General features: G+C 39.6%; 48 protein-coding genes (2 of these 48 cut by a window edge). 12 read left to right on the plus strand and 36 right to left on the minus strand.

The features are described from left to right. The 7 genes from IGJ49_RS14050 to xylA form a co-directional block, all read right to left on the minus strand. A protein-coding gene (locus IGJ49_RS14050) for a ThuA domain-containing protein (RefSeq protein ID WP_211197069.1) crosses the window boundary here: on the minus strand, nucleotides 1-228 show its 5' portion. 387 nt of this gene lie to the left of the window's left edge; only the first 228 of its 615 coding nucleotides appear in the window; its start codon is at nucleotides 226-228; its stop codon lies off the left edge, out of view. 42 nt (nucleotides 229-270) lie between these two features. Further along, nucleotides 271-1,806 (minus strand): xylulokinase, encoded by a 1,536-nt coding sequence (gene xylB / locus IGJ49_RS14055; RefSeq protein ID WP_430857979.1) that lies wholly within the window; start codon nucleotides 1,804-1,806, stop codon nucleotides 271-273. A 41-nt stretch (nucleotides 1,807-1,847) separates the two neighbouring features. Beyond that, the gene (locus tag IGJ49_RS14060; RefSeq protein WP_010734026.1) at nucleotides 1,848-2,897 is read right to left on the minus strand and encodes a sugar ABC transporter substrate-binding protein; all 1,050 of its coding nucleotides are present in this window, start codon (nucleotides 2,895-2,897) and stop codon (nucleotides 1,848-1,850) included. A 25-nt stretch (nucleotides 2,898-2,922) separates the two neighbouring features. Beyond that, nucleotides 2,923-3,888 carry an ABC transporter permease gene (locus tag IGJ49_RS14065; RefSeq protein WP_438723897.1) on the minus strand — a complete coding sequence of 322 codons (966 nt, stop codon included), beginning with the start codon at nucleotides 3,886-3,888 and terminating at the stop codon, nucleotides 2,923-2,925. A 41-nt stretch (nucleotides 3,889-3,929) separates the two neighbouring features. Beyond that, entirely contained in the window at nucleotides 3,930-5,441 is a 1,512-nt protein-coding gene (locus IGJ49_RS14070; protein ID WP_062806005.1) for a sugar ABC transporter ATP-binding protein, read from the minus strand. Nucleotides 5,442-5,481: 40 nt separating this feature from the next. Then, the gene (locus IGJ49_RS14075) at nucleotides 5,482-7,098 is read right to left on the minus strand and encodes a glycoside hydrolase family 43 protein (RefSeq protein WP_169058895.1); all 1,617 of its coding nucleotides are present in this window, start codon (nucleotides 7,096-7,098) and stop codon (nucleotides 5,482-5,484) included. A 103-nt stretch (nucleotides 7,099-7,201) separates the two neighbouring features. Continuing rightward, nucleotides 7,202-8,509, minus strand: a complete 1,308-nt coding sequence (gene xylA, locus IGJ49_RS14080) for a xylose isomerase (protein ID WP_062806003.1) — start codon at nucleotides 8,507-8,509, stop codon at nucleotides 7,202-7,204. 258 nt (nucleotides 8,510-8,767) lie between these two features. Here xylA and IGJ49_RS14085 point away from each other — a divergent pair, with 258 nt between their 5' ends. Continuing rightward, nucleotides 8,768-9,919: an ROK family transcriptional regulator gene (locus IGJ49_RS14085; protein ID WP_062806002.1), complete on the plus strand. Its 1,152-nt coding sequence runs from the start codon at nucleotides 8,768-8,770 to the stop codon at nucleotides 9,917-9,919. 126 nt (nucleotides 9,920-10,045) lie between these two features. Here IGJ49_RS14085 and tkt read toward each other — a convergent pair whose 3' ends face one another. From tkt to rplM, 11 genes are all read right to left on the minus strand, one after another. Then, nucleotides 10,046-12,040 (minus strand): transketolase, encoded by a 1,995-nt coding sequence (gene tkt, locus IGJ49_RS14090; protein WP_438723901.1) that lies wholly within the window; start codon nucleotides 12,038-12,040, stop codon nucleotides 10,046-10,048. A gap of 149 nt (nucleotides 12,041-12,189) precedes the next feature. Then, nucleotides 12,190-12,879, minus strand: coding sequence for a D-allulose 6-phosphate 3-epimerase (gene alsE, locus IGJ49_RS14095; RefSeq protein WP_010734017.1), 690 nt, complete (start codon nucleotides 12,877-12,879; stop codon nucleotides 12,190-12,192). Continuing rightward, complete coding sequence (fsa, locus tag IGJ49_RS14100; protein ID WP_010734016.1) at nucleotides 12,880-13,533, minus strand: fructose-6-phosphate aldolase; 654 nt, start codon at nucleotides 13,531-13,533, stop codon at nucleotides 12,880-12,882. It abuts the gene before it with no gap. A 26-nt stretch (nucleotides 13,534-13,559) separates the two neighbouring features. Further along, nucleotides 13,560-14,666: a PTS fructose transporter subunit IIC gene (locus tag IGJ49_RS14105; protein WP_438723903.1), complete on the minus strand. Its 1,107-nt coding sequence runs from the start codon at nucleotides 14,664-14,666 to the stop codon at nucleotides 13,560-13,562. Between the two features lie 24 nt (nucleotides 14,667-14,690). Next, complete coding sequence (locus IGJ49_RS14110; protein ID WP_010734014.1) at nucleotides 14,691-15,005, minus strand: PTS fructose transporter subunit IIB; 315 nt, start codon at nucleotides 15,003-15,005, stop codon at nucleotides 14,691-14,693. 20 nt (nucleotides 15,006-15,025) lie between these two features. Further along, nucleotides 15,026-15,475 (minus strand): fructose PTS transporter subunit IIA, encoded by a 450-nt coding sequence (locus tag IGJ49_RS14115; RefSeq protein WP_010734013.1) that lies wholly within the window; start codon nucleotides 15,473-15,475, stop codon nucleotides 15,026-15,028. A gap of 15 nt (nucleotides 15,476-15,490) precedes the next feature. Beyond that, a complete protein-coding gene (locus tag IGJ49_RS14120; protein WP_062806001.1) occupies nucleotides 15,491-15,802 on the minus strand; it encodes a PTS fructose transporter subunit IIB in 312 nt (103 codons plus the stop codon). Nucleotides 15,803-15,832: 30 nt separating this feature from the next. Continuing rightward, nucleotides 15,833-16,243, minus strand: a complete 411-nt coding sequence (locus IGJ49_RS14125; protein WP_062806000.1) for a PTS sugar transporter subunit IIA — start codon at nucleotides 16,241-16,243, stop codon at nucleotides 15,833-15,835. Then, a complete protein-coding gene (locus IGJ49_RS14130) occupies nucleotides 16,233-17,717 on the minus strand; it encodes a BglG family transcription antiterminator (RefSeq protein WP_153830611.1) in 1,485 nt (494 codons plus the stop codon). Before IGJ49_RS14130 ends, IGJ49_RS14125 begins: the two co-directional genes overlap by 11 nt. 887 nt (nucleotides 17,718-18,604) lie before the next feature. Beyond that, nucleotides 18,605-18,997, minus strand: coding sequence for a 30S ribosomal protein S9 (gene rpsI / locus IGJ49_RS14135; RefSeq protein WP_010733940.1), 393 nt, complete (start codon nucleotides 18,995-18,997; stop codon nucleotides 18,605-18,607). 15 nt (nucleotides 18,998-19,012) lie between these two features. After that, nucleotides 19,013-19,441, minus strand: coding sequence for a 50S ribosomal protein L13 (gene rplM / locus IGJ49_RS14140; protein ID WP_153830627.1), 429 nt, complete (start codon nucleotides 19,439-19,441; stop codon nucleotides 19,013-19,015). A gap of 377 nt (nucleotides 19,442-19,818) precedes the next feature. Here rplM and IGJ49_RS14145 point away from each other — a divergent pair, with 377 nt between their 5' ends. Beyond that, on the plus strand, nucleotides 19,819-21,030 hold the full coding sequence (locus tag IGJ49_RS14145) for an argininosuccinate synthase (protein WP_062805961.1): 1,212 nt from the start codon (nucleotides 19,819-19,821) through the stop codon (nucleotides 21,028-21,030). Nucleotides 21,031-21,131: 101 nt separating this feature from the next. After that, a complete protein-coding gene (gene argH / locus IGJ49_RS14150; RefSeq protein ID WP_062805960.1) occupies nucleotides 21,132-22,514 on the plus strand; it encodes an argininosuccinate lyase in 1,383 nt (460 codons plus the stop codon). Between the two features lie 52 nt (nucleotides 22,515-22,566). On the opposite strand, the gene IGJ49_RS14155 is transcribed toward argH, so the two are convergent. Together IGJ49_RS14155 and IGJ49_RS14160 are read right to left on the minus strand one after the other, a co-directional pair. Continuing rightward, a complete protein-coding gene (locus IGJ49_RS14155; protein ID WP_062805959.1) occupies nucleotides 22,567-23,034 on the minus strand; it encodes a Dps family protein in 468 nt (155 codons plus the stop codon). Nucleotides 23,035-23,200: 166 nt separating this feature from the next. Further along, nucleotides 23,201-24,754 carry a gluconokinase gene (locus tag IGJ49_RS14160; protein ID WP_062806268.1) on the minus strand — a complete coding sequence of 518 codons (1,554 nt, stop codon included), beginning with the start codon at nucleotides 24,752-24,754 and terminating at the stop codon, nucleotides 23,201-23,203. 56 nt (nucleotides 24,755-24,810) lie between these two features. On the opposite strand from IGJ49_RS14160, the gene IGJ49_RS14165 reads away from it, so the two are divergent. Then, on the plus strand, nucleotides 24,811-25,485 hold the full coding sequence (locus tag IGJ49_RS14165) for a prepilin peptidase (protein ID WP_062805958.1): 675 nt from the start codon (nucleotides 24,811-24,813) through the stop codon (nucleotides 25,483-25,485). Nucleotides 25,486-25,574: 89 nt separating this feature from the next. Here the strand turns inward: IGJ49_RS14165 and msrA are convergent, their stop codons facing one another. From msrA to rpoB, 3 genes are all read right to left on the minus strand, one after another. Next, a complete protein-coding gene (msrA, locus tag IGJ49_RS14170) occupies nucleotides 25,575-26,099 on the minus strand; it encodes a peptide-methionine (S)-S-oxide reductase MsrA (RefSeq protein WP_062805957.1) in 525 nt (174 codons plus the stop codon). 287 nt (nucleotides 26,100-26,386) lie between these two features. Next, nucleotides 26,387-30,040: a DNA-directed RNA polymerase subunit beta' gene (gene rpoC / locus IGJ49_RS14175; protein WP_019722521.1), complete on the minus strand. Its 3,654-nt coding sequence runs from the start codon at nucleotides 30,038-30,040 to the stop codon at nucleotides 26,387-26,389. A gap of 80 nt (nucleotides 30,041-30,120) precedes the next feature. Next, a complete protein-coding gene (rpoB, locus tag IGJ49_RS14180) occupies nucleotides 30,121-33,738 on the minus strand; it encodes a DNA-directed RNA polymerase subunit beta (RefSeq protein WP_010733925.1) in 3,618 nt (1,205 codons plus the stop codon). A gap of 478 nt (nucleotides 33,739-34,216) precedes the next feature. On the opposite strand from rpoB, the gene IGJ49_RS14185 reads away from it, so the two are divergent. Then, nucleotides 34,217-35,200 (plus strand): biotin--[acetyl-CoA-carboxylase] ligase, encoded by a 984-nt coding sequence (locus IGJ49_RS14185; RefSeq protein ID WP_438723910.1) that lies wholly within the window; start codon nucleotides 34,217-34,219, stop codon nucleotides 35,198-35,200. Between the two features lie 695 nt (nucleotides 35,201-35,895). Here IGJ49_RS14185 and IGJ49_RS14190 read toward each other — a convergent pair. Then, nucleotides 35,896-36,129, minus strand: a complete 234-nt coding sequence (locus IGJ49_RS14190; RefSeq protein ID WP_010733923.1) for a hypothetical protein — start codon at nucleotides 36,127-36,129, stop codon at nucleotides 35,896-35,898. Between the two features lie 421 nt (nucleotides 36,130-36,550). Here IGJ49_RS14190 and IGJ49_RS14195 point away from each other — a divergent pair, with 421 nt between their 5' ends. From IGJ49_RS14195 to IGJ49_RS14210, 4 genes are all read left to right on the plus strand, one after another. Further along, a complete protein-coding gene (locus tag IGJ49_RS14195; RefSeq protein WP_438723913.1) occupies nucleotides 36,551-36,865 on the plus strand; it encodes a hypothetical protein in 315 nt (104 codons plus the stop codon). A gap of 35 nt (nucleotides 36,866-36,900) precedes the next feature. Beyond that, nucleotides 36,901-37,746 carry a hypothetical protein gene (locus IGJ49_RS14200; RefSeq protein WP_438723915.1) on the plus strand — a complete coding sequence of 282 codons (846 nt, stop codon included), beginning with the start codon at nucleotides 36,901-36,903 and terminating at the stop codon, nucleotides 37,744-37,746. 433 nt (nucleotides 37,747-38,179) lie between these two features. After that, nucleotides 38,180-38,959 carry a hypothetical protein gene (locus IGJ49_RS14205; RefSeq protein WP_137073063.1) on the plus strand — a complete coding sequence of 260 codons (780 nt, stop codon included), beginning with the start codon at nucleotides 38,180-38,182 and terminating at the stop codon, nucleotides 38,957-38,959. A 226-nt stretch (nucleotides 38,960-39,185) separates the two neighbouring features. Beyond that, the gene (locus tag IGJ49_RS14210; RefSeq protein WP_096081857.1) at nucleotides 39,186-39,953 is read left to right on the plus strand and encodes a hypothetical protein; all 768 of its coding nucleotides are present in this window, start codon (nucleotides 39,186-39,188) and stop codon (nucleotides 39,951-39,953) included. A gap of 627 nt (nucleotides 39,954-40,580) precedes the next feature. On the opposite strand, the gene IGJ49_RS14215 is transcribed toward IGJ49_RS14210, so the two are convergent. The 4 genes from IGJ49_RS14215 to IGJ49_RS14230 all read right to left on the minus strand — a co-directional run bounded on the left by IGJ49_RS14215 (nucleotide 40,581) and on the right by IGJ49_RS14230 (nucleotide 44,756). Continuing rightward, nucleotides 40,581-41,570 (minus strand): polyprenyl synthetase family protein, encoded by a 990-nt coding sequence (locus tag IGJ49_RS14215; RefSeq protein ID WP_066026509.1) that lies wholly within the window; start codon nucleotides 41,568-41,570, stop codon nucleotides 40,581-40,583. Between the two features lie 22 nt (nucleotides 41,571-41,592). Further along, a complete protein-coding gene (locus IGJ49_RS14220) occupies nucleotides 41,593-42,159 on the minus strand; it encodes a Gx transporter family protein (RefSeq protein ID WP_010733918.1) in 567 nt (188 codons plus the stop codon). Nucleotides 42,160-42,171: 12 nt separating this feature from the next. Further along, nucleotides 42,172-42,582 (minus strand): NusG domain II-containing protein, encoded by a 411-nt coding sequence (locus IGJ49_RS14225; protein ID WP_010733917.1) that lies wholly within the window; start codon nucleotides 42,580-42,582, stop codon nucleotides 42,172-42,174. 242 nt (nucleotides 42,583-42,824) lie between these two features. Beyond that, complete coding sequence (locus IGJ49_RS14230; RefSeq protein ID WP_019722800.1) at nucleotides 42,825-44,756, minus strand: NAD(P)/FAD-dependent oxidoreductase; 1,932 nt, start codon at nucleotides 44,754-44,756, stop codon at nucleotides 42,825-42,827. A gap of 305 nt (nucleotides 44,757-45,061) precedes the next feature. Here IGJ49_RS14230 and pplA point away from each other — a divergent pair, with 305 nt between their 5' ends. The 3 genes from pplA to menA all read left to right on the plus strand — a co-directional run bounded on the left by pplA (nucleotide 45,062) and on the right by menA (nucleotide 48,308). Then, entirely contained in the window at nucleotides 45,062-46,015 is a 954-nt protein-coding gene (pplA, locus tag IGJ49_RS14235; RefSeq protein ID WP_153830620.1) for an extracellular electron transfer flavoprotein PplA, read from the plus strand. A 229-nt stretch (nucleotides 46,016-46,244) separates the two neighbouring features. Further along, nucleotides 46,245-47,342 (plus strand): FAD:protein FMN transferase, encoded by a 1,098-nt coding sequence (locus tag IGJ49_RS14240; RefSeq protein ID WP_010733914.1) that lies wholly within the window; start codon nucleotides 46,245-46,247, stop codon nucleotides 47,340-47,342. A 12-nt stretch (nucleotides 47,343-47,354) separates the two neighbouring features. After that, nucleotides 47,355-48,308 (plus strand): 1,4-dihydroxy-2-naphthoate polyprenyltransferase, encoded by a 954-nt coding sequence (gene menA / locus IGJ49_RS14245; protein WP_010733913.1) that lies wholly within the window; start codon nucleotides 47,355-47,357, stop codon nucleotides 48,306-48,308. A 186-nt stretch (nucleotides 48,309-48,494) separates the two neighbouring features. On the opposite strand, the gene IGJ49_RS14250 is transcribed toward menA, so the two are convergent. The 8 genes from IGJ49_RS14250 to IGJ49_RS14285 form a co-directional block, all read right to left on the minus strand. Beyond that, the gene (locus IGJ49_RS14250; RefSeq protein WP_023520571.1) at nucleotides 48,495-49,100 is read right to left on the minus strand and encodes a hypothetical protein; all 606 of its coding nucleotides are present in this window, start codon (nucleotides 49,098-49,100) and stop codon (nucleotides 48,495-48,497) included. Next, complete coding sequence (locus IGJ49_RS14255; RefSeq protein ID WP_010733911.1) at nucleotides 49,101-50,036, minus strand: hypothetical protein; 936 nt, start codon at nucleotides 50,034-50,036, stop codon at nucleotides 49,101-49,103. Between the two features lie 59 nt (nucleotides 50,037-50,095). Then, nucleotides 50,096-52,450, minus strand: a complete 2,355-nt coding sequence (locus tag IGJ49_RS14260; RefSeq protein WP_438724026.1) for a lysozyme family protein — start codon at nucleotides 52,448-52,450, stop codon at nucleotides 50,096-50,098. Nucleotides 52,451-53,218: 768 nt separating this feature from the next. Beyond that, nucleotides 53,219-55,558 (minus strand): VirB4-like conjugal transfer ATPase, CD1110 family, encoded by a 2,340-nt coding sequence (locus tag IGJ49_RS14265; protein ID WP_438723920.1) that lies wholly within the window; start codon nucleotides 55,556-55,558, stop codon nucleotides 53,219-53,221. Further along, complete coding sequence (locus tag IGJ49_RS14270; RefSeq protein WP_023520574.1) at nucleotides 55,555-55,905, minus strand: PrgI family protein; 351 nt, start codon at nucleotides 55,903-55,905, stop codon at nucleotides 55,555-55,557. The genes IGJ49_RS14265 and IGJ49_RS14270 overlap by 4 nt, the downstream gene beginning before the upstream one ends. 9 nt (nucleotides 55,906-55,914) lie before the next feature. After that, nucleotides 55,915-56,739 (minus strand): hypothetical protein, encoded by an 825-nt coding sequence (locus IGJ49_RS14275; RefSeq protein ID WP_438723922.1) that lies wholly within the window; start codon nucleotides 56,737-56,739, stop codon nucleotides 55,915-55,917. 34 nt (nucleotides 56,740-56,773) lie between these two features. Continuing rightward, nucleotides 56,774-57,001 (minus strand): hypothetical protein, encoded by a 228-nt coding sequence (locus IGJ49_RS14280; protein ID WP_023520576.1) that lies wholly within the window; start codon nucleotides 56,999-57,001, stop codon nucleotides 56,774-56,776. Between the two features lie 412 nt (nucleotides 57,002-57,413). Beyond that, nucleotides 57,414-57,671, minus strand: the final stretch of a protein-coding gene (locus IGJ49_RS14285) for a VirD4-like conjugal transfer protein, CD1115 family (protein ID WP_438723924.1). The gene runs 1,434 nt beyond the window's last position; only the last 258 of its 1,692 coding nucleotides appear in the window; its start codon lies off the right edge, out of view; it ends in the stop codon at nucleotides 57,414-57,416.

The following is a 57,671-nucleotide window of genomic DNA, read 5'->3' on the forward strand; positions in this document are numbered from 1 at the left end:
CAACTGATCGTATGTTTCATTTAACCAAAAAACGTCATTTGTTTTGGGTGCTAACCGATTTTCCTTTGAAAGGAGGAATAAATCAGGTTGCTCATGTAATGCTTTGGTTAGTTGCTCGATCGTAAGATCAGTCATCTTTAGTTCTTGTGGGAAGTGCTTAGCGATCCCCTGAAAATAGTTGACTAACGGATCATGCGGATGGTAAAAATCGCCTAACAACGTGATCATTTTTTTCACTAGGAACACTCCTTTCACTTAGGTACTCGTTTATTATTTTTCGTACATGTGACAAATTTCCTTTGTACATTCGTATACTTTACGATAACGCGCATACACCTTTTGGTAAACTTCCACTTGTTGCGGGTTCGGTTGCACAGGGGATTGGTAGGAAACAAAAACACTTGCACATTCGTTCAAATCAGTAAACCAGTCACAGCCTACTGCTGCTAACATAGCGGCGCCAAGCCCGGGGCCTTGTTCGGTGGTTAAAGTAACGATCGGTCGATTGAAAATGTCCGCTTGCATTTGGAGCCACGTCTGATTTTTTGCGCCGCCACCGACTGATACGATTGTTTCGATTTTTTGTTGGGTCATCTCTTCCATGATCGCTTGGGAGTCCTTTAGAGAGAAGGTAATCCCTTCTAGCACGCTACGGGTAAAATATTTCAATTCGTGTTGCGTATCTATCCCAATAAAGCTTCCTCTGATTTGACTATCACTGTAAGGCGTTCGTTCCCCTACGATATAAGGAGTGAACAATAAGCCATTACTGCCTGCATCAACACTTCCGATTTCTGATAGCAACTCGCTGAAGGAACGATCAGGAGCAAAGCGCTGTTTGAACCAACTCAAGCTGTCGCCAGCTGCTAAGGTCACACCCATGGAATACGCGGCACCTGAGGCATGTTGGAAGAGATGGAGCTTCCCTTGATAGTCTCTATCCACATTTTTTTCGTAACGAAGGAATACTCCACTTGTGCCGATGGAACATAATCCCAGACCTTCTTCTAAAATACCAGCGCCAACAGCGCCACAGGCATTGTCGGCACCGCCTGCAATCACTTTAACTGGCTTGGTAAAGCCGTATCTTTCTTTTAATTCCTCTTTCAATGTCCCCACCACTTCAGTAGAAGCCACTAAAGGAGGTAAGATGGCTGGATCGATCCCAAATTCTTCTAAGATTTCTTCATCCCACTGCTTCGTTTCTTGATCCAGCAGTAGTGTGCCAGCCGCATCTGACTCGTCCATATGATACGAACCAGTCAACCAGAATCGTAAATAATCTTTCGGTAATTGAATGTGTTTGACCTTTTCCCAACTCGCTGGTTCGTGTTCTTGGACCCATAAGATTTTCGGTAGTGTAAATCCTTCTAACGCTTTGTTTTTCGTGTGCTGTAACAACTTATCGCCCATTATTTCAGTGATTCGTTGACATTCTGGTGTCGTACGAACATCATTCCATAAAATAGCTGGTCTTACAACTTGATCGGCTTCATTCAAAAGAACTAAGCTGTGCATCTGTCCAGAAAAACTGATGCCTGCCAATTCATCTTTAAGATCAGTCACTTTCCCTAATAATTCTTTCAATATTTGATCTGCTGCTTTGAGCCAATCCGCCGGTTGTTGCTCGCTATACCCCATCTGTGGATTGCTCATAGGGTAAGAAGCAACTGCTTCTGCCACTAACTTTCCTTTTCGATCAAACACTAGGCCCTTCAAGGCACTTGTTCCTAGATCTAAACCTAATACATACATGAATCGTTCCCCTTTCCGACAAAAACAAGCGAAAGAAACAGTCCGTTCCATCAAGACACCACCTGTTCCTTTCCACTGATTACATACGCTTTTTATTCTGTTTCTTCTGTACTTTCTACTGAAGAATCTTCTACTGAGTCTGTTTTCACTTTACTTTTTTCTTTTCCATACTCTTCTAACTCTTCCGCTAACACATAGTTGACATCGATCGGAATTGTTGCGTCAATTGTTTCACCGTCGATTGCTTTCACTAAATTCTCGATCACTTGATAGCCGATTTGGTACGCATCTTGGTCAACGATCGCTGTGATTCGTTCGTCCGCTACTCCGCTTAACCAAGTGTCCGTATAATCAAATCCATAATGAAGCACCTGTCCTGCTTTTCCTTGAGATTCTAATGCACTCATCACACCGACATTCGGCCCTTCTGAACCTAATGAAAAGACAGTGACTAAGTCTCTATTCGCCGCAATGTAGCCTTCTAATTGTTTTTTAGATTCTGATGGTTGATCATTGTCTTGAATCGTCGCTAAAAACTTAAAGTTCTCAGCATCTTTTCCATAGATCTCTGCAAAACCTTCTTTCAGTCCTTTTTCACGATCGATCATAGTTGGTTGTGCGACGTCCACACAAACGATGGCGATCGAACCACCGGTAATGCCTTTTGCCTTCATTTCTTCAGCCGCACGTAACCCTAATTCTTTTCCAGCTGAGACATTGTCTGTACCGACGTAAGCTGTCCGATCTTCAGGATTTTCTAAATCGGCATCAAAGGTGATGACTGGAATATTTTTATCCATGGCTGCTTTGATTGGATCAACGAACGCTTTTTTCTCAATCGGTGCAATGGCGATTCCTGCTACGTTTTTGGCAACTGCTTCTCTGATAAAGCCGATATGTTTCTCTTTCTTACTTGGTTCAGCAGAAGGAGATGTTTTCGTGACCAATGTATAGCCCAATTCTTGTGCCGCATCCTCTGCTCCTTTTTTCATGGGGTTCCAATAAGCCCCGGTGTCTACGATTGGAATGAAATACAAGGTCTTTTCGCTATCTGCATCTGCAGAATCACTCGTACTACATCCTGTACCAACTAATAATAACGCAACGAACATACTGATGACCCAAAATGATTTTTTTAACATGGTCTTTTCACTCCTTAGATTATAATTATGACTGACGACTTGCTCGACGTTTCAAATAATCAATGATGATTGCTAAAATAATGACTAGACCGGTCACTGTATCTTGTAAAAATGAATTTACCCCCATCAATGTCAAGCCATTTTTAAATACTTGTAAGGTTAAGATACCTGCTACCGCTCCGCCAATCGTGCCGATTCCACCGCTAAATGATGTACCACCCATGATAGCTGCCGCCATTGCGAACAAGTCTAAGCCATTCGCATCTTTGGAAGCGCCGCCATTTAAATTCGAAACAATCAACAAACCAGCGATGGCTGCTAACATTCCTTCAATCATAAACATCTTGATGATATGTTTATCCGTATCGATACCGGATAGTCTGGCTGCTTCTTGATTTGACCCTACCACATAGGTATATCTTCCCAAACGCGTATTTTTCATTATAAAAGCAAATACAATGATGATAATTAAAAAAATCAAGGCATTGCTTTTGAACATATCCGTACCAATCGGCGTTTTCGCTAAGCGATTGAACCACTCGTTTTCGGAACCGATAAATTGTTCGTCCGTGAAAAAACCGAGCATCCCTTTGATGACATAACTTGTTCCTAACGTTAAAATAAACGAAGGCAAATCAAATTTCTTGATCAACAAAGCGTTCACCGCGCCTAACATTGCCCCTGTCAATAATGCCAGAAGCACAACGACTGGCACAGGCATTCCTTGATTTGCCGCATATAAACCGAGCATTCCTGATGCCATTCCGACATAACCAATTGATAGATCCACATAGCCGCAAATCAAAATCATCGTATAAGCAACAGTTAAAATGCCTACCGGTGGAATTTGTTGGAAGAAATTTTCAATATTGAATGTGCTCAAAAAATTCGCATTTGCAATTGAAAAATATAGGACTAAAGCAATTAACACTAAATAAACAGAGTAGTTCATAAAAAGTGACTTGATCGTTAACTTGTTTCGTTTTTCCATCGTTCTCTCCTTTGTTTACATATCCTCTAACTGAAGAATCGTTAATGCTCATTAAGCGTAGCATAGGTCATAATCAATTCTTGCGCCTCATCTTTTCTGTCCTGATACTCAGCGACGACGACTTCTCCTGTAATCTCACCTTCCCGAAAAACATGGATTCGATCGCAGATCCCTAATAATTCAGGGATTTCCGAAGAGACGATCAAAATCGTTTTCCCTTGGCGTGCCAACTCATTGATGATCGTATAGATTTCTGATTTTGCCCCCACATCAATACCTTTTGTCGGTTCATCAAAAATATATACTTGATTTGTTGTATTCAACCATTTTGCTAAAACGACTTTTTGCTGATTCCCACCAGAGAGACTGGCAACTGGACGCGCAATATCGCTGATCTTGATCTTCACGTCTTGTACAAACTGATGAGCCGTTTGATTAAGTGATTCATGTTTTAATACAAATCCACCTAGATTCGTTATCGTGATATTGTCTTGGATCGAAAGACCAAGAAACAAGCCTTGGTGTTTACGGTCTTCCGTTAGTAGTCCAATTCCTTGACGAATCGCATCCACCGGTGACTTGATCACTACCGGCTGGTTCGCCAATTTGATTTCACCAGATTTTGCTCGATCTGCACCGAAAATCAATCGCATCGTTTCGGTTCGACCACTTCCTACTAACCCCGCAAAGCCCAATACTTCCCCTCGTCTTGCCTGGAAGCTAACATTTTTCACCCGCCCAAAAGAATCAGAAAGATTCAAAACTTGTAAGTAAGTTTCTCCTAATTGGGTAGGTTGTTTCGGATACAGATCGTTGATTTCTCGCCCAACTAAGCGAGCGATGATTGCTTCTTCAGACAAGTTTTTCACTTCATCGGTCAAGATATATTCCCCGTCGCGCATGATCGTGATTCGTTCACCTAATTCAAAGATCTCTTTCATCCGATGGGAGATGTAAATACTGGATACACCTTTTTCCTTCAATCTGCGAATGATAATAAACAAAACTTCGACATCTTTTTCAGACAAAGAAGTCGTTGGCTCATCAAAAATGATCACTTTGGCGTTCAAACTAAGCGCTCTGGCAATTTCAACTAATTGTTTATTGGCAGTAGACAACGAAGCAACCAGTGTAGTAGGAGAAATCGCAGATCCTACTAGATTCAGCCATTGTTGCGTGTCTTCATATAATTTTTTGAAGTCAACAATTCCTAACGCCTTATTTTTATAGGGCAAACGACCAATAAAAATATTTTCTGCCACAGACAAATCTTCTGCTAGATTCAACTCTTGATGAACAAAGGCAATCCCTAATTCTTGTGCGAAGTCAGGAGTCATTTTAGGGATTTCTTTCCCTTCAAATATGATTTCTCCTTCGTCCTTATCGATCAATCCAGCAAGAATGTTCATTAAAGTAGACTTACCGGCTCCGTTTTCTCCCATAAAAGCATGGATCTCGCCTTTATTTATCTCAAGTCTTGCTTTTTTCAAGACGTGGACAGGGCCAAAACTTTTTTCAATATTAGACATTGAAAATAAACGTTCTTTTCCCATGAAAGATCTCCCCTCTTACTCCTGAAGCGACCACACTGTCCTATTCACTTTGCTTTTCCCGATAATCAAAATAATCAAAAACAGCTGGTAAATCATATCCTGAGTAATCGATGTTGACCATTCCCACAAATGCACCCGTGAAAAATCCACCATGGGTTTGGTTGACATATTCATCGGATAGTACTTTTGCGTCTAACTGGATCGCTAATTCGATCCATGTTTTTCCGTCAAACGAATAAGCATATGTGTAAGTTTCTCTTCTGACGATCGTTTTGAAATAAACAATTGTTACATCCTCTGGAATTGGAATGACCTGTTCCTGCAAATAACTTTTGAATACGCCTTGATTATTCTCAGTGAGTTCAATGACACGACCTTTTTCTTCGTGCCAAGTCACTTGGATCATCGACCAATGTTGCGAATTGTAATAATTCGTCAGCCCTGCCATTTGCTGGAAGGTCGTTGGCGAATAGCTCAATGCAGTTTCCGCTTCAAACTCAAATGCTTGCCAACGTCTAGCAACTAGGGAGTTTCCATGTGTATTGGCTAAACTTCCGGCACCTCGTAATGTCAGCTTTCCCTCTTTCAAGATGCCGATGTCCTTCGTAAAAGGGACACGTACTGTTTGAAATTGTGGTGGCAGTTCGCTTTGTTCGAAGTTAGTCCTTTCTGGCAGTTTTTCATAAGGGTGAGGTGTCACTCCTTTAGGTGCTTCCACCTCCATGCTCCCTTGCTTTCCACCAACGATTTCTGGCCACAATTCTTTAGACCATGTCACCTTTTGAATCGCTGTTTCTCTGCCTAATGTACACCAGCCACGAGGATCATGGATGGATTCATTTTTGTGATGCCACGGTCGACCAGTCAAATGGGCAAAATACCATTCGCCTTCTGGTGTATCGACTAATGCACCATGCCCGCATTTTTGCAACGGATTTTCTGGAGAGTCATAGGCAGTTAAAAAGGTCTCTGCTTGGCTTTCAAAAGCTCCTTCTAAAGTTTTTGACCGTGCCACCACTTCTTGGTGCGTATAGACGGTACCACCTGCTGCACAAAACAAATAATAATAACCAAATAACTTATACAGATGTGGGCCTTCCACTAATTTCACGTCAGTTCCTTTCCAAATGATCTTACCTGTTTCCGGAAGTAGACGTTGCTCTTCTACTGAATATTCGGTGCATTTGATCCCGTTAAATGGATGATGGTATTCGCGATGATCCCATTCCATTTGAACTAGGTATTTGCGGCCATCGTCATCATGGAAAAGAGAAGCATCGAAGCCGACACCGTTCAACCGGATCGGTTGACTCCATGGACCAGTGATCTCTTCTGCAGTAGTCAAATAATTTGTACAATCTTTGAACGCTCCATTGACCACTTTAACATCGGTATAAACTAACCAAAATTTCCCATCCGCATAAGAGAGATCGGGCGCCCAAATCCCTCCTGAATCTTCATTGCCCTTCATATCCAACATCTCGACAGAAGCCAATGGACGTGCCACTAAACGCCAATTCATCAAGTCCTGCGACTCATAGATCTGAACGCCTGGGAACCATTCAAACGTTGAGTTGGCAATGTAATATGTTTCTCCCACACGCACAATAGACGGATCAGCATGAAAACCTGTTAATACTGGATTTTTAATTTTCATCGTACACCTCACTCTATTTTTTTAGGAGAATCCCTTTCAACCATCCAAAGGAGTCAGTGACATCTATCCTTAGCTAACTGAATGAGACTCTCCATAAGTTGGATTAAACTAAATAATCATTCAAACAAGATTTGACATATTCGATATGGCTTGATTCCAGCTCGATATCTTTCAACTTCAATGCATAGTCAGTCAAACTTTCCAAATCTTCCTTGTCGTTGACAATGGATTCCCCAATGCCTTCTTGGAACGTAGCATAGCGTTTCTCTTTTAAGGTATCGAAGAAGCGATTCTCTTTTAATTTCGCCGCTGCCTTCAGCCCTCTAGCAAAGGTATCCATCCCTGCGATATGCGCTAAGAATAGATCTTCCATGGCAAAACTGGAACGACGGACTTTCGAATCAAAATTGATTCCTCCTGGTGCGATACCGCCATTTTCTAAGACACCATACATGGCCAATGTGACATCATAGACGTTCGTTGGAAACTCATCAGTATCCCAGCCAAGCAACACATCCCCTTGATTCGCATCTAGGGAACCTAACGCGTTGTTGATCCGTGCTACTTCGATCTCATGTTCAAACGTATGCCCAGCTAACGTAGCATGATTAGCCTCTAGATTCAGTTTGAATTTCTCTTGTAAACCATATTTTTGAATAAATTGTAAAGCCGTTGCGGCATCAAAATCATATTGATGTTTACTTGGTTCCATTGGTTTTGGTTCAATCAAGAATTGTGGCGTATGACCGATTTTTTCACTATACGCGATCGCCATTTTGAACAAACGTGCAATATTATCTTGTTCAAACGCCATATCCGTATTCAACAACGTTTCATACCCTTCACGACCACCCCAGAATACATAATTTTGACCGTTGAGTTTTTTTGAGATGTCTAAGCCTTTTTTGACTTGAGCAGCAGCATAGGCAAAGACATCCGCATGATTCGTTGAAGCTGCACCATTCACGTAGCGTGGGTGGCTGAACATATTTGCAGTATTCCAAAGTAGTTTGATTCCCGTACGCTCCATCTGTTCCTTGATCAAATCGGTGATTTCATCTAAGTTTGCATAGAATTCTTCTAAACTATCCCCTTCAGGCGCGATATCGACATCATGGAAACAAAAATATTCGACACCTAATTTTTCTAAAATCTCAAAAAAGGCCGCTACTCGATTTTTTGCGGTTTCCATTTCAGTCGCACCTAGCCACGTTCTTTGATTGACTGGTGAGCCGAATGGATCACTGCCATCTTGTGTCATGGTATGCCAGTAAGCAACAGCAAATCGTAAATGCTCCTTCATCGTTTGACCGGCAACTACCTCTTCTGGATTAAAATGGCGAAAAGCAAAGGGATTGGTTGTCGTTGTACCTTCATATTGGATTTTTTCTATTTGTGGAAAACAGCTCATAACATATTCCTCCTAATTTATTCATTCTATATTAGTTAGTTTATCTAACAAACTAACTTAACAAGCATATAGTATACGCTTTCATAATTATAGTCAAGTTATTTTTTTATTATTATCAAAGCATTTATATTCGAATGAAGTTAATTTATTTACTTTACAAAACGAAATAGCTATAGATAAATAACTAGAAAAATAATGAGATTACCAGTATACTTTAGAACGTATCCTCATTACATAATGAATAGGAAGTGATTTACTTTGAAAAATCCAACGTATACTCGACGGAGCCCAAATGAGTCTCTCTGTTTAGAATTGATTATGAATCAACCCGCTCTTTCTCGTGCAGAGCTTTCAGCCATAACTGGACTAACCAAAGCAACTGTGTCCTCTATTGTGAAAAAATTGATCGATGATCAACTAGTCATCGAGACCGGCATTGGAGAATCTAGTAATGTCGGTGGACGTAAACCGATCATTCTTCAATATAATGGAAAAGCTGGCCTCTCTATTTCTATTGACATCGGCTATAATTACATCCATGCTCTCCTTACTTATCTAGATGGGGAAGAGATCCAACATATCCAAAAAAAGCCAATCACATTAGATGAGGAAGCCATCCATCTGTATCTTTCAGAAATCTTCACGTTATTTGAACAACATCTTCCGACGACAGAATATGGAATTATTGGGGTAGCAATTGCCGTTCATGGCCCTGTCTACCATGGTGAGCCGATTTTTGGCCCACATTACAATTTCGATCACATTCCTTTTCGCAAAATAGCTGAAAAACTGAGAGACTATCCTGTCTATTTGGAAAATGAAGCAAATCTGGCAGCTTTAGGTGAGTATAGCTTTACCTCAGATTCGGAAAATCTTGTCAGTATCAATATGCACAGCGGCATTGGTGCAGGAATCGTCAAAAATGGGAATTTAGAGGTTGGTGCCCATGGTTTTGCTGGTGAAATCGGTCATCAGATCATCGTGATGGACGGTAAGGAATGTCGCTGTGGCAACCGAGGTTGTTTGGAGATGTACGCTGCCAACAAAGTTTGCTACGATCGGTTTGCTCAGAAAAAAAAACTAGACTATGTCAATGGCATCATCCTTAGAGAATACTACCAAAACCAAGATCGTGATGCGCGACAAGTCGTAGAAGAAAATATCAACTACTTGACGATCGGTATCAACAACTTGATCGCCCATTATGACCCATCGATCATTATTTTGAATAGCTCACTTTATCGCGAAATACCTGATATGATCGAACAATTAAAAGGGAATCTGCACAATCATTTTTCGAATCAATTAGTCGTCCGCAACAGCTCTTTGAACGAAAAAGCGACACTTCTAGGAGGATTGGTCTTAAATCTCCAACACTTTTTAGAAATCAAACACCTGAAATTAAAATAATCATGAATCAATAAAAAAATCTGCCAAACCGGAAAACATTGAATTCCAGTTTGGCAGATTTTATCTAAATAAAGTACGTGTATCTTTAACTTGAAATTTTAAATAGTAAAAGAACAAAAATACCTTCTACAATTGATCAAACACTTCAACAACATGTTCCACTGTAAACTGATAATTTTGGATGATCGTTTCCCCAGGTGCGCTCGCGCCGAAACGATCAATCGCAATGATTGCCCCTGCTGTTCCCGTATAGCGCTCCCAGCCAAATGAAGCAGCCATTTCGATAGAAACACGTTTCGTCACTGCTTTTGGCAAGACACTTTCTTGATATTCCGCGGATTGTTGTTCAAACAAATCAAAACTTGTCATAGAAACCACTGAGACATCTTTCCCTTGTTCCGCCAATACTTTTTGCGCTTTGACCGCTAGATCCACTTCTGAACCTGTCGCGATCAAGATTCCTTCTGGTTGTTCCCCTTTAGCTGGAGACAAGACATAGGCACCTTTTTTAACCATATCATCCGCCACTTCTTTTGTTGTTGGAAGAACTGGTAGATTTTGACGACTCAAGACTAAGATCGTTGGTGTATCTGTCGATTCCATCGCAACTTTCCACGCCGCACGAGTTTCGTTCCCGTCCGCCGGACGTAAGACATGGACACCTGGCATACTTCTAACCGAAGCCAATTGTTCCACTGGCTCATGCGTCGGGCCATCTTCACCAACTGCCACAGAGTCATGGGTCAAGACGAAAATAACTGGCGTGTTTTGGATCGCTGCTAAACGCACAGCTGGTCGCAAGTAATCGACAAAGACAAAGAATGTTCCCCCATAGATCCGGGTACCACCATGCAATTGGATCCCGTTCATCGCTGATGCCATCGCAAACTCACGAACACCAAACCAAATATTGCGGCCTTCATAGTGTTCAGGCGTGAAATCTTTGTCTGCTGTCACCATCGTATTGTTTGATCCAGATAGATCGGCAGAACCACCCCAGAAGCTTGGGATCGCTTTTGATAATTCTTGGATGACTTCCTTACTTGAGACACGACTCGCTTGGCTTTCACCTTCGTCGTACGTTGGAAGTTCGGAATCCCAATTCTCTGGTAACTTCCCAGCAAAGGCATCTTCGAATTGTTGCGCTAATTCTGGATACGCTGCTTTGTATGCTGCGAACATCTCACGCCAAGCATTTTCAGCTTTTTCGCCTTCTTCAACCATCGTTTGACGGAAGCGTTCCGCCACTTCTTCTGGTACGGTAAAGTCAGGGTATTCCCAACCATAGATCTCTTTGGCTTTTTGAATGCCTTCTAAGCCAAGTGGTGCGCCGTGGACCGCAGAAGTTCCTTGGTTTGGTGCACCAAATCCGATGACCGTTTTCACTTCGATCAATGTCGGTTTGTCTGTTTCGGCTTTCGCTTCTTCAATTGCTTTTGAGATAGCTGCCAAATCATTGCCGTCTTTGACCAAGATATGTTGCCAACCATAAGCTTCATAGCGTGCGCCAACATTTTCAGTGAAGGCTTTTGAGGTTGGTCCATCTAAAGAAATATCGTTTGAATCGTATAAAACGATTAATTTTCCTAATTTCATATGTCCAGCCATCGAACTTGCTTCTTGAGACACACCTTCCATCAGGTCGCCATCGCCACATAACGCATAGGTATAATGATCAACAACGTTGAATTGGTCTTTGTTGTAGGTCGCTGCTAGATGCGCTTCTGCCATTGCCATCCCCACAGCCATCGCGATCCCTTGTCCTAACGGACCAGTCGTTGCTTCGACGCCGTCCGTATGGTTGACCTCAGGGTGTCCTGGTGTTTTTGACTCCCATTGACGGAATTGTTTCAAGTCATCAATCGTCACTTGGTACCCTGCTAAGTGCAACAAGCTGTACAACATCGCTGAACCATGTCCCGCAGATAAGACAAAACGGTCACGGTCTGCCCAGTTTTTAGAAGTTTTCGGATTCACTTTCAAGTGTTTCGTCCAAAGGGCATAAGCCATTGGCGCGGCACCCATTGGTAACCCCGGATGTCCGGAATTTGCTTTTTGTACTGCATCGACACTCAATGTACGAATCGTATTCACACCAAGCTGATCTACTTTATCAAACAATATAATTCCTCCTTATTCGTTCCTATAAAATAATACCCATTCTTTAATTTTCACTTTGAAAATAAGACAGAAGAATCAAAAATGAATGAGGCATTCTCGATTTTCCTGTCTTATTACTCGATGGTGACCGGCTTTCTCACGACCTTCTCTTACCCGATCGTTTTCCCAGTCATTTCTTCATAATCGGTTTTCATGATTTCCCATGACTTTTCGATTTTTTCATCTAAACCGAACAAGCCACTGCGACCGACGATATAAATATCTGGTCCTGCTGCATCGATTCGTTTGAAGGATTTACGGTTGGAAGAACCGTCCATTTCAATCACATAGTGATACCCTTTTTCTTCGCGTAGTTCGCGTAAAGCAACGATCTTATCCAGTGTACTTTCAATAAACCGTTGTCCAGCAAATCCTGGATCGATCGTCATGATCGTGATTTTATCGACCAATTCGATGTATGGGAAGATGGCTTCGATCGGTGTTTCTGGGTTCAAAACGACGCCAGCTTTTAACCCTGCGTCATGGATTTGATCGATCAAACGAAAAGCTAAACCATCTAATAATTCGGCGTGCATACAGATCCATTCACACTTTTGCTCGATTAATTGATTCACCCAAAAACTTTGATCTTTAACCATTAAGTGCGCAGACATCGGTAGATTACTGATTTTACGTACCTCATCAATGAACCATGGAGATAATGTGATATTTGGTACATAATGACCATCCATGATATCGATATGGTAAGAATCGACATGATCATTTAAAAATTCGATTTGTTCTTTGAACTTATCCAAGTCCATCGTCATCAATGAAGGTGAAAATTCCACTTTTCCCATTTATTTGTTCCCTCCTTGAAAGCTTTCCCAGTCCGCCATGAATTGCGCAATCCCTTTATCTGTCAATGGATGGCTCCACAACGTTTGGTACAATGATGGCGGTACAGTGGCAATGTGTGCGCCAACTAAACTCGCTTTTTCCACATGTTCCGAATTACGGACACTTGCTGCAATGATTTCTGTAGAAAACCCGTAAGTATCTAGTACTTCACGTAGTTTTGCGACAAGCTCGATCCCGCTCGTTCCGGTATCATCTAATCGACCTAAAAATGGTGAAATAAATGTCGCACCTGCTTTTGCTGCTAGTAACCCTTGCGCCACAGAGAAAATCAATGTGACATTGGTCTTGATCCCTAATTTAGATAATTCGTTCGTCGCTTTCAATCCTTCTTCTGTCATAGGGATCTTGATCACGATGTTTTCCGCCCATTGGACGATCTCTTTCGCTTCTGCGACCATGCCGTCTGCTTCCAAACTAGTCACTTCTGCTGAGACAGGTCCGTCAACGATCGAACAGATTTCTTTGATGACTTCTTCAAACACGCGCCCTTCTTTGGCAATGATCGTCGGATTGGTTGTCACCCCATCGACTAAACCTAGCGCATTGATTGTTTTGATTGCTGTTACATCTGCTGTATCTAGAAAAAATTTCATCGATTTTGCCCCTCTTTTTTACGCACTTATTTTAAAAAAATCTGAATATCATCTAAACTGATATCTTCTTCCTCTTTCTCTACTACTAAGTCCATTTCTTCTTCCGGCACGTTCTTTTTGATCACAGCTAAAACGACGGCTGTTACTAAGACGTTCACTAAGATTGCGATCACACCTGCCCATGGTCGAGACATCGTTGGGATCATCAAGACACCACCGAAAGGAACCGTTGCATCCGCACCTAAGATCATCGTTGTTGCACCACCAGCAAATCCTCCGATTGCTGTTGCGACTACGCCACGTACGATATCATTCATAACTAAAGGAATCACACCTTCAACAATATTGATGACACCCATTGGTACGGCTGATTTCAATGTCTCTACTTCCACTTTTGTATAGATATTCTTGCGGAACATTTTGGCGATAAAATAAGCTAAACCAAAGCCGATCGGTGTGGCTGTATTGACTAATTGCAGTGCGGTAATCGGGCCATTCAACCCTTCCGCTTGCATCGTCAACACAAAGGCAAATACGGTTTTGTTGATTGGACCACCGTAGTCGATCCCACTTAATAAGCCGATCACACCACCAAAAATCAATAAGGAAGAATTGCCTAATCCATCTAAGAAATTCGTTAATAATAGCGTTAATGCTGCGATTGGCGCGCCAATGATATACACCATGACTAAGCCACCAACAATTGAAGCAATAAATGGAATAATCAATGTTGGCATCAATCCTTTTGCCCATTTTGGTACTTTGACATGTTTTAAAATACCTAAAACAAGATAACCTGCTAAGTAACCACCTAAAATCCCCCCGATAAAACCAGCACCAATTGCATTTGCTGTTAAACCAATAATGAAACCTGGTGCGATCCCTGGTTTAGCTGCAATGGAATAAGAAATCCCAGTAGCGATCACAACTGGTAATAATCCTAAACCAGCGCCACCCATCGTTGCTAACGCATCCCAAATCGAAAACTCACCTTGTACAAGTGTTCCTTGACTTGTTCCGCCAAAGGCCATGCCGATTGCAATCAGGAATCCGGCACCACATACGATTGGAATCAAACATGAAATCGCTGTCAATAAATGTCCTTTTAAATTTAACTTTTTAATTGCCTCCATTTTTTGTCTCCCCCATTCTGGTAATTATTGTTGCACGACTACTTCTTCTACTTTTTCAATCAACTTACTCGGTGATTTTACAGCAACTTCTGTCGGTACTTGGACGATTCGTTTTCCTTCAAAACGTTCACGACCACTGATTTTGACATCTACAGCTAAAATCACGACATCTGCTTGACTGATTTGCTCTGCTGTCAATTCATTTTCGATCCCGATCGTTCCTTGTGTTTCCACATGGATCTCATGCCCGGCCTTTTTTGCGGCATTCTCCAACTTTTCTTGCGCAATGTACGTATGAGCGATCCCCACCGTACATGCTGCTACTCCAACGATTTTCATTTTTTCTTCCTCCTCACTCTCTATCCAAATGCAGCGACTACTTCATCGATTTCTCTTGCAGCAATCAAACGTTCCACCACTTCATCATTTCCTAACTTACGGGCAAATAAGGACAACAATTTCAAATGTTTTTGCGCACCTTCCGTATCGTCTCCGACTGCAAACAAGATGATGCCTTTCACACCCTTACCGTCTAATGTCTCCCAAGGAATTTCATTTTCAGTCACCCCAATCGCCACACCGACCTTCTTCACATACGCACTTTTTCCATGTGGAATAGCGATATAATTACCGATCCCTGTTTGACCTTGCGCTTCTCGCAAATAAATATCTTTCACAAACGCTTCAACATCCGTAATGTATTCTTGTTCATACAAGCGATTGGCTAATTCATATAAGACCGCATCTTTCGTTTTTCCGTTTAAGTTCGTTTTGATGATTGTTGGATCAATGATTTCTTTGATCTCCATTTTCCTCACTCCTCATTAGTTACTGACAACTTCCATTGCTTTTTCGATTAATTTGTTTGGTGATTTTACCGCGATCTCTGTTGGTACTTGGATGATTTTCTTTCCTTCGAAACGTTCCCGTCCACTGATCTTGACATCCACTGCTAGAATCACGATATCCGCTTGGTCGATGGCTTCTTGTGGCAAGTCATTTTCAATCCCGATCGTTCCTTGGGTTTCGACATGGATCTCATGACCCGCTTTTTTTGCTGCATTCTCTAATTTTTCTTGTGCGATATACGTATGGGCGATTCCCACTGTACATGCTGCTACTCCAACGATTTTCATTATTGGTTCCTCCAATTTTTGATAGTATTTTTATCGTTCTGTAAAATTACCAGCTTTCAATTCATCTAGATAGTCAGGATCAGCCAGTTGTCGCATAAAATCAGCAAGCTGTCGTTTGACTGCCAGTGTTTCATTTTCTGCTAGTAAGACAACGATGAGCAATTCCACTTTTGAGATTCGTTCCGACCATTCAGTAATTGGCTGTTGGGGACGAATCACCCAGACCTGTGTTTTGGCTAGTATTGGATGTTCAAGATGAGGCAAAATCACGCCTTCCTCAATTTGGATATCTCCTGCCTCTTCTCGCTCAAACAATACCTGTTGGATCGCTTGTGCCTTTTCTTTTGAGGTAGGAAAGACTTGTTGACTGATCCATTCATAAGTCGCTACTTTGGAAGCCAGTGACATCTGATCGAATAGTTCCACGAAATTATCTATCATGATAAATATCCTCGATTTTCTGTTGGATTCTTGACTGGTCATCAGCGGTCAACATCGCACTAACGATCAAAGATTGAACAGGAAACGCTTCTTTCAGGCCAACTGTTGTTAAAATCAACTCAATTCCTGGTGTCTTCTCTAACACTGATTGGTAATTTTTAGTACTGATCACATCTACGATTTCTAATTCCGGGAATTTTTTGGCTAACTTCACCTTCAATAATTCAGAAGTCCCTACACCCGTTGTACACATGATCAGTGTTTGGATCGGAAATTGGTGCGTCTCAATGATTCGTGCAAAATACAAGGTGATAAACCCAATCTCATCAGGCGTGATCGTTGGAAGCTGAAATGTTTGACTCACCTGTTTTGATACTTCAGCAACCGTATTAAAAATCGTTTCATACGTTAATTGGATTTGATCCAACAAACTATTTTTCACTCTGATTTGATGGCGCAACCGATTGACCAAAGGTTTGATATGATTAGCAAGATCTGTAAAAATCATCTCGCTTGCTACATTGAGATTTAGCTTCTCACCAACTTGATGCAAGTAATAAGAAGTAATCTCAATCACTTCTTCTGTGAACGTTTGGGTCTTCGTTTGACTATTATCCGTTCTGGAAGAAAGCAAATATTGATAAAGATAGTAGATCTCACTTACTGGTAATTTCGTTTTCAAATATACTTCCACTTGGCGGATCACTTCGATGGCAATATCACGAATCAAGGATTCATTATCTAAAACCTGTAATTGTTCCATCGTTAATTTTTCTCCAGTGGCTTGATAATTCGTTTTTCTTGCGCGACGTACCGCAATGTATAGATGGGAGAAAATATTGATATTGTATGGGTAAGGAATCGTGCCATTGAGTTTTTTTTCAATCAGCTTGATCTGTTCGATGACAAAATTCGCATCGTAACGATTAAACGAAAATTCGTCCGATAAAGCGATTTCATCAATATCGAAAATATTCAATCGTTGAATCAACTCAGTGATCGCTCGACGGATATTCTCTTCCTTGCCTTCGATGGCTAATGTCCGATTTTTGCGGATCAATTGCAGGTCATACGCTGAAATCCGTTCCGCAATGATTTTTTCATCATTCGCGATCGCTGAATCACCAACATAATAGGTTTGATACAAATCAATGACTTTTAGTGCTTTAGGCGAGGATAATAATAATTCTTCCATCACATTATTTTGCCGCTCTGACGGTAGGACTTCCACAGAAGACACAATTGTTTGATTCGTCTGTGCAATATATTTTTCATAATCCAGTTTGTACCCCCGACCCTTTTCAGACAAAATCAGTGGCCCATTTGGAAACTCGTCATTCATTTTTTTAACCAAGCGGTAGACCGTCTTGGTAGAGGTACTCATTAACTCTGCCAACACTTCAGCAGTAACATAATCTCTTTGCTTTGATAAAAGAAGCGTTAATTTATTCCCTCGATCCATTTGACTAGTCATAGCTCTATCCCCCCTGTATCTTTATCATAAGCGATTTTTTTTATTCTGCTTCACTACATAATGTCCCTTGCAGCGGACAAAATGTATTCGGTTACACAAGGTTGTGAAAGAAGCGGTCAGCACTGAGTAATAAGACAGAAAAATCGAAAATGGCTTTTTCATTTTTGATTTTTTTGGCTTATTATTGAAGTGTTGCTTCTTGAACACCGTTTATCAGGTTGTGAGAAAGCTGGGCAACTCCGAATAGTAAGGCGGAACGTGGGAAAATAGCTTTCCATGTTTTTTCACGTTTCGACTTACTATTGAAGGAGCTGGCTTTCGAACACCGTTTATCTAGGTTGTGAGAAAAGCGTTTTGACCTGAGCAGTAAGCTGGAAAATTAGAAAATAGCTTTCCATATTTTTTGATTTTTCAGCTTACTGTTGAAGGTCAGCTTTTTTAACAACCAAATAGTTACATTTTTCGAAGCTAAAGATAACTATATGAAAACATAACATTTTAGCCATTATTTTTAAAGCGAACATCAAAAAAATCCTTTTAAAATGTTTTTGACCAAAGAGTTCATTCCATTGATTTACTCGTGATTTCAACATGAATCACTTGAACAACCTAGTAGATTTAAAATAACTAACAACATTAAATAAGATAACTTATCCTATTCATTATTTACAAATAAGTAAAACAAGCGAGCAAACAAATCACGTAATGTCTCTACTATCGGATATTTGAACTCACCAAATTTATTTAAATAAGCGTCAAAAAAAGACGCTTCGCAAACTGAATTGCGAAACGCCTTGATTGTTTCAATTGAATGGTACTCGATTTCTTTAAAAATCTCCGTCCCATACTGTATTCGTAAGCAAATAAATTCGCAACGACTCCAGCAATTAACGTTTTGAGAATTGTGAAGCTTTACGAGCTTTCTTAAGACCTGGTTTTTTACGTTCAACCATACGTGCGTCACGTGTAAGTAACCCAGCGCGTTTAAGAGCTAAACGGAAGTCAGGATCAACTTCTAGCAATGCACGAGCGATTCCGTGACGGATAGCTCCTGATTGTCCAGCGTAGCCTCCACCGTTTACGTTAACAAATACGTCATATGCGCCTTTTGTTTCAGTAACGCCGAAAGGTTGATTGATAACTTCACGCAAGTCAGCATGTGGAATATATTCTTCAACATCTTTTTTGTTGATAGTAATTTTACCAGTTCCTGGTACTAAGCGTACGCGAGCAACTGCATTTTTACGACGGCCTGTGCCGATATATTGAACTTGTGCCAATGAAATTCCCTCCTATTAGATTAAGTTTGTGATGTCTAAAACTTCTGGTTGTTGTGCTGCATGTGGATGTTCTGCTCCACCGTATACATTCAATTTTGTAAATTGTTTGCGACCTAAAGTATTTTTAGGTAGCATGCCTTTTACAGAAGTTTCGATCAAACGACGAGAATTTTTAGCACGCAATTCACCAGCTGAGATTGATTTCAATCCTCCTGGGTAGTTGCTGTGACGGTAATAAATTTTATCAGTCGCTTTTTTACCTGTTAATTTCACTTTATCTGCATTGATAACAATGACGAAATCGCCAGTATCCAAATGAGGGGTGAAAGTTGGTTTATTTTTTCCACGTAGTACAGATGCAACAACTGTTGAAAGACGTCCCAATGGAACATCAGTTGCGTCTACTACATACCATTTACGTTCTACTTCGCCTGGTTTGGCCATATATGTTGTACGCACGTTAGTTTCCTCCAATTTAAGTTCTGATGTTTGACATACACTTCGAGTTTCCGGGGCTCTTTGTGGGGCAAACAATACCATTTAACATATTACCTGCAAATACCGATAATGTCAACGTTTTTCTATACTTTTGAAAAATTAAATTTCTTTTTCATTTTTATCTTTTCATCGTTTTAGTTTCTTTTAGACTAAGAAATTCGTTATGTATAAAAAGTTGTGTATTTACATTATTTTTGAATATTATTTTCATTTTATTTATTTTTATGTATATTTATTTAATTTATTGATTGCTTTTTTATTTTTATGGTGTTATCATTTGAAACATCTATTTTGAAAACACTTAAAAATAAAGGGGCGATTTTATGAAAGAAAAAATTATATTGGCTTACTCAGGTGGATTAGATACCTCTGTGGCAATCAAATGGTTGGCAAAAGATTATGAGGTGATTGCTTGTTGCCTAGATATCGGTGAAGGCAAAGATACAGCTTTTATTAAAGAAAAAGCACTTCAAGTTGGTGCAATTGCGTCTTATGCCATCGATGCCAAAGAGGAATTTGCTCAAGAATTTGCATTGATCGCGCTACAAGGTCATACGTTTTACGAGCAATCTTACCCACTGGTTTCTGCGCTTTCTCGCCCCTTGATCGCAAAAAAATTAGTGGAATTAGCTCGAAAAACTGGTGCAACGACGATTGCTCATGGCTGTACAGGAAAAGGCAATGACCAAGTTCGTTTTGAAGTAGCAATCAATGCCTTGGCACCTGAAATGAAAATCATTGCACCGGTTCGTCAATGGCAATGGTCTCGGGAAGAAGAAATCGCCTATGCAAAAGAAAATGATGTGCCGATCCCAGCAGATTTGGAGAATCCATATTCTATCGACCAAAACTTGTGGGGACGTGCTTGTGAGTGTGGTGTGTTAGAGGACCCTTGGGCGACTCCGCCAGCAGGTGCTTATGATATTACGACAGCCTTGGAGTATACACCTGATCAGCCGGATATCATTGAACTCACTTTTGAACAAGGCGTTCCAGTTGCTTTGAATCAAGAAAGTTTACCTTTATCCGAATTGATCTTGTCTTTGAATCAATTAGCCGGCAAGCATGGAATCGGACGGATCGATCATGTGGAGAATCGTCTGGTAGGGATCAAATCGCGGGAAGTGTATGAATGCCCTGGAGCGATCACTTTGATGCAGGCACACAAAGAGCTGGAAGATTTGACCTTCGTTCGTGAATTAGCACATTTCAAACCAATGATCGAGCAACAGTTGAGTCAAATGATTTACGATGGTCTCTGGTTCAATCCATTGACCGATGCGTTGATCTCTTTCTTGAAAGTAACACAGACTGCGGTCAATGGGACTGTCCGTGTCAAACTATTCAAAGGAAATGTCATCGTTGAAGGACGTAAATCAGCCAATAGTCTATATAACGAAGAACTAGCAACGTATACTTCAGCGGATACCTTCGATCAACAAGCTGCTGTCGGTTTTATCAAGCTTTGGGGTCTACCATCGAAAGTCTATGCGGAAGTTCAAACAAAGCAACAAACAGCCGTAGGATCAGAGTAGCGAGTAAAGCAATCAAAAGAAAAGTAAGGTAAAAGCTGAGTGCGAACTCAAACAGGACCTTTTACCTGCTTTTCTTTCATTCAAAACATAGGAGGAATCACATGGATAAACTTTGGGGTGGACGGTTTCAAGGAAAAAGTGAACAATGGATCGATGCATTCGGTGCTTCGATCTCCTTTGATCAAAAATTAGCTGAACAAGATATTTTAGGTAGTCTCGCCCATGTGAAAATGTTGGCCCATACTGGGATTTTGTCCGAGGAAGAAGCGCAACAGATCATCGCTGGTTTGGAAAAACTGCAAACACGCTTAACGAATGGCACTTTGCATTTTTCGGTGGAAAATGAAGACATCCACTTGAATATTGAAAAATGCCTGCATGAGGAAATCGGGCCTGTTGCCGGGAAACTACATACTGCTCGTAGCCGTAATGACCAAGTCGCAACAGACATGCACTTGTATCTAAAAGATACGGTACTTGAACTGATTGAAAAGCTTCATTCGTTACGTCAAACGTTCGTGGAAAAAGCAGCAGAGCATACGGCTACGATCATGCCAGGATATACTCATCTGCAACACGCCCAACCGATTTCCTTTGGCCATCATCTCTTAGCGTACTATCAGATGTTTACCCGTGATCATGAACGCTTCACAGAAAGCCTGAAACGAATCGATATTTCCCCATTAGGCAGTGCGGCATTAGCAGGCACGACATTCCCTATCGATCGTTCATTCACCGCGACTGAATTAGGCTTTTCTGCGGTCTATGCAAACAGTTTAGACGCCGTTAGTGACCGTGATTTTATTCTGGAATTTTTAAGCAATGCTTCATTATTGATGATGCACTTGTCTCGTTTTTGCGAAGAAATCATTTTTTGGTGTAGTTATGAATGCCAATATATTGAACTCTCGGATACTTTTTCAACAGGCAGTTCGATTATGCCCCAAAAGAAAAACCCAGATATGGCAGAATTGATTCGTGGAAAAACAGGTCGAGTATATGGAAATTTATTTGGTTTACTCACGTTGATGAAAGGTTTGCCTTTAGCTTATAACAAAGATTTTCAAGAGGATAAAGAAGGCATGTTCGATACGAGTGAAACGATTTTAGCTAGTCTCTCGATCATGGAAGGTATGGTCAAAACCATGGAAGTCAACAAAGCCCGAATGTATGCAGCCACGCAAAAAGATTTCTCCAATGCGACTGAGTTAGCCGATTACTTGGCTGCAAAGGGCTTACCTTTCCGTCAAGCACATGAGATCGTCGGTAAACTCGTCTTACAATGTACACAGCAAGGTTGTTACCTCCAAGATGTATCTTTTGCGGAATATCAACAAATCAGTCCACTGATCGAGATGGATATCTATGATGCTTTACGCCCAGAAACAGCAGTAAAACGTCGGAATTCATTCGGCGGGACCGGATTTGATCAAGTCCAACAACAGATCGATCAAGCACGCCAACAATTACAAATAGAGAAATAAAAAAGACCCCTCACTGATCCTTATGTTCAAGTGAGGGGTCTTTCAATTCAGTTTATGCGTCAATTCCTGGTGCTTTACCTAGATGTGCTTGTATCATCCAGATGCGTTTTTCTGTTGCTGCTTTAAAATCAATGAAGATATCTTGTGTTGGATCGTCGCCTTCTTCACCAGCAGCTTCGATTCCTTTTTGGAAAAGATCTGCTAAATAGCGGTAACCCGCGACTAATGTTTCTAAACGTTCTTCCATCGTGCGATCCCAACGACCAACTTCATCAGGGATTTTTGTGTTGTCTGCAAATTCACGTAACGTTGAATAAGGTGAACCATCTAATGTGATCAAACGTTCTGAGATTTCATCTAATTGTTCATTCAAGTCGTCCATGAAGCTGTCCATCATTGGATGCAATGTCAAGAATCCAGGACCTCTCATATACCAATGTGTTTGGTGGACGATCACCGACATTTGGCTTAAATCTGCTACTAATTGATTCAATACTTCTTTGGTTTGTTGAAATTTCATGTAATTCTGCCTCCTCGCATTTGCCTATATTAAAATCATAGTAAACTTTGAGGGAAAAGTACACTAAAATCCTTTAGATGAGAACGATTTTCATCCCCAGAGTAATGCTTTTTTTTAATAGCAAAAAATCTGCCAACTAAATAGAAAATATAACTAATGTCATCATTTACGATTCGCCTTCTTCTTCTATCATCTCTATTGAGAGATACTCTCGTAGTTCCGCAAATAACTGAGAATAGCGGCTTAATTCTTGTTGTGTCGAAACAAACAAAGGATATATTTTATTGTACATGCGGCTGGCTTTTTTCTGAACAGCCACTTGTTGTGCTAATTCAATATATGCGGAAGCTTCACCTAATGTTTCGATTCTGCCTTGGCTCTGCCAACCTAATATGACTGCCCCTAACGCTGAGGCTTCTTTAACTTTTGGAAAACGGATAGGTTGTCCCAATACATCTGCCATGATCTGCCGAAATAACACTGATTGAGCAAAGCCACCAGTTGCACGTAACTCAATCACTTGATCGGGTGGACAGATACCTCGCAAAATTCGTTTGAGATTAAAACAAACCCCTTCCAGGACCGCTCGCATCATGTCTTTTTCCGTATGCCATCGTTGTAGACCAATAAAACTTCCAAATGCCTCCGCATCCCACAAAGGTGCTCGTTCACCCAATAAATACGGTTGAAAAATTAGCCCATTGGCGCCAGGCGGGACAAAAGCGATTTCCGAAAGGACTGCTTGATACGGATCTTCTCCTTGTTCCTTAGCTCGTTGAACGACATCTTGCATCAATGTATGGACCGCCCAATCAAAGATCCCTGCGCCATTACTGGTTGCTCCTCCGATGACCCAGTGTGTTTGATCCAAAACATAACAGAAGGTTTCCATTGTTGGATGGAGCTTTGGGCGATTCGAAATAAATCGTAATGCGCCACTGGTACCGACAGTTAGCGCTGCCGTCGTCTCACCAAATGCACCTAAGCCTAAATTGGATAATGGCCCATCGGCTCCACCTAAAATAAATGGAATTTCTTGATCAAAATGAAATCTCGTACGGGCTTGTTCTGTTAATTTCGTGAACTGGGTAGTCGCAGGTGCTACTCTCGGTAATTGCTCTTCTTGTATCCCTAACTCTTCAAGAATAGGCTCTGACCATTGGAAACGGTAGATATCAAAGTACCCTGTGCCAGAAGCAGTACTATAATCACTGACTAATTCAGCAAACAGCTCATAAAAAAGATAGTCTTTGATCCCTACAAAATAAGCCGCTTGCTCAAATAAATCAGGAAACTCGTTTTTCAACCAATTGATTTTGATCAATGGTGTCATTGGATGGATCGGCGTACCCGTCCGTTCATAGATCACTCGACCTTTTTCAGTTGCTTTTAATTTTTCTGCTTCATTGACGGCACGAGTGTCTGCCCAAGTAAACATACGAGTTAAAGGTTTTTTATTTTTATCTAATAAAATCAAGCTGTGCATGGCTGTTGAAAATGAAATGAATTGGATTGTCTGTGCTGGCAATTGTTGGATCACTTCATTGATGACCGTATACACTGCATGGACGATCAATTCCTGATCTTGTTCAGCCATGCCTTGAATTTCTTGGATCAGCGGGTAATGAAAGTAGGCTGTAGCTACTTCTTCTGCTTGTTCATTGAATGCAACTGCTTTCGTTTGCGTAGTACCGATATCGACCCCGACTGCAATCATTATTTTTTCCACCTCTCTTCTCCTTTTTTGCGTATCTTAATCAAAAGGAGGTTGGTCTGATGTTTCTTTATTTTATCATTGGTTGTTGCTTTGGTTCTTTTTTGTGCTTAGTCGCACAACGCGTTCCTCAAGACCTTTCTATTATTTCCCCTCGTTCACATTGTGTCAACTGTCACCAAACATTGCGTTGGTATGAGTTGATTCCATTACTTTCGATTGTCATGCAACGATTTCGTTGCCGCTCTTGTCAGACCAAACTTTCACCCATGTATCCACTGGCAGAGTTGATCAGCGGTACGCTATTTATGTATGCAGGATGCTATTCGCCAGATACAGTTCATTTGATTTGGCTATTCACTGCTTTTTTATTTTCGTTGATGGATATTTTTTACCTTGCGATCGACACTCGCATCCTCTATTTCTCATGGACTTTCTTATGGACCTACTGGGTGCTGACTGAGCAGTTTCACTTAGAAACCAGCTTAGCGTTCGGCTTGATCAGTTACGGTTTGCTGCGTTATGGGCAAGCTTATTTAGGCGCAGGCGATACGTTACTCTTACTTAGTTGGAGTGGTGGGTTAGCCTCCACACATTTTCTCATGCTTATGTTTATCGCAAGTTGTCTTGGTTTAAGTTATTTTTGTATCACTGCTTTATTCCATAAGAAAAGAAAGCATCTCCCTTTCGTTCCTTTTCTGAGTATTGCCTTATGGTTGGTCCTCTATTTCCGATAGCACAAAAAAGAAGAAGCATCTAGAACAAAATGTCCGACCTTCCTCTTTTCTTATTACTTAAAATTCATATTTTCTAGTAACTTATACTGCTAGTCTTTCCAGTTTTTTCTAAGGAATCCCGCCCGACCAGAGCCTTCACGATACAACTGATAATGGATCTTGTTTTTCTTGTAGTAATCTTGATGATACTCCTCTGCGGGATAAAAGGTCGTACGAGGTTCGATCTTTGTGACGATCGGTTGATCGAAACGGCCACTTGCTTGTAACTGTTGTTTTGAGTTTTCTGCGGCTTCACGTTCTGCTTCATCACTATAATAAATGACCGGACGATAAGAGTCCCCACGATCAGCAAACTGCCCTAAAGCATCTGTCGGATCGGTCTGTTGCCAATAAATCTCGACCAATTGTGCATAGGTGATGATTTCAGGATCATATTCGATTTCTACCGCTTCCGTATGACCTGTTGTTCCAATCGTCACTTGTTCGTAGGTTGGATTTGGTACATGTCCTCCAGTATAACCGGAAGTAACGGAGAGGATACCTGGTTGTGTTTCAAACGGTTTGACCATACACCAAAAACAGCCACCTGCAAATACAGCTTTTTTCACTGCCATTTCTTATCAGCTCCTTTGGTTTTATCATACTCGTTTTCATTGAAATAAATAGTAATATGCTTATTTTACCCCCTACCGGTATTTTTAGCCTATTTTTATTGTTTTTCTTTTAATATTTGAAAACTTGTGGATAAATTTTGGTACACATAATAATTATCCCCTGTGGATATCTATTACCATTTCTTTTATCCACAGTTACCTTTTACTTCCTTGATTCTAGTTTATCCACAAAAAAAAGGTCAAGTCCCTCAAACAGGAACTTGACCTTCTTTATGTGAACTCATGGTTTATCGTGTTTGTTCATTCATTGCATCTTCGGCAGCCATTTGTGCTTCGATGTCAGAAATACTATACACGTTTTCACTTGCAACGCCAACTTCTTTTGGTTCCATGTTGCGGTAACGTGGCATACCAGTACCAGCTGGAATGATCTTACCGATGATAACATTTTCTTTCAAACCAAGAAGTGGATCTTTTTTGCCTCGGATCGCAGCATCAGTCAAGACACGAGTTGTTTCTTGGAAGGATGCAGCTGATAAGAAGCTGTTTGTTTCTAATGATGCTTTTGTGATACCTAGCAAGACTGGACGAGATGTCGCAGGAACGCCACCAGCAACTAACGTATTGTAGTTTTGGTCTTTGAAGTCTGCGATATCTAACAGTGTACCTGGCAAGATTTCTGTATCGCCTGGGTCCATGACGCGCACTTTACGAAGCATTTGGCGAACCATTACTTCGATATGTTTGTCGCCGATTTCTACCCCTTGCATACGGTAAACGCGTTGTACTTCACGTAATAGATAGTTTTCAACAGATAGAACGTCACGTACTTGCAACAATTGTTTCGGATCGATTGATCCTTCTGTCAATGGTGCACCACGATGGATCATATCGCCTTCAGCGACTTTCATACGTGCAGTATAAGGCACTGTATACGTACGTGTATCTGTTTTCCCTTTGATTGTTACTTCTTTGGTACGTGTAGCAGGATCTTCAGAGATATCGATGACATCCCCTGTTACTTCAGTAATCACTGCTTGCCCTTTCGGATTACGTGCTTCAAAGATTTCTTGGACACGAGGAAGACCTTGAGTGATATCATCTCCGGCAACCCCACCCGTATGGAACGTACGCATTGTTAACTGAGTACCTGGTTCACCGATTGATTGAGCGGCGATCGTACCAACTGCTTCTCCGACTTCAACGTCAGAACCAGTTGCCAAGTTACGTCCGTAACAATGTTTGCAGACACCATGTTTTGTGTTACATGTGAAGACAGAACGGATCGTTACAGTTTCAACACCTGCATCAACGATTTGTTTTGCAACATCTTCAGAGATCAATTGATTTCCGGCGATGATCATTTCGTTGGTTTCAGGATGACGAACTTCTTTACGTGTGTAACGACCAATCAAACGATCTTCAAGAGATTCGATGATTTCATTTCCTTCACGGATTGCTTGGATCTCAAGACCGCGGTCAGTGCCACAATCTTCTTCACGAATGATGACATCTTGGGCAACGTCAACTAAACGACGTGTCAAGTAACCAGAATCGGCTGTCTTCAAGGCTGTATCGGTCATTCCTTTACGAGCCCCGTGAGTTGAGATAAACATTTCCAAGACAGAAAGTCCTTCGCGGAAGTTCGAAATGATCGGCAATTCCATGATACGTCCATTCGGTGCGGCCATCAATCCACGCATACCAGCAAGCTGAGTAAAGTTGGAGATGTTACCACGGGCACCAGAATCTGACATCATGAAGATTGGGTTTTTTGCTTCCAAACCTTCCATCAGTTTTTGTTGGATGCTGTCTTTCGCAGAGTTCCAAACAGCGATTACTCGTTCATAACGCTCGTCGTCAGTGATCAATCCACGACGGAATTGCTTCGTGATCGACTCTACTTGTTTATGTGCTTCGTCAATGATCACTTGTTTTTCATTCAAGACACTGATGTCGGCGATCCCTACAGTGATACCTGCATGTGTTGAATGTTTGTATCCTAAGTCTTTCATACGGTCAAGCATCTTAGATGTTTCAGTTACTTTGAAACGTTTGAAGACTTCGGCGATGATGTTTCCTAAGTTTTTCTTCTTGAATGGTAAAACTAGTTCTTGTTCTTTGATGTGAGCAGGAATATCTGTTCCAGCTTCAACAAAGTATTTGTCCGGTGTTTGGACAGTCAAGTTGAAGTCAGTTGGCTCATTCAAGTAAGGGAATTCTGGTGGCATGATCTCGTTAAAGATGATCTTACCAACAGTCGTGATCATCGTGCGTTCTTTTTGCCATTCTGTAAATGGTTTGTCCCCTAATGTCGTTGGGTTCACACCAATACGTGAATGTAAATGAACGTAGCCATTACGCCATGCGATGACTGCTTCGTTTTGGTCCCTAAAGACCATTCCTTCGCCTTCACGACCTTCTTCTTCCATTGTTAGGTAGTAGTTTCCTAAAACCATATCCTGAGAAGGTGTAACAACTGGTTTACCATCTTTTGGATTCAAGATGTTTTGAGCAGCTAACATCAGCATACGTGCTTCTGCTTGTGCTTCTTCGTTCAACGGTACGTGAACGGCCATTTGGTCTCCATCGAAATCGGCATTATAAGCTTCACATACCAATGGATGCAAACGGATCGCACGACCTTGGACAAGAACTGGTTCAAATGCTTGGATACCTAATCTGTGAAGCGTAGGTGCCCGGTTCAATAGAACTGGATGTTCTTTGATGACGTCTTCTAAGACATCCCAAACTTCATCTTCTTGACGTTCGATTTTGCGTTTCGCATTTTTGATGTTTGAAGCAAGTTCACGTTGAACTAATTCGCGCATCACGAATGGTTTGAACAATTCGATCGCCATTTCTTTTGGTAATCCACATTGGTACATTTTCAAGAAAGGACCTACGACGATAACTGAACGACCAGAGTAGTCGACACGTTTACCAAGTAAGTTTTGACGGAAACGACCTTGTTTCCCTTTCAACATATGAGAAAGAGATTTCAATGGGCGGTTACCTGGTCCTGTGACAGGACGGCCACGACGACCGTTATCGATCAACGCATCTACCGCTTCTTGTAACATCCGTTTTTCATTTTGAACGATGATTCCTGGTGCATTCAAGTCTAACAAACGTTTCAAACGATTGTTACGGTTGATCACACGACGATATAGATCGTTCAAGTCACTTGTTGCAAAACGTCCACCTTCTAATTGGACCATTGGTCGTAGATCTGGTGGGATGACAGGGATAACGTCCATGACCATCCAGCTTGGTTCATTGCCAGAAGCACGGAATGCTTCTAAAATGTCCAAACGACGGATCGCGCGTGTACGTTTTTGTCCTTGTGCAGATTTCAACTCTTCTTTCAATTCAGCCGCTTCGCCATCCAAATCAACGTTATCAAGTAATTGTTTGATTGCTTCCGCGCCCATTGCTGCTTGGAATTCTTGGCCATATTGTTCACGTTTTTCGCGGTATTCGCGTTCAGTCAACAATTGTTTTTTCTCTAAGCTTGTGTTTCCTGGTTCAATAACAACATATGAGGCAAAGTAAATGATTTCTTCTAATGCGCGTGGGCTCATGTCTAATACAAGACCCATACGAGAAGGAATACCTTTGAAATACCAGATATGTGAAACAGGTGCTGCTAATTCGATATGACCCATACGTTCACGACGAACTTTTGAACGAGTCACTTCCACACCACAGCGATCACAAACGATTCCTTTATAACGGATACGTTTGTATTTTCCGCAGGCACATTCCCAGTCTTTTGTAGGACCAAAAATCCGCTCACAGAACAACCCTTCGCGCTCAGGTTTTAAGGTACGATAGTTAATCGTCTCAGGTTTTTTTACTTCACCGTAAGACCAGCTTCTGATTTTTTCGGGAGAAGCCAAACCTATTTGCATACTTTCGAATTTATTTACATCGATCAAAAGGGGTTCCCTCCATTTCGTTTAATGGCAAAACCGTAAGGCGGCTGATCTTCGACCGCCTCACAGTATCTCAGACCGGATTAGTCTAAATTATCTTCTGCGGTTTCAAAGTTTTGGATGATATCTTGTCTTTCATCTTCGACTTGTTCAGCAGCTTGTTTTTCTAGTTCTTTTGCTGTTTGTTGTTCAGCGAATTTTGTCAAAGCATCCACTGTGATCAAATCATCGTCTTCGTCATCCATGTCGCGAAGTTCGATCTCGCTGTCTTGGATGTCTAGGACACGCATGTCTAATCCTAGTGATTGTAATTCTTTGACTAATACGCGGAAGGATTCAGGTACACCTGGTTTTGGAATTGGTTCACCTTTGACGATTGCTTCGTATGTTTTCACACGTCCGACTACGTCATCTGATTTGTATGTCAAGATTTCTTGTAAGGTATAAGCCGCACCGTATGCTTCCAGTGCCCAAACTTCCATTTCCCCAAAACGTTGTCCACCAAATTGCGCTTTACCACCTAATGGTTGTTGCGTAACTAGTGAGTAAGGTCCAATTGAACGTGCATGTAACTTGTCGTCAACCATGTGAGCAAGTTTGATCATGTACATCACACCGACAGACACACGTCCGTCAAATGGTTCACCTGTACGTCCGTCATAAAGAACAGTTTTCGCATCGCTAGCCATACCAGCTTCACGAACTGTTTCCCATACGTCTTCATCACTTGCACCATCAAATACTGGTGTTGCTACGTGGATGCCTAATTGACGCGCAGCCATCCCTAAATGCAATTCCAATACTTGTCCGATGTTCATACGTGATGGTACCCCTAGTGGGTTCAACATGATGTCGATCGGTGTTCCATCAGGTAAGAATGGCATATCTTCTTCCGGCATAATACGGGAAACAACCCCTTTATTACCGTGACGTCCGGCCATTTTATCCCCTTCATGGATTTTACGTTTTTGAACGATATACACACGAACTAACATGTTGACACCTGGTGATAATTCATCGCCAGCTTCACGAGTAAAGATCTTCACATCGTGAACGATCCCGCCTCCACCATGCGGTACACGTAGAGAAGTATCACGTACTTCACGTGCTTTTTCACCGAAGATCGCATGCAATAAACGTTCTTCTGCTGAAAGTTCAGTTACCCCTTTTGGTGTTACTTTACCGACTAATAGGTCACCGTCTTGGACTTCCGCCCCAATACGAATGATCCCCATTTCGTCTAAGTCTTTCAATGCGTCTTCACCGACGTTCGGGATTTCGCGAGTGATTTCTTCAGGTCCTAATTTTGTATCACGAGCTTCTGATTCATATTCTTCAATATGGATCGATGTGTACACATCGTCTTTGACAAGACGACGACTCATGATGATCGCATCTTCGTAGTTGTATCCTTCCCAAGTCATGAAACCGACTAAGACGTTTTGTCCTAGAGCCATTTCACCTTGTTCCATTGATGGGCCGTCTGCCAAGGTATCCCCTTTTTCGACTTTCTCACCTAAATGAACGATTGGGCGTTGGTTGTAACTTGTTCCAGAGTTTGAACGACGGAATTTTGTTACTGAATATTTGTCTAATGCGCCATTGTCACGACGTACGCGGATCTCAGAAGCATCAACAAATTCAACTACACCATCGTGTTTACATAGTAACGCAGCTCCTGAGTCATGAGCTGATTTATATTCCATACCAGTACCAACCCAAGGTGCTTGTGGATTGATCAATGGCACTGCTTGACGCTGCATGTTGGCACCCATCAAGGCACGGTTGGAGTCATCGTTTTCCAAGAAAGGAATACATGCTGTCGCTACCGCAACTACTTGTTTCGGTGAAACGTCCATATAATCGACTTTATCGATCGATACTTCTAAGTTTTCACTTTGGGCACGAGCCATGACGATTTCTTCAGCAAATGTACCGTCATCATTCAACTTACTGTTTGCTTGGGCAACGATATAATGGTCCTCGATGTCTGCTGTCAAGTAATCGATTTGTTCTGTCACACGGCCAGTTTCACGATCAACACGACGATACGGCGTTTCGATAAAACCAAATTTGTTTACTTTCGCGTAACTAGATAAACTATTGATCAACCCGATATTTGGTCCCTCAGGCGTTTCGATCGGACACATACGGCCATAGTGGGAGTAGTGAACGTCACGTACTTCATAGCCGGCACGGTCACGAGTCAAACCACCAGGTCCTAAGGCAGAAAGACGACGTTTGTGTGTCAATTCGCCCAATGGATTTGTTTGGTCCATGAACTGAGACAATTGTGAAGAACCAAAGAATTCTTTGATACTTGCGACAACTGGACGGATGTTGATCAATTGTTGTGGTGTCAATGTTTCTGTATCTTGGATCGACATTCTTTCACGTACAACACGTTCCATACGTGCTAATCCGATACGGAATTGATTTTGTAAAAGTTCTCCGACAGAACGGATACGACGATTTCCTAAGTGGTCGATATCGTCCACGTTGCCGATGCCTTCCATCAAGTTCAAGAAGTAGCTCATTGAAGCAACGATATCCGCTGGACGAACAGTTTTCACTGTTGTGTCTGGGTAGCCGTTACCGATCACGTTGACTTCACGTTCTGGGTCTTTTGGTGAAAAGACTTTGATCACTTGGACAGTCATTGGATCAGTGACTACGCCATCTTCTGTTGGGTAGTAAGTCACTGAGTTCAAACCATTGTCGATGAACGGTGCTAATGTTTCCATCACTTGATGGGTCAAAGCTGTTCCTTTTTCAACAATGATCTCGCCTGTTTCAGGATCAACCAACGTTTCAGCTAACGTTAAGTTCAATAGACGTGTTTTCAAGTCTAATTTTTTGTTTACTTTGTAACGACCAACATTTGCTAAGTCGTAACGTTTTGGATCAAAGAAGCGGGCATTCAGCAAGTTACGTGAACTATCTGCTGTTTTTGGTTCGCCTGGGCGAAGACGCTCGTAGATATCTTTTAATCCTTCTTCTGTTCTAGAATCACTTGCATTTTTGTGTAAATCTTTTTCAATCGTGTTACGTAATGTTTCACTATCCCCAAAGATTTCAAAAATCGTGTCATCTGAACCGAAACCTAATGCACGAACTAACACAGTCAATGGAATCTTACGTGTGCGGTCGATACGTACATAAGAGATGTCTTTTGCATCAGTTTCCATTTCTAACCATGCACCACGGTTAGGGATCACAGTGGAACCGAATCCTTCTTTACCGTTTTTGTCTACTTTCCCATGGAAGTAAACACCTGGTGAACGGACTAATTGGGAAACGATAACACGTTCCGCACCGTTGATGATGAATGTACCTTGCTCTGTCATCAATGGGAAATCACCGAAGAATACTTCTTGAGCTTTGATTTCGCCTGTTTCACGGTTTGTTAAACGTAAAGTCACATGTAATGGTGCAGAGTAATTTGCGTCATGTGCGCGTGCTTCTGCTACTGTGTACTTTGGTTCTTTCAATTCATAATCTACAAATTCCAAAGAAAGATTGCCATTGAAGTCATCGATTGGCAAAATATCTTCAAACATTTCTCTTAGTCCTTCATCCAAGAACCATTGGTACGAGTCTGTTTGAATTTCGATCAAATTTGGTAATTCCAACACTTCACTGATTCGTGCGAAACTTCTACGTTCGCGATGTTTTCCGTATTTTACTACGTGTCCAGCCAAGCTCTTCACCCCTCTAAAATGTCATTCAAAAAGACTACCCGATCAATTGTTACAACAATATTAAAATTATTATATTTAGGTAACAACAGACATTTTTTGCGGCTTTTAGGCAAAAAAAAACCAAAAATAGAACGTTCTCTTGAGTACTTGCCTACGTGAGCTTCTACTTTTGTTTCCTTATATTAAAGCCGAAACGGACAATATTTCGTTTCTGCCTTCGCTTCATCAGATAGTTTTTGCAACTTCATATAATACACTGTTTAAACGTAAAAGTCAACACTTCCTGGCGTTTCCTGTAAATTTTCGTAATTGTTTCTTAATCTTTCTTTTTTGTTCCAATTTCGTCCATTCCTAATTGAGTGACTCTTCCTTACAAAATCTTTTCGTCTTTATAGCGACTCAAACAAAAAGTATGACGCGCTGTCCTCATTCGATCGTAAATCTGCTAATATATAAATAGTAGAAAGGAGCTTGATCGATGACGACAAAAGCCAAGGTACTACACCTTTTAAAAAATACTCCGACATTTCTATCCGGTGAAAAAATCGCCCAACAACTGAATGTCTCCCGAACGAGTATTTGGAAAGCCATCAAAGAATTAGAAAAAGAAGGGTTTCGCTTTGAACATCAAGCGAAAGGGTATCGTTATCTCCCCTCTGATGTATTGGATCCTGTAGAGATTTCCCAAGCATTATCTTCTTTTGACGTTCAAGTGAACGTTTTATCACAATCGGAATCGACGATGAAAGATGCTAAATCGGCATCTAATATGGATACTACGAAACCTAGTTTATTTATCGCGGATACACAAGAACAAGCCCATGGACGTTTTGGACGTTCCTTTTTCGCTCAACCAAGTCAAGGAATCTACATGAGCTTATTATTGCATCCACAAAAGCATTTTGAGGAATTGCCACAATATACGTTGATTGCTGCCAGTGCATGTGTCAAAGCGATTCAAGAAACGACAGGAAAACATGCCATGATCAAATGGGTCAACGATATCTACCTTGAAGGGAAAAAGGTTTGTGGAATTTTATCTGAAGCGGTAAGCGATATGGAAAGTGGTGAAATTCGTTCGGTGATTATTGGTGTGGGCTTGAATTTTTCGATCCCTCACACGCAATTTCCTGATGAGATCCAGCAAAAAGCGACCTCCTTGTTTCCTGATGGTAAAGCATCGATGACTAGAAATCAATTGATCTGCGCGATTTGGAAACATTTCTTTAGGTATTTAGCCGACCATTCGCACACCTATTTTGATCTTTACACAGAACGGTCATTTGTCCTAGGTAAGTCTGTCAGCTTTACCCGAAAAGGAAAATCTTATCAAGGAATTGCCCAGGCAATCGGTCCAAAAGGAGAACTGATCGTAGATACGCCAAACCAGCGCTTCCAACTACTCTCTGGTGAAGTCAGCTTAACAGAAATCGATGGGCTACCATCAGCAAAAAGAGGCTAGTTCGTTTCCTAGCCTCTTTTTTATCAATGGTGGGTTTGTCATGCTCGCTTTATTTTTCATAAGCTTGATGTCACGAGAAAACATGCAAACTTCTTTACGATGTACTATATTTTTCTACTATATGCTTGATTCTATGTTTGAGGTACTACATTGTGTGTTTTATTTTACTTTTGTGTCTACATCTAATTTCTATGTTTGTTCTATGTTTTAACTCTATGTTCAATATCCTTTTTAAATAGGATAGTACTATGTGCTATTGTCAGTAGCAGTAGAACAATCAAACTACTGCCTGTCAATACTAATGGACACCTGATAACATTTGCCTACGCTTTTATCTAGATGCGCTGTCGCAATCTGTGATGCACGTCGTCAAGCAAGTGAGACCGAGCAACTATTTTTCCCCGAAATAGTTTTCGGCAATCAAGTGATGTTCTATGTGTGTTGTTTCCTCTATTTACTACTTCTAAGTCATTCATAAGCTTATCTATTGAAGACCAACGATCGCTTTCTCCACTTCTTCCTATACGAAACCCTCTTCCATTTAACGCCCCCTTTTTTGTTTTGCTGTCGTTCTGTTTGTATCATAACACATAAAAAAATGAATGAATTCTTTTGTATTGAATTACAACATTTTTTATTTTCACATTAGATTCAGCGATCTCTTACTGGCTCATCCCAACCTCAATGGACTATTCTCAAATTTTGCAAAATTGTAATTGATTCGCTTTAGAAGAAGAAAAATATTCAATCTTCAAGTTGAATTTTTTTATAATCAAACAGCGGATCAAAAATTTATCTGCCGCAGACAAAGGTTGCTGATACTCTTCTTCAATATCACGAAATGAAAAATTTCTATTCTTCTCACTTAGTTTTGTTACGATCTCAATCACCGTTAATTGCGTTAATTCTGATGTATATTGTTTTCTCACAGCTACTCTCCTTTATTCATAGCGTTCTTTAATTCAGAATATAGCATGGATTTTTTCTTGCTGGGAACAATTTTTTCCAAAAACAAAAAAAGATTGTTTTAAATAAACAAAACAATCCATTTGAGTGATTTAATCCATAACATGAACGAAAGTCACCTCTGCTCTGCAAATCAATCCAAAATAACACCTTTTAGAAAAGATCAATACTAAAAATTTACACATTATAGAAATAATCGGTACATACCACGAGTTGAAAAATGATATTTTTTTTTTATATTAATAAAGATAATTAAGGAGAAACAATGGAGAAACCTAAAAAAATATAGAGGTGACAAGATTTTTAAATACAGCCATCAGAGATGGTGTTCTAAATCCACAAGCAATCGGTCAAGAAAGCTTATCTCGCTTGAGATTACACATATTGATCAAAGAACAATTGTTAACTATAAATTTAAAAGCACCGAATCTTTCTGACAACGTTTTTCAGAGAATCAGTAGACAATTAGATGTTGTAAAAAAATTCTCACAACAAACAGCATCGATCACCGCTGAAAATATCCAGTTGTCTGCTAAACAAATTGACCAGAAAATTGAGCGTTTAACCGAAAAAGACAGAGAGTTAAATGAACAAATCAGGGAAATTAAAAGTGAAGTAAAAAACTTTCGAGCAGAACAGCCAATCCGGATGAATATAACAAGGCAAAAACCAAACTCAATAACGCAAATAAAGAACTAAATAATAATCAAAATAACATCTACAGTCATCGCGCAATGAAGCTTGTCCTAAAAGAACAAGAACGCCGGCAAACGAAAAGTGTTCGCCGAGAATCTGTCGATCAGTCGCCGAGACGACAATCCGTTTCTCAAGTAACATCTGAACCTCGTCAGTCCGTCGCACAAAAGCTTTCTAGGCCTCGGCAATCACTCGCACAGCAACAGGAAAAACGAACAGAAAAAATCGATAACCTAACAGAAAAGATCATAAATACAGAGAGAACAATACAGGCGCTTGCAAAAGAAAGAGATGGTCTCGTTAGCAACCCTAACGTAAAAGAAGAATTCGCTATATATACTGAAGGCATCCAACTTCATCGAAAACAAGCAGACAATCTTTACCGTCAACTGGAGACGATTGATTCAAAGACTGCAACGAAGTTAGAAACAAAATTTGCTGATTCCCCTTATGGCAAAGTCGCGTGTCCATTAACACCTAAAGAAATCTCTGCAATCAAAGTAGAAAAAGCTAATGAAAAGTTCAATCAATCTTACCGCAATTCATCTCCTGAACCTAAAATGAACAAAAATCTAAGAATAGACACGGGAAAAACCCTCTCAGAGAAAGAGAAAGCAGCCGAACAGAAAAAGTTTATCCAAGAAACTAAACGTAATTTGCAGAAAATTGAGAGCAAATTGCAAAAATACCAAAAACGGAAAAAAAGTATCATCGGTCTGATTGCGAATGCCTTTCAAAGAAAAAAAATCCAAGGTTTAAAGGAAAAGAAAACTGATTTGATAAACAAACTCGAGCAACCGCAAAAAAAAAAACCACAAAAAGGTATCCTAAAACCAACATTTAAAGAACAAGTAACTGACGCTCATAATAAACAAGAACCATAAATGAAAAATCAAAAACCGCGTGGAGATCGAACACAATCACCGAGTTTTAGCAGATCATGATCATCGCCCACACAGATAAAGATTTTCTAGCTAAAGTGGTTCAACAAATCCATATATTTAGTTATTTTATATACTTTATTTCATTACAAAAAGAGACATAAAATTATAATGAAAAAGCTCTGCCATTCGATCAGTCCACCTGCTTCAATTTCAATTTTACAACGTTTTATTATCTCATCATTTATATCAAAAATTTTCCTTAATAGAAATTATTGACACTAATTAGCAATAAAAAGATGTTATGTTTATTTATATATAACAATAAGAGAAGGAGATAGATATGGCTAAGAACAAGCAATATAAACCCAAATTAAACAATGAGGGGAAAACAACGATCACTCACCTCTCGAATCAAATTATCGACTCTGAGAATATGATCGAAAAATTCAAGGCACAACGAAAGGAGCTTGGAGATTCTTCAAAATCTTCAAAAAAATATCAGGAACTGACAGATGCTATCAAAAATCATAGGAAAAGAATTCATGTTTTATATAGAAGAATCGAAAATATTTCACCCGCACATGCGGATAGATTGGAAAAATACATAGATAACCATTTCACTCAAGACAAAAGCGTCACGAAGAGCAATGAAAAAATCATGAATGAACCAATCTATGAAACCATTCCTGAAGTTAGGAAAAAAAGGAAGGAAGAGATCGATGTCCCAATCACATTAAAAAGGGCTCGATCAAAAGAAGAAATTCAGTCGGCTGTTAAATCTGCTAATGTTAGATTCAACGAATCTCATAAAAATATATCTTCAAAGTCATATGATAAAAGAGAGAAAACAATCGAAATCAAAAAAAAACCAATTAAGGATACTAGGAGTCAAAAACTTACGCTAGATAAAGCTGAGAAAAAGTTGCATCAAACGGAAAAAAAACTAGCTACTTTCCAAAAAAGAAAGAAGAGGTTAGTTGGCAGAATCATGAATTTATTTGGTGGGAAAAATAACGAAAAATTAATGAACCAAAAAAAATTATTGATTGATCAAATTAAAATTATAAACGGAGAGCCTGTTAAAGGAATTCTGAAACCGTCATTGACCGAGAAGTTAGCTAACGCACAGGAACAGGTCAAAGTGAACGCCCAAGAAAAAGCAAATCCAACACTGAACAATCGACCAAAAACTAATCCTGCTCTTTCAAAGTAAAACAACTTCACACTAAAAAAAATAATCTAGGATATTGATCAAAAAATGATCAATATCCTTTTTCTGCTATCAAACAAGCTTTCCTCCTCGTTGCTTTCTCGCTCGTATTTCAAGAGCAACAAATGCTTACACTAATTTTCCTTACTTAGAAATTATCGATATCAAACACGAAGATTAAAATGCTATTTTTGTTTATGTAACAAAGATGAGAGATGAGGAACTAATTATGGATAATCGTAAAGAAAATATTATGTCAGTAGAAAAGATGAAACAGCGTTCTAGGAAATTAAGTAAGCATCTACCAAAAAGTCCTGCTACAGAAATCAAACAACTGACAAAAAGCCTGATGAATACAGTAGCTAGAATCCAAGAGCTAAAGGAAAAAAGAGAACAGCTTAGTGATCATTCCACATCTTCAAAAAAATATAGGGAACTAACAGCTGGCATCAAAAATAATGAAAAAAGAGCACAAGAATTACTTGATAAAATCGACAAGTTGTCGCCAAAACAAGTAGATAAACTTGTCGAACGATACACAGACTCTGCTGAACCGATCTACGAAACAATTCCTAGTGATACTAAAAGGAATGAAAAAGATGCGCCACTCCCTGAAATACGTGACCGAACAAAAAAAGAAGTGGTAAATGCTGTTACGGAAGCGAATCGTAAGTTCAATGAAACACATAAAGATATATCTAAAGAACCTTATGCAAATCGACAGCCAAAAATAAAGTTTGATGCAAAAACATTGATAAATGGAATGGATAAAGAGGAGCCTTCCCAAAAACGCGATCACACAGACAAAGAAGTTGGGAAGGCTAATCATAAGGTGCAGACCCAATCATTACAAAAAAAGATTTCACCTGAGACTCAGAAATTTACATTGAAAGATAGGATCAATCATGCACATCGCCAAACAGAAAACAATCATCTAAAACAAGATAGCCACTCGCGAAACAATCGACCACAAACTAGCCCGAGCCTTGGAAGATAAAAAATAAAAAAACTAGTGATTTCCTTATCAGTCAGGACTGCATAAGGCTTTCACTGGTTTTTATTGACTCATTTATTCTTGTCATTCAGCGACATTTCCCCCAAAATGTTAACGATACTGATTGTCAGAATAAACAAAAAAATGAATGTTTTAACTACTTGTTTTGTCCATGGTTCACTCAATATTATGTATTATTTCTTATGTGCTTTGATTTCCCTCCTTTATTCTTCCTCCGTCACTTTATGTACTTACGTCCATAAATAAAACGATGTAAGCCCCTGTTCGATAAACGACCCATGTCCATTCTATTGATGGTTCATGTTTTTAAGAGCAACCAACTACTGATACGTATGGAACTACTAAATGGAAATCAGTCACCATGCGATACCTATTATTTAGCATACCTCTTTCTTTCAGAAGGTGCAAAACCACTTTTTCTGTGCAAAGAAAAAAATGAGTCTGGGACATTAGTCACCTTGCATCTCCTAGAACCGAATAAACGGTGTTCCAGAAGCAACCCCTTCAGAAATAAGCGTGAAACCCCAAAAATTTGAAGAACAATTTTCTGGGTTTCACGCTTATTTCTCGGAGCTGAACACTTCTGTCACAACCACATTTTTATATAACTTAGTCTGCCCGTCTTAGGATCAATGACGTCAAAGTCTCTAATGTTTCTTTTGTTTGTACCGAGGTATTTGGCAATTTTTTGATTTCTTTTAATGCTTGTTTCGTATAGGATTCTGCCAACTTCTGGGCGCTTTCGACCCCTTGTGCCTCAATAACTAATTGTTGAACCTTCTCAGCTTCTGCTTGTGTCATTTGTTTTTCTTTGGACAAATATTCAAGTAATTCTGCTTTTTTGTCTGTTTGTAACGCATAGATCAAAGGTAAAGAATACACCCCTTGACGAATGTCTTCCAATACAGGCTTGCCGATGTCTTCGCTCTGTTTTGTATAATCTAAAATGTCATCAATGATTTGAAACGCCATACCGATCGCTAACCCGATATCCCCAGCTTTTTTTGCAAAACGTTCGCTTGTGCCACTTTCGTATGCACCTACAAAACAACTCAGTTGAAAAAGTTCAGCGGTTTTACCAGAAATATTCTGTAAGTATTCTTCAACCGTCAACTGGGTATTGTATCTATCATCCATTTGCCCGAGCTCGCCATTCAATACTTTTTCCATACTTCTTGCATTTAATTGCATACTCTTTAAGGAGGAAGTATATTCGGACAAGAGTTTAAAACAACAAACAAATAAATAATCTCCGGCATAAACAGCGACACTATTGCCAAAACGGCTACGTAAGTTTGGCTGTCCTCTGCGTAAGTCAGCTTCATCAACGATATCATCATGGATCAACGTCGCAATGTGTAGCATCTCAATAGATGCTGCCAACGAAATGGCTTTATCGCGATCTTGCTCCGGGCCAAATTGAGCAAATAATAGTTGATACGCCGGACGCAGTAACTTCCCACCTGCATGAATCGTTTCTTTTATCGCTTCTTCTACTGGTTTGTTTTTCAGCCGAACAACACTTTCCATTTTTTTTAGTGTTTGGTTCAATTCCACTTGGATCGTTGGATAGTCCACCCACATTTGATGTAACTTCATAAAAAAACTCCTTGTATAACGCTTATTTTTTCAGAAATACCGATTGCCATTGACTATTGGTCTGTCGATCATAGTCTGCTTGGAAACGCTGAAGTGTTCTCACATGTTTCAGCAGATAATTAGCAGCTATCCCTATGGCCAATCCTGATAGAATACCTAGGAATGACAAAATCGGTAAGTAGAGCATGACTGTCCATGATTGAGCGATAAATGACGCGGTCAATAACTGACCGACATTATGCATAAATCCACCTGTCGCGCTGATGCCAATAATGCTAACCCTTTTAGGACCCAGTTGTTTGACTATCAACATCCCTACATAACTCAACAACGCACCACTCATACTATAAAGAAACGTCGAAATCGTGCCGCCTAATAACGTGGTCAAAAATAAACGCAACCAAAGTAATAAGAAGCTATCTCGTTTTTTCATTGTAAAAATTGCCACAATCGTAATCAAATTAGCCAATCCTAGTTTTGCACCTGGCGCAAAAGCGAAAGGATAAGGAATCATATTTTCCAATAAACCGATGATCACACCTTGGGCAACTAATAAAGATATATAGATCATTTTTTGTAATTTACTCATGACGTGAACCGTCTAATAAATCAGACTGTCTTCCCCACTCCCGTCTGTTGATCGCACTTCGATCACTAATTTGTGAGGCAAACAAACGATTGTTTCACCATTATTCGTTGCCCATCCTCGGCGAACACAAATCTGGTCGTCGCAGTCTGCTTCTTTGATCCGAATTCGTTCCCCATCGATCTCGATCACGTTTTTGTCGCCATGATCATCTTCGTATAAATAGGTATAAGCTTTGGTTTCAGTTACCAACGGAAACGTTTTGATTTCTGTTCCATCGACTCGTAGCACTGCTTCTTTATTTGGTGTTGCATCCACTTGTTGATAACTAAAGATGACAACCGGCAAGAATGAGAGCATGACTAACAAAAGAATAATGATGATATCCCAAGGTTTTAATAAACTTTTTTGAATAAATTCTTTCAAGTACTCACTCCCTTTTTCTCCTCGTTTGATTGCTCCAATTTTACCATGAATAACGAAGGTTGTGAATGAGAGGCACAACACAGCTAATTCAAGGATTTGAGCGATTCATCATCTTTATACGAACCTATTTAAGAAAAAGATGAGCTTGGAATGTTTGCACACCCCAAGCTCCTCCTTATTTCTTCTCATATCATGATTTTAGTTGCTAAAATCATTTGGATTATTTGAATTGTTAACTTTCTCTATTCGCCGTAACGTGCCTTTGGTTTCCCGTACCACCAATTACCGAGTGTTTTCTGTAACCAAGGAATCACCCAACGATCCAAACCGATCGCACGACCTGAACCATTCATCAAGGCAAACGCCACAAAGATGAACCAGATGTTTACCCAGTAGAACATACCAGAAATACAGAATGTGATAACTAAAACAATCGTTGTTGCACTACATAACCAAGTGAATAAACCGGCAATCAATGCTAACGCTAACGCGATTTCAAAGAAGACCATGAATTTTTGGAAGAACATCGCTACATCGTTATTTGGCATGATGACTTGCATGATGCTGTTGAACCAGTCTGGTGATTTATCGATCACTGCCATTGGTTCTTCACCATATGCGTAGCTCAAGCCAAAATGTGCCGCTTGTGTTGCTGCTTCTCCAGTTGTTGCACCTGCACCGCTCGCAGCTGTTGTTGCATCACCTGCTGCTGAAGCACCACTTGCTACATCTGCTACATTGTATTCCCAAGTCCAAGGGAACACACTGTTACCAGTAAACCATGAACCTTCACCAAACCAAGTACTTGGTTTTAATACTTCACCGTTACCAATCATTTTCTTAGAAGCTTCAACTAACCAAACGAGACCGTAGAAGATTCGTAATGGGACGCTCCATAAAACATTGCCGTAACGAGAAGAATGTCCACGAGTCACATTGCGATCATCTTTGATATGGAAGAATTCGTGCATCATATATTGGAACATATAATAACCTGAACGGATATCAAAGAAATATTTCAAGTTGACGATATGCTTCATGATAATTGCTAAAAAGCCACTTAAATGGATCTTGTCAAATAAGTTCGCTACACCCCATTTGGCGCCGACAGAAACCATAAATCCTTGGTAGTTCCCTTTAAATTTATGTTTCTCGCCACCTTTGATCGAAGCCACGATATTCGCTGCAGCTGTATGACCGGTTTGTTCTGCGGCTTGAACGATTTGTGGTGTTGGTGTATTAGGGAATTCTTCGTAATACACTAAATCACCAATGATGTAGATATTTTGTTCTTCATAGCCTTTTGCTTGCATATATTCGTTTGCTACTAAACGTTGGCCACGTGCAGTCTCTAATCCGAAATCAGCCGCATCGGTTGTTCCTTTAACACCTGCTGTCCAAATCAAGGTATGCGTAGGCACTTCACGACCGTCTTTTAATTTGATATGGTCAGGAGCGACTTCAACGATTGGCGCATTCAACAATAGCTCAACATTCTTTTTATTTAAATAACGTTCTGCTTTGGCTGCATCATTACGATCCAACATATTCAAAATCGTTGGCATTGCTTCAACAACCATTAGTGTAATCTCATTTGCATCTAGTTTGTAGTCTTTGGCTAAACGATCTTTCCAATCCACTAACTCACCGATCATTTCGATTCCCGTAAACCCAGAACCACATACAACAAACGTTAACATTGCCTTACGCAATTTTTCGTCTGGTTCTAATGCTGCTTTTTCGACCGTTTTCTCAATGTGCTTACGGATCTTAACGGAATCTTCAAATGACCAAAGAGTAAAGCCATTTTCTTTAACACCTGGTGTACCAAAATCATTTGGTTCACCACCCATACCTAAAATCAATTGATCGAATGGATAAGCGCCTAATTTGGTTTTGACGATTTTTTTCTCTTTGTCGATGCCAATTACTGTATCAGTCACTAGATCTACATTTTTTTGTCTTGCAAATAATCGTTGTAAATCGTACTGGATCGCCTCTGGTTCCACACGTCCGCCTGCAACTTCGTGAAGTTCTGTCATCATCGTGTGGTACGAATGACGATCAATCAATGTGATTGTTACGTCTTCTTTTTTCAGTTTCTTCGCTAAGTGTTTTGTAGCTGAAACACCCGCATAACCAGCACCCACAACGACAATATTTTGCTTTGTCATTGAATATCCGCTCCTTATTTTTCATCTATATAAATTATTAATAGTTGATCGTTTTTTCAATTTGATAATGATTACACAATCTTTATACATTATATAGATGTTTTGTATATTTGTCTAACACCTTTTTATGTTTTTTTTATTACAATAAAAACGCCTGTTTTTCACGAAATTTCCAGAAAGAAAACGCTCAATTAAATCACTGTCGTTATTTTTGTAAAACGGTTGACTTATTGATGATATCCATTAGAATGTATAATTAATCACAAGGAATTTGTGGACAAAAAATGAAATGGCGGGGTTAAAAAATGAAGAAAAATCGGTTTGTTACGGGGTTTGCTGTATTAGCATTCTCAACATTGATGCTAGGAGCTTGTGGATCAGATAACAATGATAGTTCAAGTAGTACATCTTCTTCTACTTCTACTGCACAATCTTCTACAACAGAAACTAGTACAACAGAAACTAGTACAACAGAATCAACTAAAGAAATCGTTGCTGGTGGAGAATTACAAGACGGTACATACAAGTTAGAAGAAAAAAACTACTCTAATGGTTACCGTTCAGTTTTTGAAATGGTCGTAAAAGACGGCAAGATCACTGAGTCTAATTATGACAATGTGAACGAAGATGGCAAATCTAAAATGGATGATGCTGAATACAACGAAAACATGAAAGCAAAAGCTGGTACAAATCCAGAAACATTCATTCCTGAATTAAATGAACAGTTGCTAAGCGCACAAAGCGCAAGTGGTGTAGAAGTTGTGACTGGTGCGACACATTCATCAGAAAGTTTCCAAAACTACGCACAACAATTGATCCAAGCGGCTCAAGCGGGTAACACTGAAACGATCGAAATCGATAATGGTGCAGAACTTAAAGACGGCACATACAAGTTAGAAGAGAAAAACTATTCAAATGGCTATCGTGTGCAATTTGAATTGACAGTTGCAGATGGCAAAGTCACTGAATCAAACTTTGATTACATCGATGCAGATGGCAAATCAAAACAAGATGATACAGAGTACAACGAAAAGATGAAAGAAAAATCTGGTACTGACCCTCAAACTTACATCCCAGAATTAAACGATGAACTTGTTTCAGCAATGGGCGAAGAAGATGGTTCTCCAGCAGATGTAGAAGTAGTAACTGGCGCAACTCACAGTGCACATTCATTCATCATGTATGCACAACAATTAGTCAATGCTGCTGAAAAAGGCGATACACAAACAATTGAAGTCGATAACATTGTGACAAAATAAACTTTGTCTAACAGAAGGCTCATCTGCCTTTACGATAATCCTTTTGGAGATGTGGCAACTGTCACATCTCTTTTTCTGTGCTATCCCTGCAAACGCCATATCCCCCGAAAAAAAGATGTTCATTCCTGCCAGATTATATTAGAATACAAAGCATGAACTTACTTTTGATTTCGCTTAGAGATTTCTCTTTATGCGGAACATGAAATAGATAAAAAGAAATGAGGAATAGATGTTGAAGAAACGATTACTTCCTTTTGTCTTGCTCTTGTGCCTACTGACCATTGCGGGTTGCAGCACAGATCAAACAACTGAAGGAAAACAAGAGAACAACACTTCACTGCTTTCTGACCCTTACACAGACGAACAATTTTTGCTTGGTACTTACGTTCGTATCCGTATCTACGATGAAGGGAAAGAAGACGTATTAAAACCTGCTTTTGACCGAGTCAAAGAGTTAGGCGATAAAATCACGATCAATCAAAGCGGCTCCGAAGTTGATGAAATCAATCAACAAGCAGGAATCAAACCAGTCAAAGTATCTGACGATGTGTACCGTTTATTAAAACGTGCGTATGAGTACAGCGAGGACTCTCATGGAGGCTTTGATATGGCAATCGGTCCAATCACACAATTATGGCGTATCGGCTTTGACGATGCACGTAAACCATCACAAGCAGAAATCGATGAAGCATTGAAGTTAGTGGATTATCATAAAGTCCAATTCAATGATGAAGAAAAGACTGTTTACTTGCAAGAAAAAGGCATGATCCTTGACCTAGGTGCCATTGCGAAAGGATTCATCACTGATGAAGTCGTCAAAGTCTTGAAAGACCATGATGTAACGACGGCGATCGTCGATCTAGGTGGGAATGTCTATGTTCTTGGACACAGTCCTAGAGGAGAAGATCAAGATTGGACAGTCGGTATCCAAGATCCGAATCTTGCCCGTGGAACGATCCTCGGCTCGATCAAAGAACGAAATAAAACATTGGTCACATCTGGAATCTATGAGCGCTACTTGGAAGTTGATGGCGTGAAATATCATCACTTGTTCGACCCTAAAACCGGCTATCCTTTTGACAACGACATCGCTGGTGTCACGATCATCACCGATCAATCCATTGATGGAGACGGACTATCTACTGCGGTCTTCGCCATGGGTGTCAAAGATGGCTTGGCGTACATCGAGGATAAACTGAATGATGGAACTGAGGCGATTTTTGTGACAAAAGATGATAAGGTCTATGTGACAGATCCAATCAAAGACACTTTCAAACTCGCTGAAGATTCAAAATATACTATGGGCGATCGTTCTGAATTAAACTAAGGAGTAACTGATATGACACTAAAAATCTTTTTAGAAGTAGTTGAACTACGTACGAAGGTCGCTAGTGTATTTCCTTTTGCGATAGGGGTTTTATTCTCTATCGCTTTTTTTCACGAAATACAGTGGCTGAACACTTTACTGTTTTTTATTGGTATGCTTGTCTTTGACTTAGCAACTACCGCAATCAATAACTATATGGATTATGAAAAAGCACATTCGGAAATTTATAAATACGAAGAGAACGTCATTGGACGGACTGGTATTTCACCAAAACTCGTACGAAACATGATTTTAGGGATGATTGCTTTTGTCTTAGTCATCGGTATATTACTGACATTGCGGACTGGTTGGTTATTGTTGCTGATGGGGATGATTTGTTGTTTTATTGGGATTTTTTATACTTTTGGTCCTATCCCTTTATCACGTATGCCATTAGGAGAGATTTTCAGCGGTTTTACCATGGGTTTAGGGATCTTTACGATGGTCATCTATATCAACACTCATCGCAGCGATCTATTTGATTTAACCCTGTCTTTAGCAACTGGCACCTTCAATTTATCTGGCAATATCTGGGCTGTAGCCGCCATCTTTCTGGCAGCACTCCCACTTGTTTTTACGATAGCCAATATTATGTTAGCGAATAATTTACGCGATTTGGAGCGAGATATTGAAAATCATCGGTACACGTTAGTTTTCTACATTGGTCGTCCCATCGGTATCATGCTTTTTCAACTTTTGATGTATGCGTGCTATCTGATTCTTTTAATAGGTCTGATCAGTGGTATTTTTCAATGGCCGATCCTTCTGGCTTTCTTGACTTTACCAAAAATATATCTTAATCTTCAGCTATTCAAAGAGAGTCTGCCGCAGCCTATCAGTTTTAGCTATTCAATCAAAAATATGATTTTGTTCAACAGTAGTTATGCACTTGGTTTATTCGCAACGATTCTTCTCAATCAACTATAGACATAAAAGTGCCTGGGACATTAGTCCTCTTGTACCACCTAAAACCGAATAAACGGCGAGAACAGAAGTAACCTCATCGGAAATAAGGCGCCATCCACAAAAATTTGAAAAACAATTTTCGTGGATGGCGCCTTATTTCTCGAGACTGAACACTTCTTTCCCGACCTCTTTCTCTAGATCTACAGACTATCTCGTTGGTAATGGTGTACCTTTTGCTAGTGGATTTCTTGTCAATCCCTGAGTTCTTAATGCATCATTGTGTAGTTTTGCTTGTCTATTCGCTCTATTCGTCATTGCGGATAGTCTTGGCTTTCCATCTGGAGTGCCGCCTTTTTCAGCTGAATTACTTCTAGATAGTAAGGGCTTTTCAGCTGAACTTCGTCCATGGGACATTGAGGCAGTCCCCTGTTCTCTGGTCAGATGGTCTCTACTGATAACAAGTTTCCGCTTAATAGAGTTCCAGGCTTTAGATAAAGTTCCCATATCTTTTGACTCTTTATCTATTAACTTTTCTCTTCTATCTGCACGATTTTGCTGATACGTTCTGTATTTTTGTCTCAAGAAATGCCAAGCTCTGGCTAGAATCCCTTTTTCTTTTAGATCTTTACTTTTTGGATTTTCTCGTGCTTCTTTACGTTTTTGTCGAAATACCTGAACTTTTCGATATACTTTCATTCCTAATTGAACAACTTTTTTTATGAATCTATAGAGCCAAATTGGTCCTCTTTGAAAGATTCTTTTAAAAATATTTTCGAGCTTATCGATTTCTGGATCTTTATCTACGTTATTCATTTAGGTCACATCTCTTTCTGTTATAATAACTGTATTGCCCTCTTCATCTGTGGTTTCTTGTGTTCTTGAGGTGTCTGAACGACTCGTCCCATCTTGTGTCATTTGTACAGATTCATACGGCTTTTCAAATAGAGTGTTCCATTGGAAGCTTCCTTCATTTCCAAGCAGCCTGTATTGATTCGCTTCTTCAGTGATTCTAAAAGTGATTGTTTTTTGTAGATTCCCACTGTCTGTTCGATTGACGACAAAGTTGGCACCTTCATGATCGGTATCAAATGAAACAATTCGATACTCAAATGTTACTTCTTCATCTGATCTTCCTTCTTCAATTTTTTTCTGAGTAAATTTGTCTTCTCCAAACTCTAATGTAAAGGAACGACTATTGTTCGTATTTTCCCATGTTCCTTGCATCAAGATATCCATCCACATTTGTGAAACCGCTCGTTGTGCGGCTTCAACCTGCTCAGAAATTTCTGCTTCTAACTGGGCTTTTACTTCTTCTGTAGGATAAAGATACACATCTTCCCCATCATCTTCTCGATATAAGATCGTGTTTCCCATCTTAGTTTGTAAGGCAAATTCTTTGGTTTGCTTCTTATCGTTTTCTAAAACTACCTGACCACTTGTATTTAAATAATAGGTCCCTGACTCAAACCAATCACTGGAGACTTTATAGGTTCCATCAGTTGCTAATACGATTTCTGTATCATCTGGTAGATTAGAATACCAGGTGCCACTGTAGATCGTTGCGTTAAAACGATCTCTTGACTCTGTTGTTGCTTGTTCTTCTGTCGTTGAGTCTGTTGATTTACCTGTATTTTCTTGTGCAGTATTCATTAATGAATACCCTACGAGTCCAGCAACCACAGCAACAAACAATCCAAGTCCGATAATTATTTTTTTACCTGACTCTGTTTCTAAAAAATTTTTTAACATACTTCCTCCTTTCAAGATATCCTCTAAACCATCTGTCAATTATTTTCAGTGTTATCTTCTTATGGCAGGCCATATCCTGAAATAACATTACTTCCAATGGCGTAAGTTCTTCTTCTTACTAGATTGTCAGAGTTACCTTCGATGACCTGAATAATATTTCCGCCAGAATATTCAACGATTCCTACATGATCTTTTCCTGTTCTTCCACCAGTCCAGTCAAAAAATATAAGATCACCAGATTGAGGAACATAATTTTCATCATATGTTTTGAACTTATCATTCGCCTCAAACCATTCTTTCATATCAAGAACATTTGCTGTATTCAATACTCGTCCTTGTTCCAAGTATCCCGCTTCATTCGCTATCCACGAAACAAATACAGCTGACCACTCCATTCGATTGTTGAATCCAGCCCATCGCCAATACTTCTCACCATTCGGGTTACCAAGTTCTCTTCTAGCAAGCTCAGCTAATCTGCCTGTATCTGCCATGATATTTCTTGTGACCATGGCGGTATAAAACATATTGCCAAAGATGTATCGCCAGTTATAGCCCAATCCTTGCGCGACGATATGATTGAACGGAATGGTTTGATTGTTACTTTTCATTTGCGCATACAAGCGCGCATCTTCAAAGGAATAAGGCGCATTTCGTTTGATCAGATCATCAAGATATGCTTCGCCATAATTATAGGCTTGAACCGCTGCCAGACCATTCAGATTATTGCTTTGTGCTTTTTTGAGCAGATAAGCAAAATATTCGACGCCTTTTTCAATCGATTCCTCTGGCGTAGTGATTCGGTCTGGAGATGATAGTGCCAGTTGCGCATTCATGATATCTGGCTGAATGGCTTCATTTCCACCAGATTCTACCCATATCATGGATAAAATGGCATTAGTAAATGCTTCAATGCCATGTTTGCTCGTTTGTTCCGCAACTCTGTTTTGCCATTTAGTAACTGCTAATGGGGGATTGATCAGATTCCCATGTAACCCGCCACCATTACGCATATAGGCTAAGTTGGTATCCGTACTAAAGACTAAATTATTGATGTAGATCGCTGGATAAACATCAGGATCTTTATGCCAGAAGCGATATTCTTTCATTGCAACTAATAAATTCCCATCAAACTGATTTCTTGTATAGCCAATCAAATCACCTGCTTCTAAGGTTCTGCCTGGCCTCACTACTGGATCAATATTGACATAATACGCATAATATAGACCTGTATCCGTTTCTATTGCTGTCGTTACAGGCGCTGAACCATCTGTATGACCAGCCTGATAACTATAGTTGATACTTTCCACTGTTTCAAAGGTGGTGGCATAAACAGGTGTTCCAGGTTCTGCTTCCAAAGCGATTTCGTAATGTTGGGTATTGGGATTACGTCGACGATAGCCAAAATTATCCACCACGTTTGCGTAGTTCATCTTACCAAATGGATTAGCCATGAAAATTTTATCTTCAAAGCGATCTTTCTCCATGATTGGGTAATATTTATCTACTTCATCTTCATCAAAAGCAATGACTCGTCCATAGTAATCATCATCCCTTGAATAACGCCTAGCCACATAGACTCCTACTTCAGGATCCGAGTCAAACATTTCACCAATTGTTTGGACATTGATTTTGACGGTAGCAACATTTTTTTTCTCACGTTTTACTTCTGTATGCTCTTCACCTGTTTCTTTATCCACCGTTATCACAACAGTTTCAACTTCTTTGTCTTTTTCAATGACGGTCGTGTAGTTGTAGACCATGTCATGTAATGCATGGATTTCATCTTTTACAGTGAATACTTTGATAGGTTCAGGTGATAATGGGTGTGGTGCGTCATGAAAAACAGCATATGTGTTATCCCTCGATGACCATGGAATCCAGACACCTGTTTTTTCAGCCACTCTTTTTCGATAGGTAACAATGGCAGTATTATCGATATCATAATCTTCAAACTTTGCATTTAAGTAGTAGATATAGTTATCTCCATTGGATACATACATAAATTGCTCTGGATCAGATTCTATCCCGTTTACTTCAAAATAGACCTCATCATGCTCCGGATCATCAACTAGTCGATTGTACGTATCATATACCTCTTTGTTTTTATAAGTATCTAACCACGTGACATAGTTGTATGCTTCGGTAATCATCATCGACTCTGTTTTTACGACAAATAAACTTAAAATCGTTGTCCAAAAAGAAACGAAGATCGAAATGATCGCAATGACCACTGCAACAATCAAGATGATTACGATCAATTTCAATAAGATAGGTAACTTTAGAATAATAAGCATGGTGATAAGCATACCAACTAAATTCAAATTACCCTCTTCATCTCGCCCAACCTTATCGATAATTAAGTCTTTGATTTTATTTTTAAAAGGATTTTTAGGCGAAATTTGATCTTTCAACATATTATCTAATTTGGCCCGCATATTCCTTTTAGCTGCAACCTTCTTTTTTCCTTCTTTTCGCTTATTGTTTCTTTTCTTTTTTTCAAGCTGTTCATTTTTAGAAAGATGCAAAGCTCTTTTTTGATTTTTATGACGTAAATTTGTTGTGTTAGTGCTAATTTTTTCTTGTTGTCCTTGTTGCTTTTCTAGTTTTACTTTACTGATATATCCTTTGTAAGTGTTACTTTTTTTTCGTTGGTTACGAATTTTTTCCTGACGTTTTTTTCTATTCAAAAATACTTGAGTATTCGTTTTTTCGTTTTTTTGTTCTGTGTCGTTATTAGTCACAGGAGCAGAAGCGATGGTTGTATCGACTTTATTAGGGCGCATCATTAAATCATGTTGCTGTTGCTTTAGTTCATCTCTTCGACTTTCTCGAATTCTTTGTCGTCGACTAATGCTCTGAGTGTTGACCGGTTGGCTTTTATTCGTGCTATCTAAAGGTTCCTGATTCACATTATTTTTATCGTTTTTGCTTTGTTTTCTCTGAAAAATTATTTGCTGGGATTTTCTTTTGATACGAGGATTGTTCCCCTTCAATAACTTCAACAGTTTTTTTCTTCGAGAAGTACTAATAGAATTATCTTTTTTTAAAGATAGTTTGCTACTTCTTACTACCATTTTTTTATTATTTGTACTAGTAGTTGTAGCATTCTTACCTGCCCTGTTCTTGTCTAAAATTTTTGAATCAGCCACTTTCCTGTTTCCTTTCCCGTATCCGTATACCTATCAAGTTTCTCCAGGTTTTGTTGACATCATCTTATAGAGCTGTGTATCTTTAGGGAAATGATCATAAAAGGGCAACGTTGTATCCCCAAACACCATAAGACCATACCCTTCTGGAGAGTTCACTACGTATTTTTCTTGTTCTTCTGAAATATCAAACAGTCTAACTAACTGTGTACGGTCTGATTTTGCTTGATTCAACATCATGATAAAATCGCTATTTGATAACATCCGTCGAGCTAAATCCGACAATAGTAAGGTTTCAACGTTCTGGGTAATGCCAGTCGGGATCGCTCCCCATTTTCGTGCACGACTCCACAGCTCAAAGAAGTAATTCTCAGAATATTCATTCGTAAACAAAAGCTGCATTTCATCAATATACAACCACGTGCGAACACCTCGTTCACGGTTAGTCGTGATGCGATTCCATACTTGGTCTAAAACAATTAGCATCCCCATCGTTTTCAATTGTTTTCCTAGATCCTTAATATCATAAATCACTAAACGTTTGGTAATGTCGACATTCGTCTCTGCAGAGAAGACCGACAAACTTCCTTCGATATAGATTTCTAGATCCATTACCAATTGCTTGGCTTCTTCTTCTTGTTCTTTTAAAATATTATAAAAGTCAATGAATGTTGGTGTACGGTCATTCAACACTTCATACGTTCGACGACAAACACGGTCAATCAACGTTTTTTGTGCCGAACTTAGCCCCAATGCCCCACCAATAATCAGATCAAATAACGAAATCAAAAACTCTGATTTTAACACGACCGGATCAGTATCATCTCCGTAGTTCTCATTGATATCCATTGGATTGATCGTTGTCGGTGAATCACTAGAGATTTTGATGATCTCACCATTGAAATTTTGTCCAATGACAGAATATTCACGCTCAGGATCAATAATGATGACTTCATCATCTGCATCGCGTAGCAGTACATTAACGATTTCGCGTTTGACTGAGAAACTTTTACCAGAACCTGGTGTTCCTAGAACAAATCCATTTGGTGCTTTTAATAATTTTCGATCGAGAGAAAGAATATTTTTTGAGATCGCATTGACACCATAATACTTCCCATTTTCTTGAATCAAATCCGAAATCGTGAATGGGATAAAAATGGCGGTACTGGCTGTTGAAAGTGTTCGATCTAATGGAATCGCATTGATTCCTAACGGTAATGTCGCATTTAAGCCATTTTCTTGCATGAACTCCAATTCAATGAGTTTAAATCCAAAGCGACGAGACACTGAGTTTATTTCATCATGGACTTCAGCCAATTTTTCTTTCGTTGGTGAATGGAAATAGACAGATCCTGTTATCGCGTATAATTTTTGTCCCCTATTTTGGAGATCATCCACCAAACCTTTAGCCTCTGTTAGTGAGTAAGAGAGTTCATAAGAGAGCATCTCAAAGTCATACCCACTTTGTAACGCCTTCTTCTGCTCATCCACTTTTTGTTGTTCCATAAAAGCCAATTTTGTCTTCACTAAATCAAAGGCTTCATCTTGATCCATTGGTTCAATATGTAAAGATACAACAATTTCACGAGGGATTTCTAACATTTCAAAAAGAAACGTATCTGATAATTCAGAAGGGTATTCTTGTAAATATAATGTTTTTGCATAGTGATCATCGACTTTTACGTAGTTTTTGTTTTCTTTAAATTCCATGACTTCAGGTAGTACCTCATCGACTTCTGTTTTAACCGTCTTGTCATTCGTTAATAAGATTTCGGAAATCATATGTAATAATTTTATTTTTTCTACCTTTTTTGCTTGACTGCCTAAGCGACTAGCAAACATTTCAAAACGATCTGCTACCATCTCTAATTCTTTTTGCGCAATCTCTAACGTAGGATGTTTCTGTACAAAAGTAAATAAGATCGTTTTTTTGAAACCATTTTTTTCTTCATCTAATTTCCTTGAAATGACTTGATTCATTTCCTCACGATATGAATCGAGGAAATCATTTTTTGCCTTGTAATAAAGAACCGATTGCAAATCAGCAAGCGGTCGTTTCTTTTTATAGACAGTTAATTGCAACTTTGTTTTACTACTCAATGAATTTAAAAAGTCGCAGTATTGAGAGAAAATTTCAATTTGATGATCGTCAGAAGATAATTGATAATTGATATCTTGTAACTCAAGCGTCAATGAATAGGTAAATTCATCGATTTTACAAATACCACTTTCATAAATCTCTTCAAATCTAAACGTATCTCTGAAAGGATCAATCTCCTCTTTCTTCTTCGATTTAGGTTTGCTAATAAATTCTTTTTCCTCATCTTTTGGTTTTTTAGTTGGTTTTAACGCTTTGAGCGCTTTTAACTTCATCATGTTTCTTGCCCGCCTACATCTTCAATTTCTTTATTCATTTCTTCCTTAGGCTTCTTTTTTCGTGTCCCTGGTGCCACGTGGTATTTGAAAAATTGTTTAAGATAGATATCAAATGTCAAGCCATTTCTTTTAAACCAGCCAAATGAAACGATTGGAATAGATGAAAGAATCATCAACCAACTTGTGATTTCCATAGGAATCTTTAATCCTGCAATGAAAATCAAACTGATCAAGACATTTACTCCAGCTGCAATAGCTAAACAAAGCAGCTGCTTTAAATTCATTCCCGCAATTACCTTTTCTTTATATTCTTTAATATCCTTTGGTATCTTTACCTCAACTGCCATAGTTCCTCCTTACGATGCTGACATCAATGTTTTTTCCCATCCTTTAGTTTTATTTACAGAAAGTAATAAAGCAATCATGTAAACTGTCAAACCTAAAATAATTCCAAAAATACCTGAACCAACTTCTTCCATAATACGATGGAAGATCGTCGGATAAATCACCAGTACTAACGCGATGAATGTGCCCTGCAGACCGAGGGCAGCGAAATTCTTGAAGAACCCCTTGCTCATCACTGAAAACTCTTGGCTTGGTAAGGCACTCATCGGAATTGGTGCCATTGCACAAAATATATACATCTCCAAAAAACGAAGATAAATAGTTACTTGAACCAATACGCGAACAACAAGGGATGCTAAAAACAGGATACACATCACGAGTAGTACAACTAATTGTGACCACCAACTTAGTTGAGAGACCGCCTGTCTCACTGCATCAGCTGTATCTCTTACAGCTGATGCATTTCCAACCGTTAAAATCCTAGTGGTTAAATTGCCAGCAATGATAACCATACCATCTAAAATGTCTTGAATTCTTAAAATAACTATGTAACAAATGACGAATTTGATCAATGCTTTGATAATCATCTCAAATCCTAACATGGGAGCTCCACCTGCACCTTCAACTTTCGTTGAGATTTTTTGAAACTCTAATAGAATAAAAATTGCTAGAATGGATAAAGCAAGTGGCCCAACTACGTGTTGCTGTAGTCGTTCCACTAAACTGTAGGCATCATATATGTAACTTCGTAAATCCATTCCTAAAATATTTTTTAGATCGTCCCCATTAAGAAATGTCATGATTTGATCAAAGATGGTCATAATTGCAGATTCCATATACTATACTCCTACTCTTCTTTTTGCGTAACGATTATGGTAAAAACGAACCAATATCAAATGAAGTAGCAAACCAACCTGCAGCGACTAGAATCAATCCACCACCAACAATCTGCCAAATCCCTTGTTGTAATTGAGGGCCATTTTTATCTTTTAACGCACCAGCTAGGATAATTGTTCCCCAAATCAACCATAGTCCACCACCAATTAATGTAAACTGTGAAACTAATCCAAATACTTGTTCTAATAATTGTGCATTCATAATTTTGCTAATCTCCTTTTTTATAATAATAATTTTTTATCTTATTTCATAAATTTAGTATATGCGAAATTCTGTGTTTACTTGTATCAGTTATTTCTTTCATTAGAAATTTTAGAATAATTACGACCATTACTTTAGGAGATAAACTGGATAATCGCCTATTATCAAATGAATCTTATTTTTAGGATTAGAACCATCATTTACAATTAACCTTCGATAATAAACCGATTATATGTTATTCTTACTGGCTATTTTTATATTGCTTCAACCTACGATGAATGAAATGGCCAAATTTCACTGTTCTTTTCAGTGAACCAGCCTTTTTTAGCTAATAAAAAGCACCACATTCTCAGTCTATCATTCGAATGAAGGTGCTTTCTATTTATTATGAGTGATTCATTGATCGAACTAGTTAAGCAGATAGATTTCGTTGATACATATAGGAATCCGTCACATCGCCTAACTTCTTATAGTTTTTATGTTTCACAATATCATATTTCTTTGATAAAAATGGATGGACTCCGCGAATTTTTAAGATACATTCCTGTCCTTTGAGACTTGCTACTTCATCGGGGTCCATCAAGTTCCTTCCTAATTTCTGGAAGTTCTCACTAAAAGAACCATTGCTTCCTTTGGTGACGCTTGTATTTCTTTGTTCAATCGTTTGTTT

The sequence above is a fragment of the Enterococcus sp. AZ171 genome (assembly GCF_051714005.1).
Lineage (GTDB): Bacteria > Bacillota > Bacilli > Lactobacillales > Enterococcaceae > Enterococcus_B > Enterococcus_B pernyi.

Coding starts and splice junctions, on each gene's coding strand:
- IGJ49_RS14185 (WP_438723910.1), top strand. CDS start 34,217: ATGACGACAAAAGCCAAGGTACTACACCTTTTAAAAAATACTCCGACA.
- IGJ49_RS14205 (WP_137073063.1), top strand. CDS start 38,180: ATGATCGAAAAATTCAAGGCACAACGAAAGGAGCTTGGAGATTCTTCA.
- rplM (WP_153830627.1), bottom strand. CDS start 19,441: ATGGCCAAACCAGGCGAAGTAGAACGTAAATGGTATGTAGTAGACGCA.
- pplA (WP_153830620.1), top strand. CDS start 45,062: ATGAAGAAAAATCGGTTTGTTACGGGGTTTGCTGTATTAGCATTCTCA.
- IGJ49_RS14280 (WP_023520576.1), bottom strand. CDS start 57,001: ATGAATGCACAATTATTAGAACAAGTATTTGGATTAGTTTCACAGTTT.
- menA (WP_010733913.1), top strand. CDS start 47,355: ATGACACTAAAAATCTTTTTAGAAGTAGTTGAACTACGTACGAAGGTC.
- IGJ49_RS14120 (WP_062806001.1), bottom strand. CDS start 15,802: ATGAAAATCGTTGGAGTAGCAGCATGTACAGTGGGAATCGCCCATACG.
- IGJ49_RS14060 (WP_010734026.1), bottom strand. CDS start 2,897: ATGTTAAAAAAATCATTTTGGGTCATCAGTATGTTCGTTGCGTTATTA.
- IGJ49_RS14215 (WP_066026509.1), bottom strand. CDS start 41,570: ATGAAGTTACATCAAATGTGGGTGGACTATCCAACGATCCAAGTGGAA.
- IGJ49_RS14110 (WP_010734014.1), bottom strand. CDS start 15,005: ATGAAAATCGTTGGAGTAGCAGCATGTACGGTGGGGATCGCTCATACG.
- alsE (WP_010734017.1), bottom strand. CDS start 12,879: ATGGGAAAAGTGGAATTTTCACCTTCATTGATGACGATGGACTTGGAT.
- IGJ49_RS14070 (WP_062806005.1), bottom strand. CDS start 5,441: ATGGGAAAAGAACGTTTATTTTCAATGTCTAATATTGAAAAAAGTTTT.
- fsa (WP_010734016.1), bottom strand. CDS start 13,533: ATGAAATTTTTTCTAGATACAGCAGATGTAACAGCAATCAAAACAATC.
- argH (WP_062805960.1), top strand. CDS start 21,132: ATGGATAAACTTTGGGGTGGACGGTTTCAAGGAAAAAGTGAACAATGG.
- IGJ49_RS14145 (WP_062805961.1), top strand. CDS start 19,819: ATGAAAGAAAAAATTATATTGGCTTACTCAGGTGGATTAGATACCTCT.
- IGJ49_RS14125 (WP_062806000.1), bottom strand. CDS start 16,243: ATGATAGATAATTTCGTGGAACTATTCGATCAGATGTCACTGGCTTCC.
- IGJ49_RS14270 (WP_023520574.1), bottom strand. CDS start 55,905: ATGGCAGTTGAGGTAAAGATACCAAAGGATATTAAAGAATATAAAGAA.
- IGJ49_RS14230 (WP_019722800.1), bottom strand. CDS start 44,756: ATGACAAAGCAAAATATTGTCGTTGTGGGTGCTGGTTATGCGGGTGTT.
- IGJ49_RS14105 (WP_438723903.1), bottom strand. CDS start 14,666: ATGGAGGCAATTAAAAAGTTAAATTTAAAAGGACATTTATTGACAGCG.
- xylB (WP_430857979.1), bottom strand. CDS start 1,806: ATGGAACGGACTGTTTCTTTCGCTTGTTTTTGTCGGAAAGGGGAACGA.
- IGJ49_RS14165 (WP_062805958.1), top strand. CDS start 24,811: ATGTTTCTTTATTTTATCATTGGTTGTTGCTTTGGTTCTTTTTTGTGC.
- IGJ49_RS14260 (WP_438724026.1), bottom strand. CDS start 52,450: ATGTTGAAAGATCAAATTTCGCCTAAAAATCCTTTTAAAAATAAAATC.
- IGJ49_RS14075 (WP_169058895.1), bottom strand. CDS start 7,098: ATGAAAATTAAAAATCCAGTATTAACAGGTTTTCATGCTGATCCGTCT.
- IGJ49_RS14255 (WP_010733911.1), bottom strand. CDS start 50,036: ATGTTAAAAAATTTTTTAGAAACAGAGTCAGGTAAAAAAATAATTATC.
- msrA (WP_062805957.1), bottom strand. CDS start 26,099: ATGGCAGTGAAAAAAGCTGTATTTGCAGGTGGCTGTTTTTGGTGTATG.
- IGJ49_RS14250 (WP_023520571.1), bottom strand. CDS start 49,100: ATGAATAACGTAGATAAAGATCCAGAAATCGATAAGCTCGAAAATATT.
- IGJ49_RS14155 (WP_062805959.1), bottom strand. CDS start 23,034: ATGAAATTTCAACAAACCAAAGAAGTATTGAATCAATTAGTAGCAGAT.
- IGJ49_RS14115 (WP_010734013.1), bottom strand. CDS start 15,475: ATGGAGATCAAAGAAATCATTGATCCAACAATCATCAAAACGAACTTA.
- IGJ49_RS14130 (WP_153830611.1), bottom strand. CDS start 17,717: ATGACTAGTCAAATGGATCGAGGGAATAAATTAACGCTTCTTTTATCA.
- IGJ49_RS14265 (WP_438723920.1), bottom strand. CDS start 55,558: ATGATGAAGTTAAAAGCGCTCAAAGCGTTAAAACCAACTAAAAAACCA.
- IGJ49_RS14275 (WP_438723922.1), bottom strand. CDS start 56,739: ATGGAATCTGCAATTATGACCATCTTTGATCAAATCATGACATTTCTT.
- IGJ49_RS14210 (WP_096081857.1), top strand. CDS start 39,186: ATGGATAATCGTAAAGAAAATATTATGTCAGTAGAAAAGATGAAACAG.
- IGJ49_RS14200 (WP_438723915.1), top strand. CDS start 36,901: ATGAAGCTTGTCCTAAAAGAACAAGAACGCCGGCAAACGAAAAGTGTT.
- xylA (WP_062806003.1), bottom strand. CDS start 8,509: ATGAGCTGTTTTCCACAAATAGAAAAAATCCAATATGAAGGTACAACG.
- IGJ49_RS14065 (WP_438723897.1), bottom strand. CDS start 3,888: ATGGAAAAACGAAACAAGTTAACGATCAAGTCACTTTTTATGAACTAC.
- IGJ49_RS14240 (WP_010733914.1), top strand. CDS start 46,245: ATGTTGAAGAAACGATTACTTCCTTTTGTCTTGCTCTTGTGCCTACTG.
- IGJ49_RS14220 (WP_010733918.1), bottom strand. CDS start 42,159: ATGAGTAAATTACAAAAAATGATCTATATATCTTTATTAGTTGCCCAA.